This window comes from Deinococcus terrestris (assembly GCF_009377345.1).
GTDB lineage: Bacteria > Deinococcota > Deinococci > Deinococcales > Deinococcaceae > Deinococcus > Deinococcus terrestris.
On sequence record NZ_WBSL01000005.1, the window covers coordinates 53,603 to 109,299 of the forward strand.

Sequence of the window (55,697 nt, forward strand, 5' to 3'; positions counted from 1 at the left end):
TCGCGGCGGGGCAGGGCACCCGCATGAGGTCGGCGCTGCCCAAAGTGCTGCACCCGGTCGCCGGACGCCCGATGGTCGCGTGGGCGGTGCGGGCGGCGCAATCGCTGGGGGCGCGGCGCACCGTCGTGGTGACCGGGCACGGGGCCGAGCAGGTGGAGGCGGCGCTGGAGCAGCCTGGTGTGGCCTTCGCGCGGCAGCATGGACAACTCGGGACCGGGCACGCCTTTCTGGCGGGGGCCGACGCGCTTTCCGGCGGGAGTGATGCCGACATCCTGGTGCTGTACGGGGACACGCCGCTGCTGCGCCCCGAAACGCTGCGGGCACTGCTGGCCGACCACCGCGCCCACGCCTCGGCCTTCACGATCCTGACGGGTGAACTCCCCGACGCGACGGGCTACGGCCGGATCATTCGCGACGCGGCGGGAAACGTCGAGCGCATCGTGGAGCAAAAGGGGGCCACGCCGGAGGAACAGGCGGTCCGCGAGTTCAACTCCGGCGTGTACGTGATGGACAGCCGCGCCCCTTCGCTCGCCCGGCGCATCACGAATGACAACGCGGCGGGCGAGTATTACCTCACCGACCTGCTCGCGCTGTACCGGGACGAGGGGGCCACGGTGCGGGCCTTCAAGCTGGACGACCCCGACGAGGTGATGGGCGCCAACGACCGCGCCGGGCTGGCCGAGGCCGAGGCGATCCTGCGGCGGCGCATCAACGCCGGGCACATGCGGGCTGGGGTGACGATGCACGACCCCGACTCGGTGCGGATTGAGGACACAGTGCAACTCGGCCGCGACGTGACCCTGGAACCCGGCGTGATCCTGCGTGGCGACACCCGGATCGCGGATGGCGTGACGGTGGGTGCCTACAGCGTCCTGACCGACTCGGTGCTGGAGGAAGGCGTGACCGTCAAGGCCCATTCGGTGCTGGAGGGCGCCCACGTCGGCCCCGGCAGCGACGTGGGGCCGTTCGCCCGCCTGCGCCCCGGCACCGTCCTGGAGGGCGGCGTCCATATCGGCAACTTCGTGGAGACGAAGGCCGCGCGGCTGGGGCCGGGGGTCAAGGCCGGACACCTCGCCTACCTCGGAGACGTGGAGATCGGCGCCGAGACGAATGTGGGCGCCGGGACCATCGTCGCCAACTTCGACGGGGTGAACAAGCACCGCACGACCGTCGGCGCCGGGGTCTTTATCGGCTCCAACTCCACCCTGATCGCCCCGCGCGTGGTCGGGGACGCGGCCTTTATTGCGGCGGGCAGCGCCGTCCACGAGGACGTGCCGGAGGGCGCGATGGCGGTCGCCCGTGGGAAGCAGCGCAACGTGGAAGGCTGGAGCCGCCGCTACTGGGGCGCCATGCGCGAGAAGGTCGGGCAGAAGCTGCCGTGGCTGGCCGGGTGGCTGGAGCGGCAGGGGTAGGAAGTGGAACGAGGAATGCGGGGCGCTGGGAGAGGATTCCAGCGTCCCGTATTCCCTCACCAACCCATAAAAAAATCGCCCCGTTTGGGCGAGGTAGGTCTCCACGTTAAGGGTGCCACCGGGGGAGAGAGGCTTATTTCAGGGCATTGAGGAGCGCCGCGAGGCCGGTGAGCAGGGTTCCGACCGCCGCCACGAGGGCAGCGACTTCACCCGGCTTCCATTGCCTGCGCGAACGCCTGGGTGTATCCTTACGGCGGTTACTCATAAGGACCCACCTCCTTTCTGCACCCGAGCGGCAACTCGGGTGCTTTGCATTCCCGTGTTGCGCCTCTTCCCTCCCGGTTGTCATGCACCCCGTCCCACGAGGGGACCCGCCGAGTTTACCCCAACGAAAGAGGCCCGGACGTTTCATCGCGTCCGGGCCTCCGTCCTGTAGGGCTACCCTCCCCGCGCCGCCGCCAGCCCCTCCACGTACTCGCGGTCTTCCACCCGCTGCACGGTGGGGTTGAGGAGTTGCACCGCGCAGATCAGCACGACGAGCAGTCCCATGCCCGCGATCACCGGGCCGGGGGGCAGGCTGGTGGAGAGGGCGCTGACGAAGGCCATGCCCAGCGGCACGGTCACGCGGCCCACCACGCGCTGCACGGCAAACACGCGGCCCTGCAACTCGCGCGGCACCTGCGACTGCCAGATACCTGCGCTGTGCGAGCGAGTGATCGGCATGACGAACACCGTCAGGGCGAAGGCCACCGCCGTCAGGTACAGGTTGCCCGACAGCCCCATCAGCACGAGTCCGGCGCCCGACACCAGCGCGGGCAGCAGGATGCCCAGGATGCGCCGCTGCTTCAGCCCGCCCCAGGTGCTGATCGCCAGCCCGCCCAGGAACATGCCTGCGCTCGTCACGGTCTGGATGATCGCCAGGGTCGCCGGAAAGCTCAGGCCCCGCGCTACGCGGTCGGCCTCCAGGGTAAAGGTGGTCAGCAGGGTCTGGTACACCGGAATCGCGGCGGTGGCGAAGTTCAGGGCCGCCGCCACGATCAGCAGTTGCAGCAGCGGTGGGCGGCGCAGCAGGTAGGTCCAGCCCAGGCGGGTATCGGCCTTGAGGTTGGCCGCCGCACTGCCGTGGTTCTCGGCGGGGGGCGGGCTGGGAATCGCCAGCCGCGCCAGGATCAGGGCCGCCACCAGGAAACTCACCCCATCCACCAGCAGCGCGAAGGGCACCCCCTGTGCCAGGGGCGCGAGGCCCCCGCCCCAGCCCAGCAGCGCGGGCACGCCGACGAGCAGGGTCGCCAGCGTGGGCGCGAGCAGGCTGGAAAACTGCCGGGTGGTCTGCATCATGCCGTTGGCGCGGGTCAGCTGACCCTCCGGCACGATCATCACGTAGCTGCTTTCCAGCGCGGCCTCGTGGAAGTGGCTCAGCGACTGCGTGACGATCACGAAGGCGAGCAACACCCAGAAGGGCACCGTCATCCCGAACATCAGCGCGGCCATGCCCAGCGTGAGCAGGCCCGACACCACCCCCGCGAGCAACATCACCCGCTTGCGGTCGGTGCGGTCGGCCACCGACCCCGCGACCGGCGCGAGCAGCACCGCGCTGAGCGTGGACGCGATGGCGAGGGCGCCGAGTGCCAGGGCCAGCGGCGCCTTCTGGTCCTCGCCGGGGTAAAGCACCTGCGCGACATACACGTTCAGGGCGAACCACGCGACGTAGGACCCGACCAGGCTCACCGACTGCGAGCCCCACAGCAGCAAAAAAGTCCGCCAGCTCGCCGGGGCGTGTTGGGAGGGGGGTGTCATGATGCCGCGCAGTGTAGAGGCTCACCTGTGATGACGTGAGGAGATTCTGGGAGGTGGGATGGGTTAATGAAGGCGCCCCAGGCCCGCCCGCAGGGAGACTTACCCTGCCCCCATGCTGACCGAACTGCCGACCCTCACTCCAGAGGCCGGGAGCCTGCTGGCCCGCGCGATGTTTCCCGACCCCGAGCGCATCGCCCTCACGCTGGAGACTTACCGAACCGACCCCCAGCGCCGAGTGTTCGTCTGGGCGGAGGGAGGCCAGGTCCTCAGCGCGGCGGGCGTGCACAACCGGGACACCGAGACGGAAGTGCTCCACCTCGCCACCCGGCCCGGCGAGGAGAAACGCGGGTACGCGCGGGCGCTGCTGCACGCGCTGGCTGACCACCTGAACGCCGCGCGGCTGGTCGCGGAGACGGACGACGGGGCGGTCGGCTTCTACCGCCGGACTGGATTTGAGGTCACGCCCGCCCCGCCGAGGGGAGGCCGCGCCCGGTACCGGGTCACGCTTCGCCGGGGGTAGAGGTGGGCGACTGAATGTCAAACGCCGCCCACGCGGCCCGCAGGTCGGGGTGGGGAATCAGCAGCCGGGCTCCCGGCGAGGCCATCCACGCCAGCATCCACCGCGCTCCCGCCCGCAGCCCGCCGCCGTCCAACGCCCGCCGCAGTTCCGCGCCGTAGGGAGGCACCCCGCCCTGATCCCATTCCAGCTTGTCAGCCAGAAAGACTGTGAGGTCCAGCGGCGTGGGCTGCGCGTGCAGGGTGGTGTGGACGCGAATGGCCTGAAGCACCGCCGGGTCGTGGACCCCGTAGCGCCGCCGAGCGATCACCACGCTCAGGCCCGCGTGCAGCAGCAGGGGCACCCGCCGCTCCTCGGGGCACACGGGTAGGCCCAGCCGCTCGGACAGGGGCACCATCGCCTCGCGGGGCACGATCCCGCCGAGGTTGTGCAGCAGGGCCGCCGTCTGCGCCGCACCGGGATCAACACCGAACCGCCGGGCCAGCGCTGCTGCTTCCCCAGCCACGCGCGGGACGTGCTCGCGGATGACTGTCCTTCCGCAGGCCGCGAGCAGGGCGTCCACGTCGGCGGCGAGGTCGGTCAGGGTTCGGCCCCGGTACGGCGCGGCCTCCCGCAGCGGCTCCGGCCAGGGGTCCTCCCAGGACACGCTCACCCGGCCCGCAGCTTCTTGCGCTCCTGCACGGCGAGTTTGTCCACCCGCTCGTTCTCGTCGTGGCCCTCGTGGCCCTTGACCCACACGAAGGTCAGCGCGTGCGTCTGCGCCTGCGCGATCAGCTCCTCCCAGAGGTCCTTGTTCTTCACCGGGTCGCCGCCCGCCGTCTTCCAGCCGTTGCGCTGCCACTTCAGAATCCAGCCGTCGGTAAAGGCCTTGCGCAGATACTGGCTGTCGGTGACCACCCGCACCTGACAGGGCCGTTTGAGGGTCTTCAATCCCTCCAGCAGCCCGCGCAGCTCCATGCGGTTGTTGGTGGTGTCGCGCTCGTTGCCGCTCAGGACGAGTTCCTGCCCCTTGTAGCGCAGGATGGTCGCCCAGCCGCCGTGCCCGGCCCCGGTATCGCAGGCCCCGTCGCTGTAGAGGTCCACCTGCTCGCCCGCCACCGGGACCGCAGGCTGAATACCCGCCTTGATGGGGAGGAGGTCGCGGGCCGCATCCTGCGCCTTCTGGGCGGCGGACTTCTTGAAGTGCGGCTTCCCGCCGGGGCGCGTCATAACCCTGGAACTGTAGGTACCCCTGAGCCGTACTGTCAACATGACCCTGCCCGACCCGCGCCTCTCCCCTTCCGCGCCCGCGCCGCGTGGCGACCCCACGGTCATTCCCGAGCCCGAGCGTACGCCCGCGCTGCTGCTGCACCTCTCGCCGCTGCTGGGGCTGGTGCTACCGGGCGTAGGCAACGTGCTGGGGCCGCTCGCCGCCTGGCTGGGGTACCGCGACCGCTCAGCGGTGCTGGACGCGCAGGGCAAGGAGGTCGTCAACTTCCAGATCAGCGTGTGGCTGTACTCGCTGCTCGCGGGCCTGCTGTTTTTCGGCCTATTCAGCCTGGGACTGATCGGCGGCGCGGCGGGGGCAGCGGCGGGAAGCCCGGACGTGGGGGCCTTCGCACTGTTTGGCAGCCTCGCGGCGTTTTTCGCCTTTTTCATCCCCGCCAGCCTCGTGCTGTGGGCCTTTCCGCTGGTGGTGATGCTGCTCGCGGTAATCCGGGTGAACCAGGGCCGCACCTACCGCTACCCGCTGACCCTGCGGCTGATTCGCTGACGCCCCCGACTCTGAATCAGAACAGTCCCACGACCTCGCCGTTCTCGTCGAGGTCCACCCGCTCGGCGGCGGGGTGGGCGGGCAGGCCGGGCATGGTCCGCATCTCGCCGGAGATCGCGTACACGTAACCGGCGCCCGCCGCCAGCCGCACCTCGCGCACGGGGAGACGCCAGCCGTGCGGCACCCCGCGCTGCCGGGGGTCGGCGGAGAGGCTGAGGTGCGTCTTGGCGATCACGACCGGCAACTGGCCGTACCCCAGCGCCTCAAAGCGCCGCAGGTCGCGCAGGGCCGGGGCACTCACGTCCAGGCCGTCCGCCCCGTACACGCGGGTGGCGACCGCCCCCAGCTTGGCGAGCAGCGGGTCGGAGAGGTCGTAGGTGAAGTGGAAGTCGCCCCCCTCGTGGGCGGCTTCCTCCACCGCCTGCGCCAGGTCCAGCGCCCCCTCGCCCCCCCGCGCGACCCCGTGGGACACGGCCACCCGCGCTCCCGCCTCCCGCGCCGCCCGCACGATGGCCTCGTGTTCGCTGGGATGGTCGCCGGGAAAGGCGTTGACCGCCACCACCACCGGCACCCCGAAGCCGCGCACGATGCCGATGTGACGGCGCAGGTTGCCCAGCCCGGCCTCCACGTCGGCCGGGTTCTCCTCCAGCAGCGCGGGGGGCAGCGGGCGGCCCGGCGTGATGCGGTAGTGCCCGGAATGGACCTTGAGCGCCCGCACGGTCGCCACGACCACCGCCGCGTCGGGCGTCAGGCCCGAGACGCGGCACTTCACGTTGAAGAACCGCTCGGCCCCCAGGTCGGCCCCGAAGCCCGCCTCGGTGACGAGGTAATCGGCCCCGTGCAGCCCGAGCTGGCAGGCGAGCACGCTGGAACTCCCGGTGGCGATGTTGCCGAAGGGGCCGGTATGCACCAGCGCGGGCGTGCCCTCCGAGGTCTGGAGGAGGTTGGGCGCGAGCGCGTCGCGCAGCAGGGCGGCCATCGCGCCCGCCGCGCCGAGCTGCTCGGCGGTCACCGGCTGGTCGTCCCGCGTGTAGCCCACCACCAGCCGCCCCAGCCGCGCCCGCAGGTCCCGCAGCGAGGTGGAAAGCGAGAGCAGCACCATCACCTCGCTCGCCGCCGTGATGTCGAAGCCGCCCTGCCGGGGCACCCCGTCCTGCGCGTCGCCCAGGCCCAGCACCACGTTCCTGAGCGCCCGGTCGTTCACGTCCAGCACCCGCCGCCACGCCACCCGCGCGGGGTCCAGGCCCAGCGGGTTGCCCTGGTGCAGGTGGTTGTCCACCATCGCCGCGAGCAGGTTGTGCGCCGCCGTCACCGCGTGGAAGTCCCCGGTGAGGTGCAGGTTGAGCCGTTCCATCGGCAGCACCTGGCTGTGCCCGGCCCCCGCCGCGCCCCCCTTGATCCCGAAGGTCGGCCCCAGGCTGGGTTGCCGCAGCGCCACGACCGCCCGGCGGCCCCTGCGGGCCAGCCCCTGCACCAGCCCCACCGCCGTGGCCGTCTTGCCCTCCCCCAGCGGAGTGGGCGTGACCGCCGTGACGACCACGTACTTGCCGGGAGGCCGCTCGCGCAGCCGCTCCAGGGCCGGGAGGCGCACCTTCGCCACGTCCCGCCCGTAGGGGTCGAGGTCGTCTGGGACGAGGCCCATCTCCGCCGCCACGTCCGCGAGGGGCCGCAGGGCCACCCGCCGGGCCAGCTCCAGATCGCTGGGAGTCATGCCGCAGCCTAGGACCGCGCTCCGGGCGGGGGCCAGAGCCGGATGCCCTCCCCCGCCGGGGGCACCGGGGCCGCGCCCTGCCCTATCCTGACCCGCATGCGACTCATGGCCGTCTTTGCCCACCCCGACGACGAGATCGGCTGCATCGGCACCCTCGCCAGGCACGCGGCGCGGGGCGACGAGGTGCTGCTGGTGTGGACCACCCTGGGCGAACTCGCCTCCCAGTTCGGGGACGCCCCGCACGAGGAGGTCACCCGCATCCGCCAGGAGCACGGGGCCTGGGTCGCGCAGAGGATCGGGGCGCGGCACCATTTTTTTGACATGGGCGACAGCCGCATGACGGGCGGGCGTTCCGAGGCCCTGCAACTCGCCCGCCTGTATGCCCGCTTCCGGCCCAACGCGGTCATCACCTGGAGCGACGACCACCCCCACCCGGACCACCGCATGACCGCCAAGATCGCCTTTGACGCCGTGACGCTGGCCCGCATTCCCAAGATCATTAACGAGGAAGGCGGCGGCGCGGCCATGCCCCCGGCCCCCGACCTCAGCGGCGACGAGGCCGTCGAGAGCGGCGAGGACGTGGCCCGGCTCGAAGCGTGGCGCGAACCCGTCCGGCTCTACCAGTACTACGCGCCCGCCTCGCCCTACCCCGAGGTCTTCGTGGACACCTCCGAGACTTTCGAGGTCGCGGCGGACGTGGCGGGGTACTACCGCGACTTCTACAAGTGGGCGTGGTCCGCCGAGCAGTTCCGCGAGGGCCGCGCCCAGGCCGGGCGGCTGGCGGGCGTGAAATACGCAGAACGCTTCAATTTGCGGGCGAGCCACTTGCGGGCGCGGGAGTACCTGGACTGAACCTGAACTGGGGGCGCGGGACGTGCGGCGCGGCGGCCCGCGCTACAGTGACCCCCGATTATGGCCGAGGACATCCACATCAGGCAGAGCATCGTGGTCAGGGCGCGTCCGGACGTGCTGTACCGCCTCGCGCTGGAGCCCCGGCGCCGCGTCCGGTGGGACCCCAACCTCGCGCGGGCCGAGTACGAGGGCGGCGAGAGCACCCGGCTCGGCAACAACGTCCGGGTGCGCTTCAAGTTCTCGCGGCGGCTGTTCGGCCTGAGCTTCACGGCCAAGTACGGCCAGCTTCAGGCTCCGCTGCGCGGCGGCTGGGAGAGCGTGCGGCACGTCGGCCCCTTCGAGCGGCTGACGCAGAGCTGGACCTTCAAGGCGATGCCCGGCGGCACCGAAGTCACCCTGGGCATGAACGGCAAGATTCGCTACCGCTGGGTCCAGAAACCCGTCGAGCGGCTGATGCACAACCTCGTCATCAGCACCCTGACGGCGCTCCAGCGGCAGGTGGACGCCCCCGGCGCCCAACTCATGGAGGATATGGGCCGCGAGATGCAGCGCAAGCAAAAAGAGGAGCAGAAGGCCGCGAAGGAGGCCGCCAAAGCCGCGCGGCGGCGCAAGTAGGAGGCGGCGGGGGTGGGCATGGACCTCTGGGACCTGCGGGACAGGACCGTCTTCCGGGACCCGGAGTTGCGGCTCACGCTGGGGCGGCACCCGGAAACGGGCCAGCCTTACGTGCTGTTCATGGTGCAAAACGGGTTCATGGAATACCCGGCCCGGCTGCCCCTCAGCGAGGAGGACTTCCGGCGGTTTCTGGCCGACCCCTTCCTGACCCTGCCCCTCACCGACCGCTATCAGGGGCTGGACTGCGGGGAGGTCCGGGCGGCGGGAGCGGAGTGCTGAGGCTGCCCGTGCCGCCTCACTTCCCCGGCACCGCCACCACCCGCGACCCCTCCTCCTGGCCCAGCAGCAAGCGGTCCGGGCCGAGCCACTGCACGGTGTCGGGCACGTCGTAGCGCTGCCACCAGACCACCCGGCTCTGCGGGCCGTCCGGGGCCGCGCGGGTCACCACCACACATTCGCTGCGCCAGCCGCCGCACCCGTGAAAAGCGGCGGAGGCCAGCGCCGTCCCCGCCGGGTTCCAGGCGAGCGCCCGCACCAGTCCCCGGTGGGGCCGGGTTCGCCAGACTTGCCGCCCGGTCGCCACGTCCCAGACGGTCAGGGTTCCCTCCCTCCATCCGGCAGCCAACCGCGTCCCGTCTGGCGTGAGGCCGAGGCTGTAGGGGCCTTCCTCGCCGCCGAAGCGGAAGCGTTCGGGGCGGGGCTGGCGCGTCCGCAGGTCGTAGAGGGCGACCTCGCCGCGCCGGGGGCTGTAGGCGAGCGTCCTTCCAGCGGCGTCCACGCTGCCCCCCGCCTCCCACCAGCATTCGAAGGGCACCCGCCACACCACCGCCCCGTCCGACCAGCGCCGCAGGGTGAGGCGGACCGGCAGGTCGCGCCCCGGTCCTGCCGCATCGGTCAGGAGCAGGCCCTGCGGCAGGGCGGCGAACACGCACGGCTGGTATTCAAAGGAGCGCCACTCGCCCTGCACCTGTCCCCCGGCCGCGTCCAGCGCAGTGACCCGGCCCTCGGTGTCGTGAATCCAGACCGTGCGGCTGTCGGGGGACCAGACCAAGGCGTTCACGCTGCGGAAGTCCTCGGTGGGCAGGTCGGTGGTCCAGCGCCGCTCCATCGTGGCGGCCTCCCACAGGGCCACCCGCGCGGTGAAGCTCTCGCCGTCCTCGCGGGTGCCGCCAATCGCCACCCAGCGGCCGTCGGGGGACTGCGCGGCGTGGTCCAGGCCCTCGTAGAGGCCGCCGCCCCGCAGATAGACGGGCAGCCCGGTTTCCTGCGCCCGCCACGTCTGCACGGGCCGGGACTCCCACACGGCGCGGGCGATCCCGAACAGGTTGAAGATCAGCAGAGGAGTCAGCAACACCATCAGCACGCGCTGAAGCCGGGTAGGGCGGGGGCGGCCGGGCGCGGGGGTCATGCTCCGACTGTAGCCCTCCGGCTGGGGAAGTCGGGGCGCACTTACGCCCGCCCTTGAGCCAGCCCTGAGACAACGCCCCCGGCGCCGCCGCCCCGCGAGGCCCGCGCGTATGATGCCCCCTAGATGAGCCGGGGGGGCAGGAGGCCGCTTCCGCACCTCCTCCCCCGCGCCGGGAGGCTGCTATGAAACTCGGAATGATTGGGTTGGGCAAGATGGGCGGGAACATGGTGCTGCGCCTCGTGCAGGGCGGCTGCGAGGTCGTGGGCTACGACCGCAGCGAGGAAAGCGTCGCCCTGATCGAGCAGGGCGGGGCACAGGGAGCCCGCACGATGGACGAGCTGATCGCCGCGCTGGGCGACTCCGGCCAGCGGGCCGTGTGGGTGATGGTGCCCGCCGGGGAGATCACCCAGGCGGTCATTGACGACCTCGCGGGGAGGCTCGCGCCCGGTGACATCGTGATCGACGGGGGCAACTCCAACTTCAAGGACACCATGCGGCGGGCGGGGTCGCTCGCGGAAAAGGGCATTTACATGGTGGATGTGGGCACCTCGGGCGGCATCTGGGGCCTGAAGGAAGGCTACGCGATGATGGTGGGCGGCCCCGAGGAAGCGGTGGAGCGGCTGCGCCCCTTCCTGGAAGTGCTGGCGCCCGCGCCCGACAAGGGCTGGGGCCGCATGGGGCCGTCTGGATCGGGGCACTACGTCAAGATGGTCCACAACGGCATCGAGTACGGGATGATGCAGGCCTACGCCGAGGGCTTCGAGCTGCTGCACGCCCGCGAGGACTACGGGCTGGACATGGCGCAGATCGCCGAACTGTGGCGGCACGGCTCGGTCATCCGCTCGTGGCTGCTCGACCTGACCGCCGAGGCGCTCGCCAACGAAGCCGACTTCTCGCAACTCTCCGACTACGTGGCCGACTCGGGCGAGGGGCGCTGGACGGTGATCGACTCCATCGAACTCGGGATTCCCACCCCGGTCATCACGCTGGCGACCCAGATGCGCTTCCGCTCGCAGCAGGAGGTCAGCTACGCCGGGCAGATGCTCTCGGCGATGCGGCGGGCCTTTGGCGGGCACGCGGTCAAGATTCTGGAGTCCACCCGGCAGGAGGCCGTGGTGCCCGAGGTGCAGCCCGGCGAGCATCCGGCGGCGGCGGCTCCGCAGAACATTCCAGTGGAGGCCGCGCAGCCCGTCTCGGGCGGGGAGGAAGCGCAGCAGCTCGGCGAAACGGGTCAGACCCGCGTGACGGGGGACGGCGCGTGAGCGCAGCCCCGAACCCGCAGGCCCCCGGCACAGACGGCCCCGGGGCAGATGGGCAGAACCCCTTCCGGGCCGCCATGCGCCGCAACCGCGCCCCCGAACCCGCCACGCTGGTGATCTTCGGCGCGACCGGCGACCTTGCCCGGCGCAAGCTGCTGCCCGCCGTGTTCGGGCTGTGGCAAGACGGGCTGCTGGGGAGTGCCTTCAACATCGTCGGGGTGGGCCGTCAGGAAATGACGGACGATCAGTTCAAGGACTACGCGCTCGAGGCCCTCCAGAGCAGCAAGGAAACGGATGCCCCGCAGCCCGGCGCCCTGGAGAAGTTCCGCGAGCTGCTGTACTACGAGTACGGCGACTTCGGCGGCGATGAGGTGTATGACCTCGTGCGGCAGGAACTCGACCGGGCGCAGGACGCCCACGGCGGGCGCAAGAATGCCCTCTTCTACCTCTCCACGCCGCCGAGCCTCTTCGAACCGATCTCGAATGGCCTGGGGCGGCTGGGCCTCGCGGACGAGTCGGAGGGCTGGCGACGGCTGGTGATCGAGAAGCCCTTCGGACGCGACCTCGATTCGGCCCGCGAGCTGAACGGGACGATTCACCGCGTCTGGGACGAGTCGCAGGTCTACCGCATCGACCACTATCTGGGCAAGGAGACGGTGCAGAACCTGATGGCGATCCGCTTCGGCAACGCGATTTTCGAGCCGCTGTGGAACCGTGCCATGATCGACCACGTGCAGATCACCGCCGCCGAGGACCTGGGGCTGGAGGGCCGCGCCGGGTACTACGAGGAAGCCGGGGTGATCCGCGACATGCTGCAAAACCACCTCCTGCAACTGTTCGCGCTCACCGCGATGGAGCCGCCCGTCGCCTTTGATGCGGGCGCCATCCGCGACGAGAAGGTCAAGGTGCTGCGGGCGGTGCGGCCCATCCCGGCCGAGCGCGTGCCGGAGGTCGCCGTGCGCGGCCAGTACGGCCCCGGCACCCTCTACGGCGAGGCCGTGCCCGGCTACCGCGAGGAACCCGGCGTGAAGGAAGGCAGCCCCACGCCGACCTACGTGGCGGTCAAGCTGGAGGTCGACAACTGGCGCTGGCAGGGGGTGCCCTTCTTCCTGCGGACGGGCAAACGGCTGCCAAAAAAGGTCACCGAGATCGCCGTGGTCTTCAAGCGCCCGCCGCTGGGCATGTTCCCCGGCGGGCTGGAGCGCAACGTGCTGGCCTTCCGCATCCAGCCCGACGAGGGGGTCAGCCTCAAGTTCTCCTCCAAGTCGCCGGGGCAGGAGATGGTGCTGCGCGAGGTGGTCATGGACTTCCGCTACGACGCCTTTGGGGCACAACTCGAAAGCCCCTACTCCCGCTTGCTGCTCGACGCGATGCTGGGCGACGCCACCCTCTTTCCCCGCGAGGACGAGGTGGACTGCGCGTGGCAGATCGTCTCGGGCCTGCTGGAGACTGCCGAGGGCACGCCCCCGCAGGACTTCCCCAACTACCCCGCCGGAACCTGGGGGCCGGAGGCCGCCGACGAGCTGATCGGCCCGGACCGGCGCTGGAGGCGGCTGTGAGGGGGCACCGCTCACCCGCAATGTTCTGTGATCGGCGCAAGGGAGCCAGCGCATGACCTCTCCCGACCTTCCTACCCTCGGGCCGGTCGAGACCTCAGTGCGGGGGGCGCAGGCAGCGCTGGACGAGCTCTGGGCGCAGACGCAGGTGGAGACGCGGGCTTACACCGGAAACATCGTGGCGCTGACGGTGGGACGGCACCTCGCGCGGGTCGAGGAGGCGCTCGCCGGGCTGGAGGGGCGGTACGCGGGGCGGCAGATTATCGGGGTGATGGACGGGGGCGGCGAGGTGCGGGTGCAGGTCAGCCTCGTGCCGCAGCCGGGCGGGCTGTATATCGAGCGCATCCGGCTCTCTGCCGACCCAGAGAGCCTTCAGGGGGCCATCCTCCCGCTGCTGCGCCCCGCCACCGTCAACCACGTGTGGTGGGGGGCCGACACCCGCCCGGAAGGGGTGCTGCTCTCCGAACTCACTGAGATCGCCGATCAGGTCATCGCGGACAGCCTCACCCTCGACATTCCCCCGGCGCGGCACTACGCGCTGGCCGACCTGGGCTGGAGCCGCTCAGCGGGCTGGCGCGAGGCGGTGGCGCAACTGTTCGACAGCCCCGACGCGGCGCGGCAACTCGCCGGGGTGCGCGGGCTGGAGGTGACCTACGCGGGGAAAACGACCTCCCCGCCCGCCTCTTTGCCGGGTGGGTGGCGAGCATACTGGGCTGGCCGGACCTCGGCGGCGTGACTTACCGCCCCGGCGACTGCGGACGCGAGAACGGTGACCTGTGCGGGGTGACCCTGCTGGGCGAGGGGGTGCGCTTCACGCTCACGGCGGCCGGGGGCGACCTCGTGCGGACCGGGTGCGAGTGGCCGGGCATGACCCGCCAGACCGAACTGAACGTGCCGCGCATGACCCTGGCGGAGGGCCTGGCCCGCGTGATGGCCCGCCCGGAGCGCCGGGAGGTCTTCGAGCGGGCGTGGGCGCTGGCGAAGGCGAGCCTGGGGGGGTACTCGGGGGGAGTGGGGGTCGCGGAAGGTGACGCCCACTTCTGACCCACAAAGGCAGCTTGGCAGGGTGACGGGTCGGCTTTCGCCCCCTCGTCAGCCTGCTTCCCTGCTGGGGAACCGGCAGGCGCAGAGGCCGGTCGCGCCGTCCGGGGACGCGGGTCGTCAGCTCCTGATCCTGGGCGAGTCGGGCCAGGACAGACGCGAACGGGGGTAGCCTGCACCCAGGAACCCGCTGCTGGCCCGGCCCGTATGGGCTGCTGGCACGTCCGCCACCATCCGCGTTCTCGCTCCTCTCCCTGGAGGTTCCATGACTGCCCACTCCCCCCGCAAGGCCCTGATCCTCACCCTCGCCCTCCTGACCGGAGGCGTGGCTGCCGCGCAGACCGCCCCCGCCGCGCCCGTCCCTGCTGCGGCCCGGACCGCCCTGCCCGCCGGGGTGACCCTCGTGACCGAGGTGGAGGGCATCCGCGAGTACCGCCTGCGCAACGGGCTGCGCGTGCTGCTGTTTCCCGACACGTCGCGGACCACCTTCACCCTGAACGTGACCTACCTCGTCGGCAGCCGCCACGAGGGCTACGGCGAGACGGGCATGGCGCACCTCTTGGAGCACATGGTCTTCAAGGGCACGCCGACCAGCGGCAACATCCTGGAGAGCCTGGGCAAGCGCGGTGCGGACTTCAACGGCACCACCAGCCAGGACCGCACCAACTACTTCGAGACGATGACCAACAGCGGGGACAACCTCGCCTGGGCGATCCGCATGGAAGCCGACCGTATGGTGAACTCGAAGATCAGCGCGGAGGACCTCAAGACCGAGATGACGGTCGTGCGGAACGAGTTCGAGGCCGGGGAGAACAACCCCTTCGGGCTGCTGTACAAGCAGGTCCAGTCGGTGGCCTTCGACTGGCACAACTACGGCAACACGGCCATCGGCAACCGCTCGGACGTGGAGAACGTGCCGGTTTCGCGCCTCAAGGCCTTCTACCAGCGCTACTACCAGCCTGACAACGCGGTGGTGACCCTGGCGGGGAACTTCGATGCCGCGCAGGCGCTGGGCATGATCGCCGACGCCTTCGGCCCTATCCGCAGGCCCTGGCGGACGCTGCCGCCGCTGTACACCGTGGAGCCCGCGCAGGACGGCGAGCGCAGCGTGACCGTGCGGCGGGTGGGCGACCAGCAGTTTCTGCTGGCGGCGTACCACATGCCCAGCGTGCGGCACCCCGACATGCCCGCGTTGATGGTGCTCGACCAGATTCTGGCCGACGAACCCGCCGGGCGGCTGTACAAGGCGCTCGTGCCGACCGGGCAGGCCACCGCCATCGCCAGCCTGACGAACAGCGCCAGCGACCCCGGCCTGATGATGTACGCGGCCGTGCTGGGCAAGGACGATAACGCCGCGCCTGCCCAGGCGACCCTGCTCGCCACGCTGGAAAATGCGAGCAAGACGGCCTTTACCGAAGAGGACGTGGCCCGCGTCCGCACCCGCGTGGTGAGCAGCTACGAGCAACTGCTCGCCAAGCCGGAGACGGTGGGCGTGACCCTCTCCGAGTACATCGCGGCGGGCGACTGGCGGCTGCTGTTCAAGCTGCGCGACGAGCTGGCGAAAGTGACCCCCGCCGACGTGCAGCGGGTGGCGGCCACCTACCTCAAACCCAGCAACCGTACCCTGGGCGTGTTCGTGCCCACCGCCCAGCCCGACCGGGTGGCGATCACCCCGGCTCCCAGCGCGGCCGAACTGCTCAGGGGCTACCAGGGCCGCGCGGCCATCGCCTCGGGCGAGACCATCGACCCCAGCCCCACTGCCCTTGAGGCCCGCATCCTGCGCGAGAAGGTCGCGGGCGCGGACGTGGCCCTGCTGCCTAAAAAGACGCGCGGCGAGCGGGTCGAGTTCGTCCTGAGCCTCGACTTCGGCAACCCCGACACGGCCCGCACCGGCAGGGACGCCGCCGACTTTATCGCGCCGCTGCTCACGCGCGGCAGCCAGGGCCTGACGCGTCAGCAGCTCAGCGACCGGCTGGAGGCGATCAAGACGCAACTGAGCGTGTCGGGGGGCGCGACCGGGGCCACCGTGCGCGTCAGCACCGACCGCCAGAACCTCCCCGAGGCCCTGGCCCTGGTCCGCAAGGTGCTGCGCGAGCCCACCTTCCCCGAGGCCGAGTTCGCGGAGATCAAGAAGTCGGCCCTCGACAGCCTCGAAGGGGGCCGCAACGAGCCGGAGGCGGTCGCCGGGCAGGCCCTCTCGCGGGTCTTCATGCCCGAGGGGGCCAAGCGGGGTGACCTCGCCTACGTCCCCACCCTCGACGAGAGCATCGCGGATACCCGCGCGGTCACGCTGGCGCAGGTGCGCGACTACTACGCGAAGGTGTGGGGCGCGGGCCGGGCCCAGGTCGCGGTGGTCGGGGACTTCGACCCGCAGACGATCCGGGCGGCGCTGCCGGAGCTGCTCGGCGGGTTTGCCAGCGGCGTGCCCTACCAGCGCGTCATCCTGCCACTGACCACCCCGAAGGCGCAGGACCTCGTGCTGAACGTGCCCGACAAGGCGAACGCCGTGTACCTCGCCAGCCTGAACTTCCCGCTGCGGGACGACCACCCCGACTACCCGGCGCTGGCCGTCGCCATGCGGGTCTTTGGCTCGGGCACCGACTCGCGCCTTTTCAACCGCCTGCGCCAGCAAGACGGCCTGAGCTACGGCGCGGGCGGCGGCGTGAACGTCTCCAGCCAGGACGAGAAGGGCAGCTTCAGCACCTACGCGATCTTCAATCCCGGCGTGACCGACCGGGTGGCGACCGCCATGCGCGAGGAACTCGTCCGCGCCCGCGACCGGGGCTTTACCGCCCAGGAGATTGAGGCCGCCAAGTCCGCTCTCCTTCAGGAAGCCCGCGTGGCCCGCAGCGACGACGCCAACCTCGCCTCCGGCCTGGCGAGCCAGCTTTACCTGGGCCGCACCTACGCCTTCCGCGCCGGGTTCGAGGAGCGGCTGAAGACCGTCACTCCCGAGATGGCGCAAGCGGCTTTCCGCAAGTACGTGGATCCGGCGAATCTGGTGGTGGTGCGGGCGGGAACGTTCGGGAAGTGAGCCGGGGCTTGTAGCTGGTGGAGGGGAAGAGCGTGAGGGACGGCGTTTTTCTCCTTCCCTTCTTGTGGGGCAGGGGTAGCAAGCGCCAGCTTGGCCTCACGGCGTCACCGGGAAAGAGAGGCCTGAACCTCCCCACTGGCCTCGGACGCCCGCCTCGTTCACCCCCTCTGCAAGCAGCTCTACGAGTCCCAATCTCCCCCCTCTCCTTCAGAGCTTTGCAAGCCAAGGGGAGGGGCTTTTTTGCCCCGCAGCACCCACCTCCCCTGCCGAACCGGAGTTCTACCTTTTGTTCTCTACAAGCCACAGCCCACGCGCCGCAAGCCCCATACTCTCCCCCGTGAACGCCGCCGAAGTCCTCTCCGACCTCGCCGTCTCCCTCGGCGCGGACGCGGTGGGCTGGGCGCCCGCGCAGGTTCCGGCCCCGGCGGTGGCTGAGTACGCGAGCTGGCTGGGGGCGGGGCGGCACGCGGGAATGGAATACCTGGAACGGCAGCTTCCGGCCCGCTCGGACCCGGCCTCGCGGTTGGAGGGGGCGGGGAGCGTGCTGGTGCTGGGCGTGTCGCACGCCTTCGCAGACCCCGGCATCCCTCCGGGCGGCGTGCGGGTGGGGCGGGTGGCCCGCTACGCCTGGACGCCCGACTACCACGACCAGCTTCAGCCCGTGCTGACCCGGCTGGAGGAGGAAGCCGCTCGGCTGGGCGTCCGGGCACGCGGTTACGTGGACCACGGCCCGGTGATGGAGCGCCTCTTCGCGGCCGGGGCCTTTCTGGGGTGGCGGGGCAAGTCGGGCATGACCGTAAGCACGCGGCTGGGGGCGTTCGTGACGCTGGCGGTGCTGCTCACCGACCTGCCGTTCGAGGGCACGGCCGAGGCCCATCCCGACCGCTGTGGCCGCTGCTTCCGCTGCGTGGCCGCCTGCCCGACCGGGGCCATCGGGGACGACCGTAAGATTGACGCCCGGCGCTGCATCTCGTACCTCACCATCGAGCACCGGGGGCCACTGCCGCACGACCTGCGCCCCGGCGTGGGCGACTGGCTCTTTGGCTGCGACGTGTGCTCGGAGGTCTGCCCGTGGAGCCAGAAGGCGGGGCCGCTCGCCCGGCTGTTCCAACCCCACCCGGAGCTGGCGCACCCGGACCTCTCGGCCTTTTTCGGCGTCAGCGAGCGGCAGTTCGAGCGCCGCTTCGCGGGCACCGCCTTCCTGCGTCCCCGCCGCAAGGGCATGGCCCGCAACGCACTGACCGTGCTGGGCAACACCCATGCGCCCCAGGGCTGGTCCCTCCTGCTCGCCGGGGCGGAGGACCCTGCCTGGGAGGTCCGGGAGGCGGCGGCGTGGGCGCTAGGGCAGTGGAATGAAACGGGCCGGATGCGCCTGCTGCTGGACGACCCCCACGAGGCGGTGCGGGAGACGGCGGCGCGGGCCTTGACCCCGGCTTCATGAGGACAACTCTGAGTCTTTTCCCACTCGTCAGCCTCCGGCGGACGTGATGAGGTGGGGGGCATGGCGACCCTGACCGAACAGTTCATGCAGGCCCTGCGGACCACCGAGGACAGCCGCGATCCGACCCCCCTCGTGGAACTCTTTGCGGAAGATTCGACCCTCCGCAACCTGACCACCCAGGAGTGGAGCGGCAAGGACGGGGCGCGGGACTTCTGGACCCGCTACCTGGAAAACTTCGACACCATCCACAGCGAGTTTTTCCACCACTCTGACGACGGCAGCACGGGGCTGATGGAGTGGGAAGCGACCGGGCAGCTCGCGGGCGGGCATGACATCGCTTACCGGGGTAGTAGCGTGATCGAGCACGACGGCCAGAAGGTGCAGGCCTTCCGCACCTACTACGACTCGGCCGCCTTCGTGAAGCCCGCCGTGGAGGGCAGCGAGCAGAGCTGAGCCCCGCCCTTCCCCGCCGCCCCGGTTCTCCCCTGCGAGACCGGGGCACTGCTATGCCTGAGCGCTAAAGACGAACTCAAGGCGCGTCCCTCACCCGGCGCCGCTAGCATGGGGCCATGCGCCCCCGCTCTCCCCTGCTGCCCCTCCTCGCGGCGCTCCTCTCCCTCTCTATTCCGGCTGAGGCCGCGCAGACCGCCGCCGCGCCCGTCCTCAAGCCCACGGTCACCGCCCGCTACCCGCACGACCGGGGGGCCTTTACCCAGGGCCTCCAGTACCTCGGCGGGGGCACCCTGCTGGAAAGCACCGGGCAGGTGGGCGAGTCGGGGGTGCGGCGGGTCAATCTGCGGACCGGGCAGGTGCTGAGGCAGGTGCCCACGCCGATCGCCAGCGCCTTCGGGGAGGGTGTGACGTTGCTGGGCGACGTGGCCTACCACATCACCTGGCAAACGGGCGTGGCCTTCGCCCTCGACGGCGAGACGCTGCGCGAGCAGGGGCGCTACCGCTATACGGGCGAGGGCTGGGGCATCACCCACGACGGCAAGAGCCTGATCATGAGCGACGGTTCCTCCAGCCTGTTCTGGCGCGACCCGCGCACCTTCGCGGTCACGCGGACCCTGCGGGTCACTGACCGGGGCCAGCCCGTGAAGAACCTCAACGAGCTGGAATACGTGCAGGGCCAGATTTACGCCAACGTGTGGCTCACCGACCGCATCGCCCGCATCGACCCGCGCACGGGGCGGGTGACTGCGTGGCTGGACGTGGGCGAGCTTCTGGAGGAGGCCAGCGACCGCGCCGACCGTTCCGGGCGCCCGCTCACCTTCGATGACGTGCCCAACGGTATTGCCTACGTGCCCGAACGCGGCACCTTGCTGCTGACCGGCAAGCGCTGGCCGGTGCTGTTCGAGGTCAAGGTGCCGGGCGTGACGGCGGTGACGACCAAGCGGTGACGGTCCCGCCCCAGCTCATCGTGCTGCGCGGCAACTCGGGCAGCGGCAAGAGTTCGGTCGCCCGTGCCCTGCGCGAGCGTTCCGGGTATGGAATGGCCTGGGTGGAACAGGACTACCTGCGGCGCGTGCTGCTGCGAGAGCATGACGTGCCGGATGGCAAGAACATCGAGCTGATCGCCCTGAATGTCAGCTATGCCCTGGAACACGGCTATCACGTCGTTCTGGAAGGCATCCTGACGGCCCGGAATTACGGCCCGATGCTGGAGCGTCTGCACCACGAGCACGGGGGATCGAGCCACTTCTATCTCTTCGACCTCCCCTTCGAGGAGACGGTGCGGCGCCACGCCACCCGGCCCCAGGCGCGGGAGTTCGGGCCGGAGATGATGCGCGGCTGGTATCAGGAACGCGACCGGCTGCCGTTCGTGGAGGAGCGGATCATTCCCGCTGACAGCACGCTGGAAGCGACCGTCGAACGGCTCTGGCACGAGACGGGATTACAGCACGCTCAGGACGCCGTCGGCTGACGTCCCTGCGCCAGCCTCTCCCCCACCGCCTGCCAGATCGCCTCTGACAACTCGGCCTCGCCTCGCGCAGCGTCGAGAACCAGAAAGCGCTCCGGCTCATGACGGGCGAGGTCGAGGAAGCCCCGGCGCACCCGCTCGTGAAAGGCGAGGTCGGCCTGTTCTAAACGGTCGGGCTGGCCTCGCTGCGCGGCCCGGTGGAGTCCCAGCGCCGGGTCGAGGTCCAGCAGCACCGTCAGGTCGGGCGTGAGGCCGCCCGTCACCTCCGCCGTGACGGCCCGCAGCAGCCCCGACTCCAGCCCCCGCCCTGCCCCCTGATAGGCGAGGCTGGAGTCGGCGTAGCGGTCGCACAGCACGACCTCGCCCCGCGACAGCGCCGGGCGCAGCACCTCGCGCACGAGCTGGGCGCGGCTGGCCGAGTACAGCAGGAACTCGGGGAGAGGGTCCATGTCGAGCGCGGGGTCGAGCAGCACCTCACGCACCCGCGTGCCCAGCCCGGTGCCTCCCGGCTCGCGGGTGACCGTGTGGGCGACTCCCGCCGCCTCCAGCCGCACCGCGAGCCGCCGGAGCTGCGTGCTTTTGCCCGCGCCCTCGGGACCCTCGAAGGTGAGGAAGAGGGGGGTCATGGGGCACCTATCCGGGAGGTGACCGCGAGGACCGGGGGGCGGGCCGCTGGTCGCTGGCGGCTGGAAGCCTTCTTCACAGCCCCGTCGGATGGTGCAGGAACTGCCAGGCCAGCCCGAACTCGTCCTCCAGCTTGGCGGCGAGTGCCCGCACGCCGAACACCTCAGTCTCGTAGTGCCCGGCGTAGACCACGTTCACGCCGTACTCGAAGGCGTCGTGGAAGTGCTTGTGCTCGGGTTCGCCGGTCAGCAGGGTGTCGAGGCCCGCGGCGGCAGCCTCCGCGACCGCGCCCGCCCCGCTGCCGCTGAGGATGCCCAGGCGGTGGACCTCGGGGTTCCCGCCGCCGTGGACGAGGCAGATTTCCCCGGTCAGTTTCTGCACCCGGTCGGCGAAGTCCTGCAACGACTGGGCGAAGGGCAGCTCGCCCGAGAGTCCGATCTTGTGCCCCTGCCAGTCCCCGAAGGGCCGCGCGTTCTGAAGGCTCAGGGCGCGGGCCATCATCGCGTTGTTGCCGACCTCGGGATGGGCGTCTAGGGGAATATGCGCCGCGTAAAGGTTCAGGTCGGCCATCAGCGCCGTGCGGACGCGCTCGCGGTGCGGCCCGGTCAGGGGCAGCGGGCGGCCCCAGAACAGGCCGTGGTGGACGAGCAGCAGGTCGGCCCCGCTGTCGGCGGCGGCCTGAAGCGTCTTGACGCTGGTGTCCACGCTGGCGGCCACCCGGCGGATGGTCGGCGTGCCCTCGATCTGGAGACCGTTGAGGCTGGGGTCGGGGTAGGCGCCGATCTGGAGGTAGTCATTGAGCCAGCGCACCAGCGTGTCGCGCTCGATCTCGCCGCGCTGGGTCTGGAGGGTCGCTTCGGTCATGGGGGGCATTCTAGGCGCGGGGGCTCAGAGCGGAACGTCCCGGACCACGCTTTCGTGCCTCCCCTCGACCACCTCCAGCCGGTTGCCGAAGGGGTCGCGTAGAAAGACGCGCGGCACCCCAGCCTCGGCGTCGGCCCGGTAGACCACCCCGTGCGCGTCGCAGTGTGCCTGAAACGCGGCGAGGTCGGGGCAGCGCAGCGCCGGGTGCCCCTTCTCGCGCGGCACGAAGTCCGGCGTCACGCCGACATGCACCTGCCGCCCGTCGGGGAGGGCGAACCACGCGCCGCCCCGCGCCCGCAGCGCCTCCGGCTTGAGCAGCTCGGGCAGTCCCAGAAAGACGCCGAAAAAGGCCCGCGCCGCTTCCTCGCACCCGGCGGGGGCTTCGATCTGGAGGTGGTCGAGGCCGGAAATCAGGGAGGGCATGACGGCAGTATGAAACCGCACGGCGCAGGCCGACTGTCCTTGCAGCGGGAACAACACCGGCGACTCAGAACCCGAAGAAGTCCACGATCAACGCGGTCGCGTCGGGACCGCAGGGATCGCTGTAGGACCCCGCCGTGCTGCCACCGGGCCAGGCGTGCCCCAGCCCCTGAACAACGTACCGGCGCAGCAGGACGCTGCCGTTCGTGCTGTCTCTGTAGTCGGAGCGGGTGTAGGACCGGCAGGCCGTCGCAGTCGCCGTGGCGTCGGCCACGCTGTCCACGTTGCCGTTGTCCACCCCGTCCGTGGCGAGGTCGTTGGTCTGGGCGAACTGGGCGAGGGTCTGGGTGCCGTTGAGGGGATTGACCGTGCTGTCGGCCGTGCCGTGAAAGACCAGGGTCGGCATGGGGCGGCGCAGGCTGCCCATGTCGGCGGCGCAGGCAGAGCCGCGGGCATTCGGGTCGTACAGGCTGCCGTTTCGCATCGCGTCCACCGAACCGGTCGCGGTCGTCGCGGCCCTGTATTGCAGCCCCGCCACCACCGCGACCCGGCGGACGTGGTCGGGGTAGGTGCAGGCCAGAAGGCTCGACATCGCTCCCCCCGCCGAAATCCCGGCGACGCCGACGCGGGCGGCGTCCACCCGGTAGCTGGCCTTGACCCGGGCGATCATCCCCGCGATCAGGGACGGCTCACCGCTGCCCCGGCGCTGGTTCACGTCGTAAAACCAGTTCCAGCAGTCGGCCCCGTTGTAGGCGCTGCCCTGCTCGGGGTACAGCACCAGGAAGTTCCGGGCGTCGGCCTGCACGTTCATGCGGGTGCCTGCGGCAAAGTCGTAGCCGTCCTGGGTACACCCGTGCAGCATGACCATCAGCGGGCGCGCCGCGCTGCCGTTGTACCCGGCGGGCACCCACAGGCGGTAGAAACGCGACCCGTAGGCATTGGTGTAGGTGCCCGACACCCAGGCTCCCGTCGCCTGAGCGCTCAGCCCCGACCCACCGGCAGCCGGGGCAGGGCTGGAGACAGCGGGGGGACGGGACAGCTCCGGACCGCAGGCGGTGAGCAGCAGGGCAGTCAGCAGGGCAGCGGGACGGTTCATGGCAGACCTCGCAGGGGGAGAGAGAAAGCCCCGCCCCCCAGGGACGCGGGCTGTCAGCAGCAGTGTGGACGCCCCGACCCTAACGGCCCGCCGTCACGCCGCCGTTACAGGGCGGCCCTCTGGATTCCGTGCTTTCTCGCCGTCCGCCCGCGCCCGTCTGGGGTAGCCTGCGCCCCAAGCATGCCGGTCTCCCCTCCCAGAACCGTCGTCGCCGTGCCTGCCCGCAACGAGGCCGGGCGGATCGGCCGGGCCGTTCGCGCCCTGGCCGCGCAGGTGGGCGCGGGCGGCAGGCCGCTGACGGGGTACGAGGTCTGGATTCTGGTGAACAACTCTGCCGACGACACGGCGGGGCGGGCGATGCAGGCCTCTCCCGTGGGCGGCCCGGTGCGGGTGCTGAGCTGCACCCTGCCCCCCGGCCAGGCCAACGTGGTGGGCGCCCGCCGCGCCGCGCTGGAGCTGGCCGCCGCCCGGCTGGGGGAGGACCCGGACGGGTTGATCGTGACCACCGACGCCGACAGTGTGCCCGCCCCGGACTGGCTGTGGCAGTTGCAGCGGGCCGTCTGCTCCGGGGCCGACGCCGCCTGCGGGCGCATCCTGCTGCGGCCCGAGGAACGGGCGCGGCTGCCCGGCCTGGTGCGGCGGGTGTACCTGCAAGACGCGGCCTACCGGCTGGCCGCCGAGCGCCTCACCGCGCGGCTCAACCCCGACCCCTTCGACCCCTGGCCCCGGCACCACCAGCATTTCGGGGCGAACTTGGCCCTGACCCTGCGGGCCTACCGCGAGGTGGGCGGCGTGCCCGACGTGCCGCACCTGGAGGACGTGGCGCTGGTTCAGAGCCTGCGCCGCCACGACCTGCGAGTCCGCCGCACGCCGCACGCCCGCGTGCACACCAGCGCCCGCCTGAGTGGCCGCGTGTCCCTGGGCCTGAGCACCCAGCTCGCCGAGTGGCATGCGGACCCCGCCGCGTGGCGGGTGCCCGGCGCCGCCGAGGTCGCGGCCCTCGCCCGGGCGGAGGCCGCGCTGAAGGAGGCCCGGAAACAGGGCTGGCACCCCGGACTGCCGGGGCGCTGGCTGGCCCCCGCCGCCGTCCTGCGCCGGGCGCTGCGTGCCCCCACCCTGGGGCTGGGGCTGGAACTCGCCCACGCCGCCCGGCTGGGGGCGGGGCTGTGGGCAGGGCACTACGCCCCGGTGCCCGTCGCGCGGGCGCTCGCCGAGGTGCGCGGGCAACTTCAGGGCGCGGCGCCGGAGGGGGAGGCCGCTCAGGACTCCGGCTTGCCGAGCACGTCCAGCCGGTAGCGCTCGTGGCGCTCGCCGTGGCGGTGCGTCAGGGGCGCGGGCGTGCGGCGCAGGGCAGCCTCGTGCACCGCGTCGCCCGTCTGCGGGTAGTCGGGGACGAAGGGCGTCCAGTGCACCAGCACCAGGTCGCCGCCGGGGGCCAGGCGCCCCGTCAGCGCGTCCAGCACGGCTTCCAGGTCGGCAGTGCTGAAGTAGTAGCCCACCTCGGAAAGGACGATCAGGTCGAAGGGGCCGTCTGGGGCCTCTTCCGGCAGGCGGCGGCGCTCGAAGGTCACGCCCTGGCGGCCTCGGTTGCGCTCGCGGGCGCGGGCCAGGGCCTGCTCGCTCACGTCCACACTCAGCAGGGCGTCCGCCCGCCCCGCCAGCAGGCCGGTCAGCACCCCGATGGAGCAGCCGACCTCCAGAGCGCGGGCGTAGCGCTCACGCGGCAGGGCGGTGAGGGTGCGGGCGTACTTGGCGTGCTCGTACTCGCTCGTCTCGAAGTTCCAGGGGTCGGCGTTGGCGCGGTACACGTCCTCGAAATAGCCGTCGTCCAGGGTCTTGTCGGGGGGGGTCATGCGGGCACCTCCTGGGTCAGGACCTCATGGTACGTCTCGGTGCCGCTCAGCGCCCTCTCCACCAGGGTCGCGGGCAGGGTGAAGCCGTGCGGATCGTCCGCGATCAGGCCGAGCTGGGTGCGGTGGGCCAGGATCGCCCGCCGCTTGGGGGCCAGCCAGGGCCGCACGTCCAGCGTGAGGGGCCGGGTCTCGCCGGGGCGGGGGTGGTCGGCACTCTCGCCGCGCTCCTCCAGCCAGACCGTATAGGCCAGCCGCCGGACGGCGGGAAAGGCGCGGGCCGCCGAGAGCAGCGGTGCCCACGCCGCGCGGTGGTCGGGGTGGGGATCGCGTGCCCAGGGCAGCAGCAGCGTGCCGGGCGGGGCCTCCCGGAAGGCGGCGAGGGCACCCCCGGCGATGGCCCCGGCGCAGGCGTGCAGTTCGCCGTCGGGCAATCCCAGCGCCCGGGTTCGCGCCCCGGGGACGCCCAGCTCGGCCAGCCCCGCCCGCCACTCCGCGAGCCTTGCCCCGGCCAGCCGCTCACGCGGGTACGTCTGCGAGTTGGGATGAGACAGCCCCCCGTCGCTGAGCAGGAGCACCCACACCTCCTGCCCGGCTCCGGAAAGTGCGGCGATCAGGCCGCCGCACCCCAGCGCCTCGTCGTCGGGGTGGGGAGAGACGACCCAGACCGGGCCGGGGAGGGAGGATGGGGTCAGCGGCTCGCGGTGGCTCACCCCTCCTCCCAGGGGCTATTGCGGTCCTCGGGGGCGTCCAGCAGCCACGCGCCCACCGCCAGCCGCGCCGCGTCGGGGGCAGGCTGCCGGAGGTACATCCGCAGGTCGCGCAGCAGCCGCTCGGTGGGCCAGGGCGCCAGCAGGCCACGGGCACCCACCGCCCGCTCGGCGGCCTCGGCGGCGAGCAGGCAGGCGTCCTCGGTGGCGGTGCGGGCCAGGGCCACGTACGCGAGCAGGGGGGCAGGGTCAGCCCCGTCCGGCAGGGCGTCCATTCGTCTCTGGGCCTCGCGGGTGAGCTGCCAGGCTGCCTCCAGCCGCACCGCCACCTCCGCGAAGCGCAGGCGCTGCACGTCGTCCCCCGCACGGCCCAGGCCCCGCAGGACCGCCCGCGCCGAGGCGACCACGGCGTCCGCCCCGCCGAGTTGCACGGCCAGAAAACGCAGCGCCCCGCCGCCGAACTCGGGCTGGCGGTAGTAGTCGCCGGGCTGCCCGATCAGGTCCTCCTCCCTCACCTGCGCCCCGGTGTAGTCCACCCGGCCCGAGACGGTCGCCCGCATCCCCAGCGGCTGCCAGAAGGCGTGGTCGGGAGTGCCCGGCTCGCGCCCGGTGGGGAGCAGGACCATCACTCGGCCTCCCTCGGCCTCGGCGGGCAGCAAGGGGCGGGTCACGTGCCCCAGCCCGGAGGCGAAGGTCTTGCCGCCCGTGAGGGTCAGGCCCTCCGCCGCCCGCACCAGCCGCAGCCCCGGCCCGTCCTCGGTGTTCCACACGCCGAACAGCTCCCCGGCGTGGGCGTCCCGGGCGGCGCGGGCGAGCTGAGCGGGCGTGCCGTAGCGCTGGATCAGCCCCAGCGCGTTGACGTGGCCCTCGTAGACCCGGCCCACGGCCAGGCTGGCGCGGCCAATCTGCCGCAGCAGCCGCAGCAGCGCCTCGCCGCCCACGTCCCGGCCGCCCAGCGACGCGGGCAGGGGGGCGGTCAGCAGCCCCGCCCCCTGCAGGGCCTGGAAGGAGGCGGCGGGAAAGGCCCCGTCGGCGTCCCGCGCGGCGGCCTCGCCCTCCAACGCGGCGGCCACGGCGGCAGGCAGTCCGGCAAACGCAGCGTCCGGACGCTGCGGCGCCCCTGAAGTCCTGTCGGTCACCCCCGCACGATACGGCGTGGGGGACGCGGCGGGCGGTGGGGAATGACCCAGCGGGAGGGCAGGCCTGGAGAGGGGAAGCGACGGTCGGACTTCAGAGTGCCGCCGTCAGAAACGCGAGGAGGCCCGTGCTGCACGCGCACGGGCCTCCTGCAGATGCTTCTTGGTGGCGATGCCCGGACTTGAACCGGGGACCTAACGATTATGAGTCGTTCGCTCTAACCAGCTGAGCTACATCGCCTTGAAAAGTGCCCCGCGCAGTGGCGGGGCCTTGTGGTGGAGCTGAGGGGATTCGAACCCCTGACCTTCTGAATGCCATTCAGACGCGCTCCCAACTGCGCCACAGCCCCGAAGGCCCGGTTAGATTACAGCGGAGCTTCCACCTTGTCAACGCCCGGCCCGGCGCTGCGGGCCGCCAGCCGCACGTACCCCTCGATCAGGTGGACGACCACCGGGTTGTGCGTGTGCACGCCGTGGGCCTCGCCGGGGCCGCCCTCGTCGATAAAGTGTGCGATCACGGCAGCCTCGCCGTCGCGGGCGAGCAAAAAGGGACGCTGGCCCTCGGCGGCGATAGGGGGCAGGCCCGCGAGCGCGGCGCGGCGCAGCTCCACCCCGCGCGGGGTCAGGCGCTCCAGCCGCTCGGCCAGGGGCGTCTCGCCCGCCATGTAGACCCGCTGCCGGGCATTCAGCGTGAGGTCCTCGCACAGGCTGCGGATGGCCGCCTCCCCGTAAAGGTGGTACACCGCCTCGGGGGCGGGGTCGGGAGCGAGGCGCGAGAGGTCGCGGTCGAGCGCCCCGAGGCGGTCATCAAAGGAACGCCGCGCCCGCGCGAGGTACTCACGGGCACTCAGGGGGGCATATTCCAGCGGGTTCTGGCCGACCCGCGCGGCCAGGCCCCGGCCCTCAAGGCGTTCCAGGGTCTCGTAGATCTTGGGCCGGGGAATGCCTGCCTGCCGCGCCACGCGGGCGGGCACGGCGCGGCCGAGGGCAAGCAGAGCAGTGTAGGCCCGCGCCTCGTACTCGGTCAGGCCCAACGCTTGCAGGTGAATCACGGCGCTCATCTGCGCCCAGCATACGGGAAGCCCGGTGCGGGGTCCGGCCTTGGCGGGGTCCCCGCGCTCAGGCCGCCGTGTCCGGCGTGGCCTCCTCATCCGGCCGGGGGGCGAGTTGCCCGATGCCCAGCAGCAGCAACCCGATGACAGCGGTCGCCGCCCCCCGCAGCAGCCCGCCAAGGTCACCAAAGTCCAGGAACACCAGCTTCAACGCCCCCACCCCGAAGGCGGCCAGCCCCACCCACCAGCGCAGCGGGCGCCGCGACCGCCGGGCCTCTGCCAGCAGCGCCACCGCCGACGCCAGCAGCACGGCGGTCGAGGTCAGCGTGAACGGTCCACCGCCGCCCAGGAGAAACTCGGTGGTCCGGCCCGCCAGCGCGAGCAGCGCCAGGGTCAGGGCAGGCAGGGCCACGTCCTGCACCGGCAGGAGGCCGAGCCACCACTCGGCCTGATCGCGGTCGCCGCGAGGGTCCGGGCCACGTCTGAGCCGCCTCCATCCGGCAGGGGTGCCCAGCAGGGCCAGGGCGGCCCCCGTCGCCGCCGCACCCAGCAGGCGCCAGAGGCCCACGCCGGAACCCGCAGGCCCCTCCAGCATCGTCCCCACGCTGGCCAGCACTGCCACCCCCAGCACCGGCCAGGCCCGCCAGGGGGGCCGAGTCTCGCCGGGCAGGGCCGCGAGGACCACCGCGAGAAGCGCGAGGAAGGGCGCGGCCCGTTCCTCCACCCCGTCCACCTCCGGCCCAGTCAGGAGGCCCAGGGCAGCGGTCCCCACGGCGAGCCCCTCCAGGCCCCGGCGCAGCCCGGCAGGCAGCAGCGGGCGGTGCACCCCGGCGAGGGCATACAGCAGCCCGCCCGCAAGCAGACCGTGCACCGCGAAGGCCCCGCCAGTGGGCGCGGAGACCACCCCCAGCGGGATCAGAAAGAGCCCGCCCGCCACCGCGCCCCACACCAGTGTGCCCGCGAGCCGCCCGCGCCCGGCGCGGTGCAGGGCCAGGGTCGCCGCCGAGAGCAGGACGACCACTCCGGCCGACGCGAGAAAGCGCGTTCCCGAGCCGAGGCTTCCCAGCCAGCCCCCCGACAGGGAGAACCCGTGCACCAGCGTCACCGAGGCCAGGCCCGCGACGGCGGCCCCCGCCCGCCCCGCCAGCACGAGGCCCCCGCCCAGCGCCAGGGCCGCCACGACGGGCGACGACGGCCAGGGGCCTAGCAGGTGATCGGCCAGGATCAGGCCCAACCCGGCAGCCCCCACCCCGCGCCACACCGGGGAGTGCAGGCCCGCCCCCAGCAGCGCCACCCCCGACGCCAGCCCCAGCAGCCGGGTGGAGGTCCGCCAGCCGTCCAGCCCCAGGGCCAGCGCCCCGCCCAGCGTGCCCACGCCGACGCCCAGCACCGCGTCCCGCAGCGCGGCGGCGCCCGGTCCCCGGCGGTGCAGCCCCAGCGCCAGCCCCCCGCAGATGGCCCCGACCCCCAGCAGCGTGGCAACCACGAGCGGCCGCGCCGCCCCCGGACCGTCGTCCAGAGCCCGCAGCAGCGGCGCCGCACCTGCCAGCCCCGCGAGCAGGACCCCGGCCGCTCCCAGGAGGACTCGCCCCGGCAGCCACGCGGGGACGGCAGCGGCCACGTCTTCCCGCTCGCCGCGCAGGGCGACCGCCAGCGCCGCGCACACCGCGCCCAGCAGCAGCCCGCCCCACAGCAGCGGGTGCCCGGCTTGCCCGTGAAGCTGCGTGGTGACGACCAGCCCCAGCAGTCCCACCGCCGGGAGGAGGGCCAGCAGGCCGCTGCCCGCAGGCCGCAGGCGCCGCTCCGCGAGGACGGTCGCCCCGGCCACCCCCAGCAACGCCAGCCCCGGAAAGGTCGGCTCCCCGAGGTTGTCGGCCAGCAGCCACGTCGCCAAGCTCGCGCCGCTGAGCGCCGTGGCGGTGCCCAGCAGTCGGCCCCGCGCGGCCCCGTGCAGACCGACCCCCAGGCTGAGCGCCAGAATCGCGGCCAGGACCGTGCCCGCCGAGGCCACCTCCGCCCCCACCAGTGCCCCCAGGCACAGGGCGAGGAGGCCGTACCCCAGCCCCCGCATCGCCTCCCCGATGACCGGCGCGGCCCGGCCCGCCGCCGCGTACAGGACCACGGCCAGGGCGGCGGCCACCCCCAGCAGCACCTCGCGGGTCAGGACGCCACTGCGGGCCAGCGCCGCGAGAAACCACGCCGCCCCCACCAGCGTGACCCCAGCCCCCAGGACTGCGAACACCGTGCGGGACGGGATGGGGGTGCGGGCAGGGCGCGGCACTTTTTCGGCAGGCTCATCTTCCGGCCAGACGGGGGCTGGCGGGGCGGCGCCCGGAGGGGCAGCCGGAGGAACATAGGGCTCCGGGTCCGCAGCAGCTTCCGGAGACGGCGGAGCGACGCGGACCCGCGCCCGCGTCTGGGCTTCCAGCGCCTCCAGGCGGTCACGCAACCCCCGCACCTCCCGGCCCAGAGCCGACAGGCGGACCAGCGCGGCGAGGCCCAGCACCAGCAGCGCGAGCAGCAGCAGGGACATGGGCGCAGCGTACCCGACAGCGGGTTGCGACGACCGGCCCCATCCTTGAGCGGGGCCTTCAACGCGAAGGGAGGAACGCGCCCCGCACTGGCGTGCACCGTTCACGCAAGCCCGGTCTGAAATGTGCCTCCGCTTGGACGCCGCCTGCCCGAGCGGCGAGGGTCAGACCGACACCGACACCCCACACGCCTGGAAAACCGCGGCGGCGGCGAGCACGTCCTCGCGTGAGGCGGCGGGGGTGTCGGCCAGGGGATAGTTCAGCCCACGGGCCTCCCACTTGCCGCGTCCGAGCTGGTGGAAGGGCAGGATCTCCACCCGTTCCACACCCTGCAACCCCGCCACGAACCGGGCCAGCCCCGACATGTTCGCGGGGTCGTCGGTCAGCCCCGGCACCAGCACGAAGCGCACCCACATCGGGCGGCCCAACCGCGCCAGCCGCTCGGCGAAGCGCCGCACCGGGTCGACCTCCGCGCCGGTCACCCGGCGGTGGGTGGCCCCGTCCCAGGACTTGATGTCCAGCAGCACGAGGTCGATCTCCTGCAAGTCCTCGTCGCTGAGGCGGTCGCCCAGCGCCCCGTTGGTGTCCAGTGCCGTATGCAGGCCCCGCGCCCGGCACCCGCGCAGCACCTCCATCACGAAGGGCGCCTGCACCAGCGGCTCTCCCCCACTCACCGTGACGCCGCCTCGCCCCGCCCGCATGAAGGGCGCGTAGCGCATCACCTCATTCACCAGTTCGCTTGCCTGAACTGGCTGCCCGTCCTTCAGGTGCCAGGTGTCGGGGTTGTGGCAGTACTGGCAGCGAAACTGGCAGCCGGTCGTCCACACGACCGTTCGCAGGCCGGGGCCGTCGTAGGCCGAGCCGGTGGTGTAGCTGTGGATGTAGCCGGTGAGGTCCTGCATGGCTGGGTGCCTTTCTGGAGGGAGGACGGGGAGATGACGTTTCCCCGCCCCCGGAGGGTCACATCGCCCCGTGGAAGGTGCGGTTCACCACGTCGAGCTGCTGCTCGCGGGTCAGCTTGATGAAGTTCACGGCGTAGCCCGACACGCGGATGGTGAGCTGCGGGTAGTTCTCGGGGTGCTCCATCGCGTCGAGCAGCGTCTCGCGGCCCAGTACGTTGACATTCATGTGAAAGCCGCCCGAGCCGAAGTAGGCGTCCAGCAGCCCGCTGAGGTTGGCCGCCCGTTCCTCCTCACGCCCCAGCGCCGAGGGCACCACCGAGGTCGTCCACGAGATGCCGTCCTGGGCACTCTCGTAGGGCAGCTTGGCGAGCGAGAGGGCCGCCGCGACTATGCCGTGCCGGTCCCGGCCATGCATGGGGTTGGCGCCGGGCGCGAAGGGTTCCCCGTGGCGGCGGCCGTCGGGGGTGTTGCCGGTATTTTTGCCGTACACCACGTTGGACGTGATCGTCAGGACCGACTGGGTGTGGGCAGCATTCCGGTAGGTGGGGTGTCCGCGCAGCTTGTGCATGAAACGCTTGACGAGGTCCACTGCGATCGCGTCCACCCGGTCGTCGTTGTTGCCATACTTGGGGAAGTCGCCCTCCACCACGTAGTCCACGATCAGTCCGCGCTCGTCTCGCACCGGGCGCACCCGCGCGTAGCGAATCGCCGCGAGGCTGTCGGCCACCACCGAGAGGCCCGCGATGCCGAAGGCCATCGTGCGCCGGGGATTGTGGTCGTGCAGCGCCATCTCGATTCGCTCGTAGGCGTACTTGTCGTGCATGTAGTGGATGCAGTTAAGGGCGTTCACGTACACCCCGGCCAGCCAGTCCATCATGCCGTCGAAGCGGGCCATGACCTCGTCGTACTCCAGCACGTCCCCGGCATAGACCTCACCCGCCGGGCCGATCTGCTCGCCGCTGATCTCGTCGCGGCCACCGTTGATCGCATACAGCAGCGTCTTGGCGAGGTTGACGCGGGCGCCGAAGAGCTGCATCTGCTCGCCCACCGTCATCGCCGATACGCAGCAGGCGATCGCGGTGTCGTCGCCGGTCAGCGGGCGCATCAGGTCGTCACTCTCGTACTGAATGGAACTCGTGTCGATGCTGACCTGGGCGCAGAACTCCTTGAAGCCTTCCGGCAGCGCGGGCGACCACAGCACCGTCAGGTTGGGTTCGGGCGACGGCCCCAGCGTGTACAGGGTGTTGAGGTACCGGAAACTGGTTTTCGTGACGAGCGGGCGGCCGTCCTGCCCGATGCCGCCTAGGCTCTCGGTCACCCAGGTGGGGTCGCCGGAGAAGAGGGCGTCGTACTCCTTTGTCCGCAGGAAACGCACGATCCGCAGCTTCATCACGAAGTCGTCCACGAGTTCCTGCGCCTCTTCCTCGGTCAGCCGCCCCCCGCGCAGGTCGCGCTCGAAATAGATGTCGAGGAAGGTAGAAGTGCGGCCCAGGCTCATTGCGGCGCCGTTCTGCTCCTTGACCGCCGCGAGGTACGCGAAGTACAGCCACTGCACGGCTTCCTGCGCGGTCGTGGCAGGCCCGGAGAGGTCGAAGCCGTAGCTCGCCGCCATCTCGCGCAGTTCGTGCAGGGCGCGGATCTGCTCGGAGAGTTCCTCGCGGTCGCGGATCACGTCCTCGGAGGAGGGAAGGTCGTCCAGGCTGGCCTTTTCCGCGAGCTTGGCCGAGACCAGGCGGTCCACCCCGTACAGCGCCACCCGGCGGTAGTCCCCGATGATGCGGCCCCGGCCGTAGGCGTCGGGCAGGCCGGTCACGATATGCGATTTGCGGGCGCGGCGAATCTCAGGCGTATAAGCGTCGAACACGCCCTCGTTGTGGGTCTTGCGGTACCGCGTGAAGATCTCGCGCACCCCGGGGTCCGGTGTGAAGCCGTAGTTTTCCAGGCTGCTTTCAACCATGCGCCAGCCGCCGTTGGGGAAGATCGCCCGCTTGAGCGGCGCGTCGGTTTGCAGGCCCACGATCAATTCGCGCTCCCGGTCGATGTAGCCCGGCGCGTGCGCGGTGATGGAACTCGGAATCTGCGACACGTCCAGCACGCCCCGCTCACGCTCCTGCCGGAACAGCTCCCCGAGCTGCGCCCACAGCGCCTGCGTGCGCGGGGTGGCCCCGGCCAGAAAGCTGCTGCCGCCGGTGTAGGGCGTGAAGTTGCGAACGATGAAGTCGCGCACGTTGATGGTGGTCTGCCAGGGGCCGGGGGTGAACTGGTGCCAGGCGTCAGGGGTCGCGGTGGGTTGCGGAATCCGGGGGGTCATGGCTCGCTCCTCCAAACAGAGGGTCACTACCTCGTGATGCCTTTCACGACCCTCTTTGACCCTATGCTACGGCGCCCCCTCCGGCAGGAGAAACAGTTCCGGACGGGGGGACTGACCATCCGGGGTGGTCAATGCCGGTGGGAGGGACGAGGCTGACCGGGGCGCAGCCAGCCCCAGAACGCCGCCAACGGAAAAACCCCGGCTGAGCCGAGGTTTCTGTGTGGTGGGCGGTATAGGATTTGAACCTACGACCCCTCGCGTGTGAAGCGAGTGCTCTACCGCTGAGCTAACCGCCCGAGACGTTCTGGTGGGCCCTGCCGGATTTGAACCGGCAACCAATCGGTTATGAGCCGACTGCTCTAACCGTTGAGCTAAGAGCCCTTGGGCCAGCGAGCGAGAGGAAGTGTACCGGGGGGGGCCGCCCCTTGTCAAACCTGGGGGCAGGCCGGGGTGGTAGCGTGCAGGTCATGCATGTCCTGCACGTGGCGTCCGAGGTCTACCCCTATTCCCGGTCGGGCGGACTGGGCGACGTGCTGGGGGCACTTCCGGCCGAGCAGGCCAGGCTGGGGGCCGAGGTGACGGTTCTCTCGCCGTGGTACGCGGCCCTGGCGGGAACGCCGCAGGAGGTCTGGCGCGGCGACATGCCCGGCGTCGGCCCCGCGCGGGTGGGCGAGCTGCGGGCGGGCGGCGTGCGCTTCGTGTTTCTGGGCCTGCCTGCTTTCGACCGCCCCGGCCTCTACCACCCAGACGACGTGGAGCGCTTCTGCACCTTCGGGCGGGCCGCGCGGCCGGTGCTGGAGGCGCTGGACCTGCGCCCAGATGTGCTGCACGGCCACGACTGGCAGGCGGGGCTGGTCGTCGCGCATGCCCACCTCGCGGGCTGGCGCACCGCCTTTACCATCCACAACCTCCAGTACCAGGGCCGCTGGAATCTGCCCGAGGCCCGCGCGTGGACCGGGCTGCCGGAGTGGGCCTTTTCCTCCGAGGGGATCGAGTTTCACGGCGACCTCAACCTGATGAAGGCGGGGCTGACCTTCGCGGACGCGGTCACGACCGTCAGCCCGACCTATGCCCAGGAGATCACCACGCCGGAGTACGGGGAGGGGCTGGACGGCCTGCTCGTACGGCTGACGCTGGAAGGGCGGCTGAGCGGGATTCTGAACGGGCTGGATCAGGACCGCTGGAACCCGGCGACCGACCCCGACATCGTGCCCTTTCGCGATCCGGCGGGAAAGGCGCCCAACGGCGAGCGCCTCCGCGCCGAGTTTGGGCTGGACGCGGCCCCGATTCTGGGCGTGGTGAGTCGCCTCGCGGACCAGAAGGGGATGGACCTGCTGCTGATGGCCCTGCCGGAGCTGGTGCGCGAGTGGAACGTGGTCCTGCTGGGGGGCGGGGATCCCCTCCTGACCGCTGCGCTGACGGGGTGGGACCACCACCCGCGCGTGGCCTTCGTGTCGGGGATGAACGAGCCCCTCGCGCACCGCATCTATGCAGGGGCGGACGCCTTTGCGATGCCCAGCCGCTTTGAGCCGTGCGGCCTGTCGCAGATGATCGCCCTGCGCTACGGCACCCTGCCGATCGTGCGGGCGACCGGGGGGCTGGTGGACACCGTGCCGGGCGATGTGGGTTTCCTGTTCGGGGACGCCACCCCGCAGGCGCTGACCGCCGCGTGCGCCGAGGCCTGCCGCGTGCTGGAGGACCGCGCCGACTGGGAGGCCCGCATGACCCGTGGGATGGAGCTGGATTTCGGCTGGGAGAGCCCTGCCCGGCACTACCTGGAGCTGTACGGGGGGCTCAGCGCAGGAAGGCCAGCAGCGCCGCGTTAAAGGCTTCGGGGTGGTCGAGGTTGGAGAGGTGCGCGGCCTCCGGGATGACCCGCAGCTCACCGCGCCCCGCGTCCGCGATCTCCTGGCCCAGTTCCACGGGCGTGATCTCGTCCTGCTCGCCCACGAGCACGAGGAGGGGCACCTCCAGCCCGCGCAGGGTGTCCCGGTGCTCGCCGCGCACGGCCATCGCCCGCAGCGCCCCGGCGATCCCCTCACGGGAGGCGGCCTCGATCATCGGGCGCACCCGGCGGAAGGTCGCGGGCGAGTGCTCCTTCTCGGCGGCCTCCACGATGAAGTCGCGGCCTTCTTCCTCCACCCGGTCGGCCTGCTCGCGGCGGTCCTCGGTCTTTTCGGGGGTGTCGGCCCGCAGCGACGTGTCGGCCAGCACCACGCGGGCGAAACGCTCCGGCGCCTGCCGCAGCAGTTCCATCGCCAGGTAACCGCCCATGCTCAGGCCCACCACGGCGAGGGGGTCACCCTCCGGCAGCGTTCCGAGCAGGTCGCGGGCGGCGTCCTCCAGGGTGGTCATCGCCCCCTCCTCTCCCCCGAAGCCGGGGAGGTTGGGAGCGATGACGCGGAAGCCTTCGGCCTCCAGCACGGCCCGCTGGTCGTCCCACATGGCAGCGGAAAGGGGGTAGGCGTGGAGGAGCAGCACGGTTCGGGGCGCGGGGGCGGTCATGGGGTCAGGCTAGGCCGCTGAGAGCGGAAGGGCCATTGAGCGGGCCTTGAGCCGAGCGGGCCGCGCTAGCATCCCACTCGTGAACCTCGCCGTCGTCCTCGTGTCCCCCAAAACGCCCGGCAATATCGGCTCGGCGGCCCGCGCGATGCTGAACATGGGCGCCCGCGACCTGCGGCTGGTCGCCCCGCGCTGCGATCATCTGGACTCCCAGGCCGTGGCGATGGCGGTCCACGCGGCGGACCTGCTGCGGGAGGCCCGCGTCTACCCCACCCTGCGCGAGGCGCTGGCCGACCGCGACCTCAGCGTGGGGACCTCGGCGCGGATTCGCGCGGACCTGCCCGCCCCCCGCCACCCCGCGCAGGTGCGGCCCCTGGTACGGGCGGCCTCGGCCCCGGCGCTGGTCTTCGGGCCGGAGGAGACGGGGCTGGTCAACTCGGACCTGGAGCAGTGTCAGGTGACCGTGCGGGTGCCCACCGGGGACTACGCCAGCCTGAACCTCGCCCAGGCCGTGCTGCTGGTGTGCTACGAGTTCCTGCAAGCGCAGGACGAGGTGCCTGCCAGCGAGCGCAAGACGGCGACGCGCGAGGAGATGGAGGCGATGTACGGCCACCTGCACCAGACCATGCACCTGATCGGCTACACCGACGCGGTGCGGGCGCGGCATACGCTGCGGCTGTGGCGGGCGATGCTGGACCGGGCGCTGATGAGCAGCGCGGAAAGCCGCCTCTTCCGGGGCCTACTGCGGCAGGTGGAGTGGAAGGTGCGGGACGCGGCGCGGTGCGGCACGGTGGAGGGAAAAGCGGCTCCGGCAGACGAGACGGCTCTGGACTGAGGCTCACGGCGCCGGGCATTACGGAGCGCGGTGCTGACCCTCCCTAGACTGTCCCCCATGACCGAGTTGCCCGCTGTCCTGCCCCCGGCTTCGCCGCCGCCCGCGCCGCGCGAGTGGCCGCTGTCGCGGCGGGTGCAGCTGCTGCGCAACGTGCTGCCGCCCCTGATCGTGCTGGTGGTGGCGGTGGTGGAACTGCTGATCGCGGGCCTCCAGAATCCGCGGGCCGAGGTCTGGGCGCACCTGCTGTTCTACGGACTGGTCGGGCCGGCGGCGACCTTTTTCAGCGTGGAGTGGATCGCGCAGGGCACCCGCGCCCGCGAGCGGGCCGAGCGCGAGCTGCGGGCCACCTACGCGCAGCTCAGCGCCTCGCACGGGCAGCTTCAGGCCGTGCAGGAGCTGATGCGCGACCTTAGCGGGGCGCCGGACCTGGGCGCGGTGGTGGAGGTCGCCGCGCGGGGCGCGATGCGGGCGACCGGGGCCGCGCACGCCACCCTGACGGTGCCGGGGGGCCTCAGCGCAGCGGCGGCGGGCGAGGGAGACACCAGGGAGGCCCGCTTCCCGCTGCGGGTGCCCATTCCCGGCGGGGGAGCCCTCGCGCTGCACTTCACCGAACCCCCGACCCCCGAGACCGAGGCCCTCGCGCAGGCCATCGCCGCCGAGGTCGCCACCGGGGTGGAGGCCGCCCGGCAGCGCACCCTGGACCTGATGACGCTCTACAGCGTGGACCAGTCCATCCGCGCCGAGCGCAACATGCGCCGCCTGCTCGCCCGCGTGACCCGCAACATGGCCGAGCGGGTGCAGGCGGGGGCGCGGGCGGCCTACCTGCGCGATCAGGACGGCCTCCTGCGGTTGGAATACGCCGAGGACTGGACCGGTGAGCAGGGCGGGCGCGGCTCCCTGGCCCCGGCCTTCGTGGAGCGGGTGGCCGAGGCAGGCACGCCCCTGGTCGCGGCCGAGGACGAGGCCGCCGAGGTGTTTCCCGGCGCGACCTCCGCCCTGGGCTTTCCCATGCGCGACGAGCAGGGGCTGGTCGGCGTGCTGGTGCTGGGCGACGAGCGGCCTGCCGCGTTCGGGGACGTGCGCCTGCCCCTCCTCGCGCTACTGGCGGCGCAGGCCGCGCTGGGGGTCCGCAATGCCCGCGCCTACCTGTACTCGGAGGAACTCGCCATCAGCGACGAACGCGCCCGCATCGCCCGCGAGATTCACGACGGAGTGGCGCAGTCGCTCGCCTTTGCGGCGCTCAAACTCGACGTGGTGGCCCGGCAACTGCGGGCCGAGCCGGACCGGGCCGAGGAGGAGGTCCGCGCCGCCAGTGTGCTGCTGCGCGAGCAGATCAAGGAAGTGCGGCGCTCAATCTTCGCGCTGCGGCCCATCGACCTGGAGCGCTACGGCCTGCTGGAGACGGTGCGGCGCTACGTGGAAGATTTCGGGCAGCAAAATGGGGTCCGCACCACGCTGAACGTCACCGGGGACATCCACCTCGCGCCGGGGGACGAGGCGGTGGTCTTCCGCATTCTGCAAGAGAGCCTCAATAACGTCGCCAAGCACGCCCGCGCCCGCGAGGTCACCGTCAGTCTGCACGGCGGCCACCGCGTCACCCTGCGCGTGCAGGACGACGGCGCGGGCTTTGACCCGGAGCAGGTATCGGGCCGCGTGAGCAGCGCCGGGGGCCTGGGCCTGATGCAGATGCGCGAGCGGGTGGAGAGCCGGGGTGGGAAGTACCGGGTGCTCAGCGAGCCGGGGCACGGGACGCTGGTGGAGGCGGAGGTGCCGCAGGCGTGAGTATGGGCTCACCCCCAGTCGCCCCCAAGTCAAGGAAAGGGAAATCTCTCCGGTGAAACCTCGTCGCCAAACGCCTCCTCGCTGGCAAGACGAATCCCCTTTGCGGTCAGGTCTGCGCCAATCGTCCAACCTGCCCTCATGACCTCGTCCACGTGAAGCTCGACGTACCCGAGATACGCCAACTCCTTCAGGGCCACCACATCAGGATGTGAGTCGAAGTCCGGTGACTCACTTGCCTCCAGGTCGAAGGCTGCTCCATTCCTGTACCCCTTTCGCCAGAGCTTCACCATCCACCTGAGATTCTCCAGCGCCCGACCAGAGACTGGGTCTTGCATCGTCGTCTCCTTCAATTGGAACTTCTGTCTGGCCGTTCGCGCTTCCCACGGCGGAACGACTGCCTGATCCTCCCTAATTCAGCGTCCGCCCCCCCGCCGCCCCCACCAGCCCGAACGCCGGAACCGGCACCCGCGCCCGCACCCCCCAGGCGTCCTGCATGACGTAGTGGCCGCTCATCTGGCCGGGCGGGTCTTCCAGGGTGACAAAGGAGTCGTAGACGAACACGCCGCCGGGCGCCAGCACGGGCTGCTCGCCCACGACGCCCTCGCCGTCCACGACCGTGTGGCGGCCCGAGCCGTCCACGATGTCCCAGTGCCGGGTGAGCAGTTGCCAGGTGTCGTCGCTGTGGTTCTCGATGCGGATGACGTAGGCGAAGAGGTGTCGCCCCGCCGCCGAGTGTGCGGCGAGGTAGCTCACCTCCACGCGCACCCGCACGTCGGGGGCCGGAGCGTAGGCAGGATGGCTCATGGGGCGAGGATAGCCGGGGAGCCTAGACTGGGCCGCGTGACCCAGGACAACCCAACCAGCAGCGCCGCCCCCGCCATCAACGAAGACTTCCTCTTCGCCCTGCTGCGCGAGGCGGCCCCCAGCGGCTGTGAGCGCCGCGCCGCCGACGTGTGGAAGGCAGAAGCGGCGACCTTTGCCCGCGTCTCGGAGGACCACTACGGCAACGTGTACGCCGAACTCGGTCCGGAAGACGGCCCGACCATTGCGCTGATGGGCCACCTCGACGAGATCGGCCTGATCGTGTCGCACGTCGGGGACGGCGGACTCATCAGCGTGCTGGGCGTCGGCGGCTGGGACCCGCAGGTGCTCGTCGGCCAGCGCATCCGGCTGCTCGCGCCGGGCGGGGATATTCTGGGCGTGATCGGCAAGAAGGCCATCCACGTGATGGAACCCGAGGACCGGAAGAATGCCTCCAAGCTGGAAGACCTCTGGATTGATGTCGGCCTGAGCAAGGAGGAGGTCCAGCAGCGCGTTCCGGTGGGCACCTACGGCGTCATAGAGCAGGGGCCGGTCCGGGTGGGCGACAAGATCGTCAGCCGGGCGCTGGACAACCGGGTGGGCGGATTTATCGTGCTGGAGGCGCTGCGGGCGCTGAAGGACGCGGAGCTGAGGCACCGGGTGGTCGCCGTGGGCACCAGCCAGGAGGAGATCGGCGTGTTCGGGGCACAGGTCAGCGGGCACCGCCTGAACCCGGTCGCGGGCGTGGCGGTGGACGTGACCCACGAGACGGGGCAGCCGGGCGTCTCCGAGAAGAAATACGGCACTGTGCCCTTCGGCTCGGGGGCCAACCTCAGCGTGGGGCCGATGACCAGCCCGGCCATCCTGCGCCAGATGCAGGACGCCGCTCGCGAGGAGGGCATTCCCTACACCCTCAGCGCGAGCGGGCGCTACACGGGCACCGACGCCGACGCGCTGACGCTGGTGCGCTCGGGCGTGCCCACGGCGGTCGTGAGCATTCCCAACCGCTACATGCACTCGCCCTCCGAGATGGTGGACGCCCGCGACGTGAAGGCCTGCACCGACATCCTCGCGGCGTGGATTCGGCGGCTGAAGGGCGGGGAGGAGTTCCTGCGCTGACGCCGCCAGGGTGGGCTGACGCGTGGCCCACGACCACCCCCACGTCTACAATCTGCCGGTGACTTCTCCTCCCCTCCCCTCCCCGGCTCCGGCCCGGCGTGCCGCCCTGCCCTTCATCCTCCTGACCGTCCTGCTGGACGTGATGGGGGTGGGGCTGATCATCCCGGTCTTTCCGGGGCTGGTGAGCGACCTCGCGGGCGATCCCACGCTGGGGGCACGGCTGCTGGGCGTGTTCACCGCCGTCTACGCGCTGATGCAGTTCATCTTCGCGCCCATCCTGGGGGCGCTGTCCGACCGCTACGGGCGGCGGCCGGTGCTGCTGCTGAGCCTGCTGGGGCTGGGGCTGGACTACCTGCTGCTGTACTTCGCGCCGAATCTGTGGTGGCTCTTTGTGGGCCGGATCATCGCGGGCATCACCGGGGCGAGCATCACGGTGGCGAACGCGTACCTGGCGGACGTGACGGCGCCCGAAAACCGTGCCCGGTCGTTCGGATTGCTGGGGGCCACCTTCGGGGTAGGCTTCATCCTGGGTCCGGCGCTGGGCGGGGTGCTGGGCGACGTGGACGTGCGGCTGCCCTTCCTGGTCGCGGCGGTGCTCGCGCTGCTGAACGCCGCCTACGGCTACTTCATCCTGCCCGAGTCGCTGCCGCCCGAGCGCCGGGGCACGCCCGAGCCCATCCGCTTCAACCCGCTCGCGCCGCTGAAGGTGCTGGGCCGCTATCCCCTCGTGCGGAACCTCGCCGCCGCCTTCATCCTGATCGGGATGGCGCAGCAGGTGATTTTCAGCACCTGGGTCCTGTTCACCGAGCGGGTGCTGGGCTGGAGTTCCACCCAGAACGGGCTGGCGCTCGCCCTGATCGGGTTGCTGTCGGCCATCGTGCAGGCGGGGGTAGTAGGCACGGCGGTGCGGGTGCTGGGCGAGCGCGGGGCCATCCTCACCGGGCTGCTGCTGGGCGTCGTGCAGTACCTGCTGCTGGGCGCGGCCCGCACCGACGGCATGCTGTACGCCTCCATCGTGCTGGGGTCGCTGGCGGGCATCGCGGGTCCGGCCATCCAGGGCCTGATCAGCCGCCGGGTCGAGGCCACCGAGCAGGGGCGGGTGCAGGGCGCCCTGACCAGTGTGCAAAGCCTCGTCGGGGTGGTCGGGCCGCTGGTCGCCACCAGCGTCTTCGCGGCGTTTACCCGGCCCGGCAACCCGTACCACGAACCCGGCGCGGCCTTTTACATGGCAGCGCTGTTCAGCCTCGCGGGGACGGTGGTCGCGGGCGTGGTGCTGCGGCGGGCGGGGAAGCAGAGCTAGGGCAGGAGATGAACGAAGACCCCTCACCGGGCGACTGGTGAGGGGTTCTTTGCTCCTGTCCGTCTGTTAAAGGCTTGAAGCGGTCACACCGCCTGCCGCCTGCTCCTCGCCTACTCCAGGCCGAGCGTCCAGCACACTGTCCGGCACTCCCGCCAGCGCCCGGCGCACCACGTCCAGCCCCGCAGCAGGGCGGTGGCCTTCCTCGCTGAGCGTGCGCTTCCAGTGCCGTGCTCCTGGCTGGCCCGCGAACAGGCCCAGGGTGTGCTTCATCATGCGGTTCAGGGGCTGGCCTTGCTCCAGTTGCGCGGCGACGTAGGGCAGAAAGGCTTCAATTGCCTCGCGGCGGGTGGGTGGGGCCACGTCCTCCCCGAACACGTCGCGGTCGGCGGTCGCCAGGAGGTACGGGTCGCTATACGCCGCCCGCCCGATCATCACGCCGTCGGCCCATTTGAGATGCTCGCGGGCGGCCTCCAGGGTCAGCACGCCGCCGTTCAGCACGACCGTCAGCCCCGGAAAGTCGGCCCTGAGCTGCTGCACGACCTCATAGCGTAGGGGGGGAATCTCGCGGTTTTCCTTCGGGGAGAGGCCGGAGAGCCACGCCTTGCGGGCATGGACGATGAAGGTCTCGCAGCCCGCCGCCGCGACGGTGGACACGAAGCGGGTGAGGTGCGCGTAGCTGTCCAGATCGTCAATCCCGATGCGGTGCTTGACGGTCACGGGAAGGCGGGTCGCGCCCCGCATCGCCTCCACCGCGCGGGCCACCACGTCGGGGGTCGCCATCAGGCACGCGCCGAACGCGCCGCTCTGCACCCGGTCCGAGGGGCAGCCGCAGTTGAGGTTAACCTCGTCATAGCCCCAGTCTTCGGCAATACGGGCGCACTCGGCCAGCGCCGCCGGGTCCGAGCCGCCGAGTTGCAGGGCGAGCGGGTGCTCGACGCCCGAGAATCCCAGGTGCCGCTCGCGGTCGCCGTGCAGGATCGCCCCGGTCGTGACCATCTCGGTATACAGCAGGGTGCGGCGGGTCAGCGTGCGGTGAAAGACCCGGCAGTGCCGGTCGGTCCAGTCCATCATCGGGGCGACCGAGAGCGTGTGGGGCGGGCGGGAGGCGGCGCTCATCGCCCGGCAGTGTACGGGGTGGGCACGGATGGAAATGGGAAGGGAACCGCAGGCCCTAGCCCACGGCTCCCCGGCTCCTCTGCCCTTACTTTCCGGCCTTGTCGTCCCGCTCTGCGGGTTGCGTGGTCTTTTCCTCCTGCCCGGCGCGGACAGTCTGGCGCGGCTCCACGATGAGGCCAGGGCCGACCTTCGCGCCCGATTCCACGACGCTGTGCGCCCCGATCACGCTCAGGCGGCTGTTGGCGCTCTGGCCGCCGACCACCGCGTCCGCCTCCACGACTGCCCCCTGGTCCACGATGGCGCGGCTGACCCGCGCTCCGGCCTTCACCACCGCCCCCGGCTGCACGATGCTGTTCCGCACACTGGCCCCCTCCTCCACGACCGCGTTGGGGCCGACCACGCTGCCGATGACCTCGCCTGCGATCACGGCCCCGCCGCAGACGTAGCTGTGGTCCAGCCGCGCCGAGCCATGAATTCGCGTCGGCGGCCGGGCGATGGAGCTGGTGATGAAGGGCCAGTCCGGGGTGTCCAGCTCAAAGCCGTGGCCGTTCAGAAAGTCCTGGTGGGTTTGCATGTAGGCGTCCAGCGTGCCCACATCCATCCAGTAGCCCTCCAGCGGGTAGGCGTGGGCGTCCCCCCGCGCGACGAGGGCGGGCAGCAGTTCCTCGCCGTAATCGCCCAGTTCGCCCTGCTTTTCCAGCTCTTCCAGGGTGTCCATCAAAATGGCCGCGTCGTACACGAAGACCTCGGCGGTCACGGTCCTCCCCAGCGGCTCGTCGGGCTTGTAGGCAAACTCGGTGACCTTGCCCTCGCCGTTGGCCCGCACGTTGCCGAAGCGGGTGGCCTGCGCCTCGTCGGGCAGGTCGGTGGTGACCATCGTGACGCTGGCCTCCCGGCGGACGTGCTCGCGGATGACCTCGGAGTAGTCCAGCTTGTAGATGTGGTCGGCGCTCATGACCAGCACCACGTCGGGGGCGAACTCGCGCATCAGCCGGACATGCTGGGCGAGGGCGTGGGCGTTGCCCTGAGCGAACTCGCCGTCCTCGTTCTCGGGGCTGGAAAAGGGCGGCATGACCACCAGCCCGCCCCGCGTGCGGTCGAGGTCCCAGGGCCGCCCGCCCGAGAGGTGGTCGTTGAGGCCGTGCGGGAGGTACTGCTCGATCACCCACACGTCCTGCACGCCGCTGTGCACAAGGTTGGACAGCGAGAAGTCGATCAGGCGGTAGGTGCCCAGAAAGGGCACTGCGGGCTTGGCCCGTTCGGTCGTCAGCGGGGCGAGGCGACTGCCTTTGCCTCCCGCGAGGACGATGGCGAGCACTGTCTTTCCCGCGATGCGCCTATTCACAGGGTTAGTCTGCGGGGCGACTTCCCACCGCCGCATGAGGGGGCATTCGGGGGGGGTTCACCCTGACCCCCGTGTCCTTCAGGCCACGGCAAGGCACATGAGAAGCCCGCCCCCTACGCTGGTCCCATGTTCGCCCTTCTCGTCCTGATGGTCCTGCTCGCGCTGGTGGCCTACGCCGCTGCCCGGCAAGCCCGGCTGAATCTCGGTCCCGACAGTGGTGCGGCAGACTCTCGCCGTGACCGTACCCGGCAGCGGGACGGCCACCCGGCCTGAGCGCGGGGGGCGTGGCTGGGGTCTACCCGCTACGCCCCGACCGCCCGCTCGGCCTCGGGGTTGTTCTCTGCCCGGCCCAGCACCGCGTCCACGTCGGGCCACTCGATGATCTGGAAACGGCTGTTGCGAATGGCGGGAGTGAAACCCGCGTCCACGGCGATCCGCACGAGTTCGCGCACCGTGGCTTTATGCCGCCCGTGCCCACCCGCCGCCGAGACGACGTTTTCCTCCAGCATGGTGGAGCCGAGGTCGTTCGCCCCGTAGTACAGCGCGGCCTGCGCCACCTTGAACCCCTGCCCCGGCCACGAGGCTTGCAGGTTGGGGAAGTTATCCAGCGCGATTCGCGCGACCGCGAGTTGCTGGAGGTACTCGTGCGCGGAGGCGCCGGGCGCCTTGCCGTGCAGGCGGGTGTGCTCGGTCTGGAGGGTCCACAGCGCGAAGCCGGAAAAGCCGTTGCCGCCGTACTCGCGCAGCGCCCGGTCCTGCTGCTCGCGCAGGCGGGTGAGGTGGCGCACCCGCTGCGCGACCGTCTCCCCGAAGCCGATGACCATCGTGGCGATGGTGTACAGCCCCTTGCGCTGCGCCGCGTCGATGATGCGGAACCAGTCGGCGCTGCGGATGCGGGCGGGGGCGGCCTTCGCCCGCACCTCGTCCTCCAGAATCTCGCCGCCCGCGCCGGGCAGCCCGTGCAGCCCTGCGTCAATCAGGGTGTCGAGCAGCCCGTCCAGGCTCAGACCGAAGCTCTTTTCCATGAAGAGGACTTCTTCGGGCGAGAAGGCGTCGATGCGGATGGTGGGGTGATGTTCGCGCACGTGCCGCAGCAGCCCGGTGTAATAGTCCAGCCCCAGCGCCGGGTTGACCCCGCCCTGAAGCAGGATGCGGGTGCCGCCCACCGCCTCCAGGTCACGGATCTTGGCGCTGATCTGCTCGTAGTCCAGCACGTAGCTGTCGTTCTGGCGCCGGGTGCGGTAAAAGGCGCAGAAGTTGCAGCCCACGTTGCAGATGTTGGTGTAGTTGATGTTGCGGTCGATCAGAAAAGTGACGACCTCGGCGGGCGTGCGCTCCAGCCGCAGCCCGTGTGCCACCGCTGCCACGTCGGGCAGGGGCAGGGTATAGAGCGCCTCCAGCTCCTGCGCCTCCAGCCGCACCCCGGAGGCAGCTTTCTCCAGCACCCCGGCCCTCACTTGCACGTCCGCCGTCATAGCCGCACGCTAGCACCGCAGGGGGGCGTCAAGCGTCCCGGCCCTCACCCTCGGGAACGAGCAACAGCACCGTTCCCGCCTTGACGGGAAGCGCGGTCCAGGGTTCGGCGGGCGTGACCCGGTAGCCCTCGGCGGCCCGTAGGCGCACGAACTCGCCGTGCGGCAGATCGAGGACCGCCTCCCCCGCAAGGCAGGTCAGCCAGCCCGTCACGGGGGGGCCGCCCACCTTGCCGGGCAGCGCGAGCACCCGCAACCCGCCGCCGGGGAGGGTCACCCACTCGCCCGGCGTGCCGCCCGCGAGCCGCGCGAGGTGCAGGGCCTGGGGCGGCTCGGGGCGGGTCCTAGAATTTCTTGCCGACATCACTCAGCCTTTGAGACACAGCTCAAGATAGGTCTTGCCTTCCGAAGGCTGCGACTTGAGCGCTGCAACAGTACCGGGTCTGGCGGGTCGGAATCCCCAGCTCTGGTAGGCACGCCGCCCCCTTGCATTCGCGTCCGCAATCTCCGCCAGCAGGCAGGAAACCTGGCGGTTCCGCATGGTCTCGGCCGTCCGCTCGGTGAGCTGACGGCCAATACCTTGACCGCGACTCTGCGCGGCCATGTACGTTCCCACTTCCCCCAACATTCCTGAGAAGAGTTGGACGGACTGAAATCCCAAGAGGTCCGTGCCACGCAGGGCTAGGAGAACCCAGCCCCTCGGAAGAGTGGCGTCCAGGTAACGGCGCTCCTCCTCCACGGAAACGGGCATCGTCAACGCTGTTCCATCCCTCGCCAGGATCACGGCATTGAGAAGCTCGGCAATCTGCGGGGCGTCCTCCACCGTAGCTTCAAGAAACGCGAGAGCAGAACCTCCCATTGACTGCTCAGCCTTCCCGCGCCGCCTGGTTGAGCTTCTTGCTGGCTTGCAAGGCCATGCCCTTGGCCTTTTTCACGTCCAGGCCGAGTTCCGGGGCCACGTCCTCCACCTTGCGCCCCTGGTCGCGGGTGGCGGTCACGAGCGCCCGCTCGGTGTCACCCAAGACGCCGAGGTGAGGCTTGAGATCGGCCCAGGTGAGGGCGGGGGCCTTGGGGGTAGCCGCTTTGGCGGGCGCCTTCCTCGCGGCGGTCTTGCTGGCCGTCTTGCTTGCTGAGGTCTTCCCCGTCGCCTTGCGGGTCGCCGTGCCCGAAGCTGCCTTGCGGGGAGCGGCCTTCTTCGCCGTGCCCGTCCTGGCCCCGGACTTCGCGCCCGTCTTCGCCGCCCGCGTCCCCGGCTTTTTCTTGGGCTCCTTGCCGCGCTCCTCCAGAATCTCCAGGGCACGTTCGGCGGTCAGGCTGGCCTCGTCCTCGCCTTTGCGGAGGGTGGCGTTGCGCTCCCCGTCGGTGAGGTAAGGCCCGAACCGGCCCGACTTCAGCAGGATGGGGGCGCGGCCCTCGTACTCAAAGGTTCGCAGTGGCGCGGCAGCAGCCCCCCGTGCCCGGAAGCGCGGCTGCATGAACAGGGCCTCCGCTTCCGGCAGCGTCACGGTAAAAAGTTGCTCGTGGGTGGCGAGGCTGCGCGAGTCGTTGCCGCGCTTGAGGTACGGGCCAAACTTGCCGTTCTGCGCCCAGATTTCCTCGCCTTCCGCCACACCCACCAGCCGGGGAAGGCTCAGCAGCCGCAGCGCCCGCTCCAGCGTGACCGTGGCGGGATCGTCGCCGGGAAAGAGGCTGGCCGAGCGGATGGGCGGGGTCTCGTCGCCCAGCGTCACGTAGGGGCCGTAGCGCCCCGCCCGCGCCACCACCGGATGCCCGGTCGCGGGGTCCTCGCCCAGCACGCGGTCCCCGGTGGGACGGCTGAACAGGTCTTCCGCCTTTTCCAGCGTCAGGTCGTCGGGCAGGAGGTCGTCGGGAAGGTTGACCTTCTCCTCGCCGCGCTGCATGTATGCCCCGTAGCGGCCCACCCGGACCTCGATGCCGCTGCCCGCCAGTCGGGGCACGTGGATGGTGGCGATGCCACGCGCGTCGATCTCGCCCATCTTGGAGTCGATGAGGGGCCGCAGGGCCATCCCTTCCCCGCCTTCCCCGAGGTAGAAGCGGCGCAGGTAGGGCACCCGCTGCGCTCGCCCGCCCGCGATGTCGTCGAGCGCCTCCTCCATCCGGGCGGTGAAGTCGTAGTCCACCAGGTTGCCGAAGTGCCCCTCCAGCAGCGCGGAGGTGGCAAAGGCCGTCCAGGTGGGCACCAGCGCCTGCCCCTTCTTGACCGCATAGCCACGGTCCTGAATGGTGCCCAGGATGCTCGCGTAGGTGGAGGGCCGCCCGATACCCGCGCCTTCCAGCGCCTGCACCAGCGAGGCTTCGGTGTAGCGGGCGGGGGGCTGCGTCTCGTGGTCCTCGGCCTTGACCGATTCGGCAGTCACGCGCTCGCTTTCCTTGAGAGGGGGCAGGGGCGTCTCGCGGTCCTCCAGGGCGGCGGCGGGGTCGTCGCTGCCCTCCACGTAGGCCCGCAGGAAGCCGGGAAAGTCGATGGTGCGGCCCGAGGCGCTCAGGCCCGCCGCCTCCCCGGTCGTGGCCGTCCCCGCCAGGCGCACCCGCAGGCTGCGGCCCCGCGCGTCGGCCATCTGGCAGGCCACTGTGCGCTTCCAGATCAGGTCGTAGAGGCGCCACTCGTCGCCCGAGAGTTCCCCGCGCAGCGAGTCGGGCGTGCGGAAGCTGGACCCGGCGGGACGGATCGCCTCGTGCGCCTCCTGCGCGTTTTTGGCCTTTTTCGCGTACACGCGCGGCTGGGGCGAGAGGTAGTCCTGCCCGTACATGGACTTGACCTGGCTGCGGGCCGCGTTCACGGCTTCACCGGAGAGGTTGGTGGAGTCGGTCCGCATGTAGGTGATGTACCCGCCCTCGTACAGCCGCTGCGCCGCCCGCATCGTCCGCGTGGCCGCGAAACCCAGCTTGCGGCTTCCCTCCTGCTGCAACGTAGACGTGATGAAGGGCGCGTAGGGCCGCTGGGTGAAGGGCTTTTCCTCAGCAGAGGTGACGGTGAGCGTCTGCCCGGTCAGGCCGTCCGCGAGGGCACGCGCCGCCGCCTCGTCCAGCGGGCGCACCCCCGCGCTGTCCTTCAGCCGCCCGGTGAGGGGGTCAAAGTCCTTGCCCGTCGCCAGCCGCACCCCATCCACGTCAGTGAGGCGGGCGGGGAAGGTGGCCCCCGCCGCCGTGCGCCCCGTCACCACGAGGTCCCACCACACCGCCGAGACGAAGCGCATCCGCTCACGCTCGCGCTCGACGAGCATCCGGGTCGCCACCGACTGCACGCGGCCCGCGCTGAGCTTGGGCGCGACCTTCTTCCACAGGACTGGACTGACCTCGTACCCGTACAAGCGGTCCAGCGCCCGGCGGGCCTCCTGCGCCTCCACGAGGTTGGTGTCGATGTCGCGGGGGTTCTGGATGGCCTGCTGAATGGCTTCCTTGGTGATCTCGTGGAAGACCATCCGGCGCACGGGCACCTTGGGCTTGAGTTCCTGATACAGGTGCCAGGCGATGCTCTCGCCCTCGCGGTCGTCGTCGGTCGCCAGAATGATCTCGTCGGCGTCTGCCGCCAGCTTCTTGAGCCGGGCGACGTGCTGGCGCTTTTCCGGGGAGACGACGTACAGGGGTCGGAAATCGTCCTCCACGTCCAGCCCGAGCCGCGCCCAGGCCTTGCCCTTGTACTTCTCGGGAATGTCGGCGGCGCTCTTGGGCAGGTCACGGATATGCCCGATGGAGGACTCCACCGCGTACCCCTTTCCGAGGTACTTCTCGATGGTTCTCGCCTTGGCGGGCGACTCGACGATCACGAGGGTTCTGGGCATAAGAGGAAGGCTCCACCGGGGCGAAGTGCGCCGAGCGTAGCATGGTCCCTCCGACCCATACGGCGGTGCGGGCTGCGATTGAGCCTGGAGCAGTTCTCCACCTGCTTCGGGGGAGACAGGAAGATGCACCATCGGAAACGCGACTTGTGCCTCCGTGTTCAGGGCGGACCGGGGCAGGCGAGGCGGCGTGAATCCTGCGTTTCCAGGGTGGTCCGGCTTACCAGCCTCGCCGTGCAGGACGGCAGGCATGGCCCGTGCTACGCTCGCCTCCCATGCGTGACCGGGGGTCCACCGCTTCGTTGCTGCCGCTGCTGGTGCTGCTCGGCCTGGTTCTCGGATTCCTGCTCTTTCCCCGTATGCCGACTCCGGCGAGTGCGCCCTACCCCACCGTCGTGGTGCTGGGGGCCGCGCAGTACGCGGGCACGCCCAGCCCGGCCTTCGCCCGGCGGCTGGACCACGCCCTCGCGCTCTACCGGGCAGGCGGGGTGCGCCGGGTCGTGGTGACGGGCGGGCGGCGGCCCGGCGACCCCCACTCGGAGGGCGAGGTCGGGGTGCGGTATCTGCGGGCGGCGGGCGTTCCGGCCTCGGCCCTGGTCGCGGAAACAGCCAGCCGCACCACTGTGGAGAACCTGCGCGGCGCCCGTGCCCTGCTGCCCCCCGCCACGCCCCTGACCCTGGTGACGGACCCGGCCCACACGCCCCGCGCCCTGGCACTGGCGCACGCCCTGGACCTGACCGCCAACGCCAGCCCCAGCCCGCTCAGCCAACCTCCCGCCGGACGCTACCTGCTGCGGGAGCGGCTGGCCTTGGTGGGGTATGCGGTGGTGGGGGTGAGCCAGAACTCCAAGTAACTTGGGGCTATGACCCTCCCCCCCACACTCAAGCTCGCAGAGGTTGTCCCAGACCTCAAGTCCTGGAATGAGGGCAAGGGAATAGAGCCTGAAGACTGGCTCGCCATGCTGGGTTCGGTTCCTCAAGCGCTGATGTACAGCGTCCTCTTCTGGCCCACGTTTGTAGAGCACCAGGGCTGCCTGCTGCGGGAAGGGTTCAGCCCGCAGCTCTTTCAGGAATGGCTGACACGGACCAACGGAGATCGGACAGCCGTTGAGCTGGTCATGAATCACCGCCACATCACCGACTTCTTTCCCAACGCTGAAGAGCATCCCAGCCCAGAACAGATCGCCTACTGGGCCATTTGTTGCGAGAGATCTGGACTCTGAAGCTCACCCGCGACTTCCCGAGTCTTAATCCTCAGGTTGTCTTTTCCTGGCAGGATCTTGAAGACGATTTGGATGCCCGGCTTCTGGTCTTCGTCCGGCGGGAGAAAGCGCAGTCTTAACTGCCCCCCTCCTACCGCCCTAGTCGCCGCAGTACTCCCGCCACCTCCGGCAACCGCAGAGCCAGCGCCCCGGCAAGGTACACGGCCAGCCCCACGCCGCCCGCCAGCGCCAGCCCAACCACGCCGGGCACGATGAAACCAGGCTCGGGCATCACGAGCGACACCAGCCACGCGGCCAGCCCAGCGGCGGCGGCGAGCGGCACCACCCGCAGCAGGTGCCCGGCGACCTCCCGCGAGGGGAAGCCCAGGGCGCGGCGGTACATGAGAATCAGCGCCCCCGACATCAGCACGCCACTGATCGCCGTACTGACACCAAAGCCCAGAAAGCCCAGCCGGGGCACCAGCAGGTTGTACAACCCGACCTCCAGCACGAAGCCTGCGGCGCTGACGACCACGGCCTCGCGGGTGCGCTCGCGGGCGTAGAAGGTCCGCAGCAGCACCGTCACGACCGCCCAGGGAATCAACGCCAGCGCCCACCCCGTCAGGATGCCCGACCCCGCCTGGAACTTGGCGACCTCGAAGTCGCGGCCCAGGTTGAACAGGCTCACGGCGTAGGGGGCGAGTGCCAGCAGCAGCGCACTCATGGGCGCGGCGAAGAAGGTGGTGGTCCGCAGGCCCTGCACGGTCAGCGCCCGGAACGCCGCCCAGTCGCGGTCGGCGGCGTGCTGCGAGAAGCGCGGAAAGAGAGCCAGCACGGGCGACACGACAAAGAGGCCGTTCGCCATCGTGAAGAGGGCCTCCGCGTTGGCGTAGCCCGTCTGGGTACCCACCGGAAACTGGCTGCTGTTCGTGAGCAGCCGGGTCACGTACACGTTCAGCACCTGCCGCGCCCCCGCCGTCAGCGTGAAGGGGGCCATCTGCCGCAGCACCCGCCCCAGCGCCGGGTGCCCGCGCAGCGCGGGGGTGGGCAGCACCCCAAACCGGGCCAGCGCCGGAAGCTGCACCACCAGTTGCGCCACCCCACCGATCAGCCACCCGAAGGCCAGCCAAGTCGCCGTGTCGGGCAGCAGCAGCAGCGCCACGATGGACGCGAGGTTAAAGGCCACGGGCGCGAAACTGCTCTCCTTGAAGTGCTCGTCGGCGTTCAGCAGCCCCATCGCCACCGCCGAGAGGCTGATCAGCATCAGGAAGGGCATCACCAGCCGGGTCATGTAGGTCGCCAGCGCCGGGTCCACGTTGGAGTTCGCGGCGGTCAGCAGGTCCACGATCCAGGGGGCCGCGAAGATGCCCAGCGCCATCAGCAGCAGGTTGACGGCAATCAGCACACCGCTGAAGGCCTGTGCCAGCTTCTTCCGGTCAGCGGTGTCCAGCGTCTTGTAAACAGGAATGAAGGAGTTGACGAGCGCCCCCTCCGCCAGCAGCTCGCGCAAGAGGTTGGGCACCCGCACCGCGACCGTGAAGGCGTCGGTGAGGGTCGCGTCGAACAGGTTGATGATCTGCTGGCGCACGATGCCCGAGAGCCGCGACCCCAGCGTCCCCGCCATCACGATCAGGGTGTTCACCCGCAGCGAGCGCCGGGGGGCCGGAGCCGGAGCGGGCGAGGCCGGACCCTGGGGCGGCGGACTGGGGTCGGGGGCGGCGGGCGGAACGGTCACGGGGCCAACTGTAGTGCGGGGAAGCGGCCAGCCGCCAGCTTCCAGCGGCCCGCCCCAGTCAGTTCCCCGGACGCACCGGCAGCGGCTCGTACACGCTCTTCACGCTGCCATTGTCAAAGGTCACCTTGCCCGTCACGTTGATGCTCGTGTACACCCGTTCGGCCCGGACGCGCACGTTCAGCGGCAGGGTGAAAATCAGGCGGCCCCCCTCCTGCCGGAAGCGGGTCACGGTGCCCCCGGCCGAGGGCCAGCGGTCCACGCCGGGCAGGGTCAGCTTGCCGGTGCGCCCGCCCTCGCGGTACTCCAGCTCGTAGCGGAACTCGGCGGCGACCGGCCGCGCCCCGTTGGGAACCGTCTCGATCACGAGGTCGCACAGGTGCGCTCGCCCGGCCATCAGCCCGGCGCGGGAGGCCCCGCTCACCGTGTCGCGGCAGGTCGTGAAGTACCACTCGGTGAACTTGGGAGCACCGACTGCCGGGGTGGCGGGCGTCGGCGTGGTCGCACGCGGCGCCGCCGTCGCCGTCCGGCCGTAAGGCTGGCAGCCGTTCACGCCCGCCCACGCCACGTCGAAGCCCCGCGCCGGGAAGGTGTACGTCAGCGCCTGTCCCCCGGTTCGGCGGTTGACCCGCACCACCAGCCGCTTGCCCGCGTTCAGCCCGGCGGCGATCTGCCGCACGACCGCTCCCTGAAGGCCGATGTTGCGCGTCAGCACGTTCTCGCGGGTGTCCACCACGCTCACGAGGTCCGAGTCGCGCAGCACGACAGCCGGGTCGTCTCCCAGCCGGATGGTCACGGCGGGTTTGAGGCCCGCGTAGGCCTCGTCCTCGCTGATCAGGGCGTTCTTGGTGGTCAGGGTGGCCCACAGCGCGGGGCGGTCACGGTCGGCGCAGCGCAGGGCCAAGCGCGTCTGGCCGGAAGTGTCGTTCACCTCGTCGATCACCACACTGCCCGTGTTCGCGTCGGTGATGGGGTCGCGGGCCGCCGAGTAGTAGGTGAAGGTGCCGGGCACCCGGGTCGCGGCCAGCGCTGCGCCAGACAGGGCCACGCTGGCAAGAAGAAGGAGAGGTCGCCGCATGCCCCCACTGTGCCGCAGCCGGAGCCGGGCCGGGGCCGCAAACCTGCTTGCCCCCCTCCACAACCCCCCAGCGCCGTGCTATGCTCCCGGTCGCCCACCGGCCCCGGCCGGAAAGCCACACGCGGAGAGGTGCCAGAGTGGTTGAATGGGTCGGTCTCGAAAACCGAAGTAGTCGCAAGGCTACCGTGGGTTCGAATCCCACCCTCTTCGCCAAAAGGACGCCAGCCCTGTTCGGGGGTTGGCGTTTTTTATGCTGGAGGATAGGCCCTTTGGCGGTCGCGGTCCAGTTGGACGCCCCCTTACCCTGAGTGACGATGACAGACGCTCCGGTCCGCCTCCACGCCGACGAGATTGAGACGAGCGCGGGGCTGGTGCGGCGCCTGCTCGCGGCCCAGTTCCCGGAGTGGGCCGACCTGCCCGTGCGCGTGTTCGCCTCGGCGGGCAGCGACCACGCGATCTACCGATTGGGCGACGACCTCGCCGTGCGGCTGCCCCGCCGTCCCAGCGCCGCCGGGCAGGTGGAGCAGGAACGGGCGTGGCTGCCCCGGCTCGCGCCGCACCTCCCGCTGGCGGTCCCCGTGCCGCTGGCCCTAGGGCAGCCGGGCGAGGGCTATCCCCTGACCTGGGGCGTGTACCGCTGGCTGCCGGGCGAACCGGCCCTGCGCGAGACTCTGGCCGACCCCGCGCAGGCGGCACGGGACCTGGCGGGCTTCATCCGGGCGCTGCAAGGGCTGGACACCGCAGGTGCACCCGTGGCGGACCCGGAGAGCGGAGAACGCGGCGCTCCCTTGCTGGGCCGCGATTCCTCCACCCGCGAGAACATCGCTCGCCTGCCCGACGACCTGGACCGGGCCGCCCTCACCGCCGCGTGGGAGGCGGCGTTGCGGGCACCCGTGTGGGAGGCCGCGCCCGTCTGGATTCACACTGACCTGAAGGACGACAACCTGCTGGCCGAGGGCGGGAGACTCAGCGCCGTGATCGACTTCGGGGGGCTGCGGGCAGGCGACCCCGCGTGCGAGCTGGCCGTGGCCTGGAACGGGATGGACGCCGGGACGCGGCGGGTCTTCCGCGAGGCCGTGGCCTGCGACGGGGCGACCTGGGACCGGGGGCGCGGCTGGGCGCTGTCCATCGCCGCTGCCGAGATTCCCTACTACCTGCACACCAATCCGGCGATGGTGGCGCGGTCGCGCTTTGCCCTGTCGCAGGTGCTCCTCGACTCCCTCACCCGGTAGGCCACCCGGCCGATGCCCGCGCCCCCGCCCGCATGGCATCCTGGCCCCACGATGATCAACCTCCTGAAGTAAAGGCACACGTTCTCCGAAGCTCCCCCGCCGTACCCTGGGGTGATGCCGGAACGTGCCTCCCTCCCGCCGCCCGGTGCCTGCCGCGCGGCCCGGAGTGCGTGTTTTCCACCCCTCTCACCCCCAAGAAGGATGTGACCTCACATAGATAAAGTGCTTGGCAACACCTCGGGCCTGCGCCCGGCCCAACTGAAGTCTCTTGGCAACCTCTACCGCCGCCGCATCGAGCCGGGGCGGGTCGGCTCCCCCGAACTCGCCCGCAACCTCGCGGAACTCTCGCACGACATCCGCCGTGAGATCAGCGTGCTGATCGACCGTCGGGGCCGGGTGCTCTCCGTCAGCGTGGCCGACGCGAAGGGCGCTGAACTGCCCGACCTGCGCCTGGGCGAGAACCGACTGGCGGGCTTCCACCTGCTGCACACCCACCCGCGCGGCGGAGCGCTGAGCAAGGGTGACCTCTCCACGCTGTTCCTCAAGCGGCTGGACGCCGTGAGCGCTA

Annotated in this window: 52 protein-coding genes, 5 tRNA genes and 1 pseudogene (2 of these 58 running past the window's edge); 26 read left to right on the top strand and 32 right to left on the bottom strand. The window is 71.1% G+C overall.

Annotated features, from left to right (window positions below; all coding sequences use genetic code 11):
• Positions 1-1,412: the 3' portion of a bifunctional UDP-N-acetylglucosamine diphosphorylase/glucosamine-1-phosphate N-acetyltransferase GlmU gene (gene glmU, locus F8S09_RS11565; protein WP_152871656.1), read on the top strand. It extends 37 nt beyond the left edge of the window; 1,412 of the gene's 1,449 nt are visible here — the last part of the coding sequence; the start codon falls outside the window, past its left edge; its stop codon occupies positions 1,410-1,412.
• A 133-nt stretch (positions 1,413-1,545) separates the two neighbouring features.
• On the opposite strand, the gene F8S09_RS18170 is transcribed toward glmU, so the two are convergent.
• Both F8S09_RS18170 and F8S09_RS11570 read right to left on the bottom strand, forming a co-directional pair.
• Complete coding sequence (locus F8S09_RS18170) at positions 1,546-1,677, bottom strand: hypothetical protein (protein ID WP_265469046.1); 132 nt, start codon at positions 1,675-1,677, stop codon at positions 1,546-1,548.
• A 173-nt stretch (positions 1,678-1,850) separates the two neighbouring features.
• Positions 1,851-3,209, bottom strand: coding sequence for an MFS transporter (locus F8S09_RS11570; RefSeq protein ID WP_152871657.1), 1,359 nt, complete (start codon positions 3,207-3,209; stop codon positions 1,851-1,853).
• Between the two features lie 112 nt (positions 3,210-3,321).
• On the opposite strand from F8S09_RS11570, the gene F8S09_RS11575 reads away from it, so the two are divergent.
• Positions 3,322-3,729, top strand: a complete 408-nt coding sequence (locus F8S09_RS11575) for a GNAT family N-acetyltransferase (protein WP_152871658.1) — start codon at positions 3,322-3,324, stop codon at positions 3,727-3,729.
• Here the strand turns inward: F8S09_RS11575 and yqeK are convergent.
• Both yqeK and rnhA read right to left on the bottom strand, forming a co-directional pair.
• On the bottom strand, positions 3,710-4,378 hold the full coding sequence (gene yqeK / locus F8S09_RS11580; RefSeq protein WP_152871659.1) for a bis(5'-nucleosyl)-tetraphosphatase (symmetrical) YqeK: 669 nt from the start codon (positions 4,376-4,378) through the stop codon (positions 3,710-3,712). The two genes, F8S09_RS11575 and yqeK, sit on opposite strands and share 20 nt — an antisense overlap.
• Positions 4,375-4,935 (bottom strand): ribonuclease HI, encoded by a 561-nt coding sequence (gene rnhA, locus F8S09_RS11585; protein ID WP_152871660.1) that lies wholly within the window; start codon positions 4,933-4,935, stop codon positions 4,375-4,377. Before rnhA ends, yqeK begins: the two co-directional genes overlap by 4 nt.
• 40 nt (positions 4,936-4,975) lie before the next feature.
• Here rnhA and F8S09_RS11590 point away from each other — a divergent pair, with 40 nt between their 5' ends.
• Positions 4,976-5,479 carry a DUF4870 domain-containing protein gene (locus F8S09_RS11590; protein ID WP_152871661.1) on the top strand — a complete coding sequence of 168 codons (504 nt, stop codon included), beginning with the start codon at positions 4,976-4,978 and terminating at the stop codon, positions 5,477-5,479.
• A 16-nt stretch (positions 5,480-5,495) separates the two neighbouring features.
• Here the strand turns inward: F8S09_RS11590 and F8S09_RS11595 are convergent, their stop codons facing one another.
• Complete coding sequence (locus F8S09_RS11595; RefSeq protein WP_152871662.1) at positions 5,496-7,190, bottom strand: formate--tetrahydrofolate ligase; 1,695 nt, start codon at positions 7,188-7,190, stop codon at positions 5,496-5,498.
• A gap of 96 nt (positions 7,191-7,286) precedes the next feature.
• Between F8S09_RS11595 and F8S09_RS11600 the strand changes: the two genes are divergently transcribed.
• The 3 genes from F8S09_RS11600 to F8S09_RS11610 are packed head-to-tail and all read left to right on the top strand — an operon-like array spanning position 7,287 to position 8,936.
• The gene (locus tag F8S09_RS11600) at positions 7,287-8,042 is read left to right on the top strand and encodes a PIG-L deacetylase family protein (protein ID WP_152871663.1); all 756 of its coding nucleotides are present in this window, start codon (positions 7,287-7,289) and stop codon (positions 8,040-8,042) included.
• Between the two features lie 60 nt (positions 8,043-8,102).
• Positions 8,103-8,657, top strand: coding sequence for an SRPBCC family protein (locus F8S09_RS11605; RefSeq protein WP_152871664.1), 555 nt, complete (start codon positions 8,103-8,105; stop codon positions 8,655-8,657).
• Positions 8,658-8,675: 18 nt separating this feature from the next.
• Positions 8,676-8,936, top strand: coding sequence for a hypothetical protein (locus F8S09_RS11610; RefSeq protein WP_152871665.1), 261 nt, complete (start codon positions 8,676-8,678; stop codon positions 8,934-8,936).
• Between the two features lie 16 nt (positions 8,937-8,952).
• Here F8S09_RS11610 and F8S09_RS11615 read toward each other — a convergent pair whose 3' ends face one another.
• Positions 8,953-10,065, bottom strand: coding sequence for a WD40 repeat domain-containing protein (locus F8S09_RS11615; protein WP_152871666.1), 1,113 nt, complete (start codon positions 10,063-10,065; stop codon positions 8,953-8,955).
• A gap of 182 nt (positions 10,066-10,247) precedes the next feature.
• On the opposite strand from F8S09_RS11615, the gene gnd reads away from it, so the two are divergent.
• From gnd to F8S09_RS11655, 8 genes and pseudogenes are all read left to right on the top strand, one after another.
• Positions 10,248-11,327: a phosphogluconate dehydrogenase (NAD(+)-dependent, decarboxylating) gene (gnd, locus tag F8S09_RS11620; RefSeq protein WP_152871667.1), complete on the top strand. Its 1,080-nt coding sequence runs from the start codon at positions 10,248-10,250 to the stop codon at positions 11,325-11,327.
• Positions 11,324-12,883: a glucose-6-phosphate dehydrogenase gene (zwf, locus tag F8S09_RS11625; protein WP_322618766.1), complete on the top strand. Its 1,560-nt coding sequence runs from the start codon at positions 11,324-11,326 to the stop codon at positions 12,881-12,883. Before gnd ends, zwf begins: the two co-directional genes overlap by 4 nt.
• Before the next feature lie 52 nt (positions 12,884-12,935).
• A pseudogene (locus F8S09_RS11630) lies at positions 12,936-13,924 on the top strand (glucose-6-phosphate dehydrogenase assembly protein OpcA).
• Positions 13,925-14,186: 262 nt separating this feature from the next.
• Positions 14,187-16,955 carry a M16 family metallopeptidase gene (locus F8S09_RS11635; protein ID WP_152871668.1) on the top strand — a complete coding sequence of 923 codons (2,769 nt, stop codon included), beginning with the start codon at positions 14,187-14,189 and terminating at the stop codon, positions 16,953-16,955.
• A 337-nt stretch (positions 16,956-17,292) separates the two neighbouring features.
• A complete protein-coding gene (gene queG / locus F8S09_RS11640; protein ID WP_322618767.1) occupies positions 17,293-18,396 on the top strand; it encodes a tRNA epoxyqueuosine(34) reductase QueG in 1,104 nt (367 codons plus the stop codon).
• Between the two features lie 60 nt (positions 18,397-18,456).
• Positions 18,457-18,849, top strand: a complete 393-nt coding sequence (locus F8S09_RS11645) for a nuclear transport factor 2 family protein (protein ID WP_152871670.1) — start codon at positions 18,457-18,459, stop codon at positions 18,847-18,849.
• A gap of 116 nt (positions 18,850-18,965) precedes the next feature.
• A complete protein-coding gene (locus F8S09_RS11650) occupies positions 18,966-19,796 on the top strand; it encodes a glutaminyl-peptide cyclotransferase (RefSeq protein ID WP_152871671.1) in 831 nt (276 codons plus the stop codon).
• Positions 19,793-20,320, top strand: a complete 528-nt coding sequence (locus F8S09_RS11655; protein ID WP_322618768.1) for a kinase — start codon at positions 19,793-19,795, stop codon at positions 20,318-20,320. The genes F8S09_RS11650 and F8S09_RS11655 overlap by 4 nt, the downstream gene beginning before the upstream one ends.
• Here the strand turns inward: F8S09_RS11655 and tmk are convergent.
• The 4 genes from tmk to F8S09_RS11675 form a co-directional block, all read right to left on the bottom strand.
• Entirely contained in the window at positions 20,302-20,943 is a 642-nt protein-coding gene (tmk, locus tag F8S09_RS11660) for a dTMP kinase (protein ID WP_152871673.1), read from the bottom strand. The genes F8S09_RS11655 and tmk overlap by 19 nt on opposite strands.
• Before the next feature lie 73 nt (positions 20,944-21,016).
• Positions 21,017-21,805, bottom strand: coding sequence for a Nif3-like dinuclear metal center hexameric protein (locus tag F8S09_RS11665; RefSeq protein WP_194165321.1), 789 nt, complete (start codon positions 21,803-21,805; stop codon positions 21,017-21,019).
• 24 nt (positions 21,806-21,829) lie between these two features.
• Entirely contained in the window at positions 21,830-22,228 is a 399-nt protein-coding gene (locus F8S09_RS11670; protein WP_152871675.1) for a VOC family protein, read from the bottom strand.
• A 64-nt stretch (positions 22,229-22,292) separates the two neighbouring features.
• Entirely contained in the window at positions 22,293-23,321 is a 1,029-nt protein-coding gene (locus tag F8S09_RS11675; protein ID WP_152871676.1) for an extracellular catalytic domain type 1 short-chain-length polyhydroxyalkanoate depolymerase, read from the bottom strand.
• Between the two features lie 180 nt (positions 23,322-23,501).
• On the opposite strand from F8S09_RS11675, the gene F8S09_RS11680 reads away from it, so the two are divergent.
• Positions 23,502-24,617: a glycosyltransferase gene (locus F8S09_RS11680; protein WP_152871677.1), complete on the top strand. Its 1,116-nt coding sequence runs from the start codon at positions 23,502-23,504 to the stop codon at positions 24,615-24,617.
• On the opposite strand, the gene F8S09_RS11685 is transcribed toward F8S09_RS11680, so the two are convergent.
• From F8S09_RS11685 to F8S09_RS11735, 11 genes are all read right to left on the bottom strand, one after another.
• A complete protein-coding gene (locus tag F8S09_RS11685) occupies positions 24,581-25,174 on the bottom strand; it encodes a class I SAM-dependent DNA methyltransferase (protein ID WP_152871678.1) in 594 nt (197 codons plus the stop codon). The two genes, F8S09_RS11680 and F8S09_RS11685, sit on opposite strands and share 37 nt — an antisense overlap.
• Complete coding sequence (locus F8S09_RS11690) at positions 25,171-25,884, bottom strand: PIG-L deacetylase family protein (protein WP_322618769.1); 714 nt, start codon at positions 25,882-25,884, stop codon at positions 25,171-25,173. Before F8S09_RS11690 ends, F8S09_RS11685 begins: the two co-directional genes overlap by 4 nt.
• Positions 25,881-27,020 carry an acyl-CoA dehydrogenase family protein gene (locus F8S09_RS11695; protein WP_322618770.1) on the bottom strand — a complete coding sequence of 380 codons (1,140 nt, stop codon included), beginning with the start codon at positions 27,018-27,020 and terminating at the stop codon, positions 25,881-25,883. Before F8S09_RS11695 ends, F8S09_RS11690 begins: the two co-directional genes overlap by 4 nt.
• A 161-nt stretch (positions 27,021-27,181) precedes the next feature.
• A tRNA-Met gene (locus F8S09_RS11700) sits at positions 27,182-27,258 on the bottom strand.
• Between the two features lie 33 nt (positions 27,259-27,291).
• A tRNA-Ala gene (locus F8S09_RS11705) sits at positions 27,292-27,367 on the bottom strand.
• A 15-nt stretch (positions 27,368-27,382) separates the two neighbouring features.
• Positions 27,383-28,078 (bottom strand): TrmB family transcriptional regulator, encoded by a 696-nt coding sequence (locus F8S09_RS11710; RefSeq protein WP_152871681.1) that lies wholly within the window; start codon positions 28,076-28,078, stop codon positions 27,383-27,385.
• A gap of 58 nt (positions 28,079-28,136) precedes the next feature.
• Complete coding sequence (locus F8S09_RS11715; RefSeq protein ID WP_152871682.1) at positions 28,137-30,602, bottom strand: hypothetical protein; 2,466 nt, start codon at positions 30,600-30,602, stop codon at positions 28,137-28,139.
• 162 nt (positions 30,603-30,764) lie between these two features.
• Complete coding sequence (gene pflA, locus F8S09_RS11720; RefSeq protein ID WP_152871683.1) at positions 30,765-31,502, bottom strand: pyruvate formate-lyase-activating protein; 738 nt, start codon at positions 31,500-31,502, stop codon at positions 30,765-30,767.
• Between the two features lie 58 nt (positions 31,503-31,560).
• A complete protein-coding gene (pflB, locus tag F8S09_RS11725) occupies positions 31,561-33,813 on the bottom strand; it encodes a formate C-acetyltransferase (protein ID WP_152871684.1) in 2,253 nt (750 codons plus the stop codon).
• Positions 33,814-34,034: 221 nt separating this feature from the next.
• A tRNA-Val gene (locus tag F8S09_RS11730) sits at positions 34,035-34,109 on the bottom strand.
• 9 nt (positions 34,110-34,118) lie between these two features.
• Positions 34,119-34,194: transfer RNA gene (locus F8S09_RS11735), tRNA-Ile, on the bottom strand.
• A gap of 86 nt (positions 34,195-34,280) precedes the next feature.
• Between F8S09_RS11735 and F8S09_RS11740 the strand changes: the two genes are divergently transcribed.
• A complete protein-coding gene (locus F8S09_RS11740; protein WP_152871685.1) occupies positions 34,281-35,639 on the top strand; it encodes a glycogen synthase in 1,359 nt (452 codons plus the stop codon).
• Here the strand turns inward: F8S09_RS11740 and F8S09_RS11745 are convergent.
• A complete protein-coding gene (locus tag F8S09_RS11745) occupies positions 35,608-36,318 on the bottom strand; it encodes an alpha/beta fold hydrolase (RefSeq protein ID WP_152871686.1) in 711 nt (236 codons plus the stop codon). The genes F8S09_RS11740 and F8S09_RS11745 overlap by 32 nt on opposite strands.
• Before the next feature lie 79 nt (positions 36,319-36,397).
• On the opposite strand from F8S09_RS11745, the gene F8S09_RS11750 reads away from it, so the two are divergent.
• Positions 36,398-37,150, top strand: a complete 753-nt coding sequence (locus tag F8S09_RS11750; protein ID WP_322618771.1) for an RNA methyltransferase — start codon at positions 36,398-36,400, stop codon at positions 37,148-37,150.
• Positions 37,151-37,207: 57 nt separating this feature from the next.
• Positions 37,208-38,932: a sensor histidine kinase gene (locus tag F8S09_RS11755; RefSeq protein WP_152871688.1), complete on the top strand. Its 1,725-nt coding sequence runs from the start codon at positions 37,208-37,210 to the stop codon at positions 38,930-38,932.
• A gap of 29 nt (positions 38,933-38,961) precedes the next feature.
• Here the strand turns inward: F8S09_RS11755 and F8S09_RS11760 are convergent, their stop codons facing one another.
• Both F8S09_RS11760 and apaG read right to left on the bottom strand, forming a co-directional pair.
• Complete coding sequence (locus tag F8S09_RS11760) at positions 38,962-39,267, bottom strand: hypothetical protein (protein ID WP_152871689.1); 306 nt, start codon at positions 39,265-39,267, stop codon at positions 38,962-38,964.
• Between the two features lie 73 nt (positions 39,268-39,340).
• A complete protein-coding gene (gene apaG / locus F8S09_RS11765; protein ID WP_152871690.1) occupies positions 39,341-39,736 on the bottom strand; it encodes a Co2+/Mg2+ efflux protein ApaG in 396 nt (131 codons plus the stop codon).
• Between the two features lie 36 nt (positions 39,737-39,772).
• On the opposite strand from apaG, the gene F8S09_RS11770 reads away from it, so the two are divergent.
• Positions 39,773-40,852 carry a M42 family metallopeptidase gene (locus F8S09_RS11770; RefSeq protein WP_322618772.1) on the top strand — a complete coding sequence of 360 codons (1,080 nt, stop codon included), beginning with the start codon at positions 39,773-39,775 and terminating at the stop codon, positions 40,850-40,852.
• A 58-nt stretch (positions 40,853-40,910) separates the two neighbouring features.
• The gene (locus F8S09_RS11775) at positions 40,911-42,152 is read left to right on the top strand and encodes a TCR/Tet family MFS transporter (protein ID WP_322618773.1); all 1,242 of its coding nucleotides are present in this window, start codon (positions 40,911-40,913) and stop codon (positions 42,150-42,152) included.
• Positions 42,153-42,218: 66 nt separating this feature from the next.
• Here the strand turns inward: F8S09_RS11775 and dusA are convergent, their stop codons facing one another.
• Positions 42,219-43,268: a tRNA dihydrouridine(20/20a) synthase DusA gene (gene dusA / locus F8S09_RS11780; RefSeq protein WP_152871692.1), complete on the bottom strand. Its 1,050-nt coding sequence runs from the start codon at positions 43,266-43,268 to the stop codon at positions 42,219-42,221.
• 85 nt (positions 43,269-43,353) lie between these two features.
• Entirely contained in the window at positions 43,354-44,613 is a 1,260-nt protein-coding gene (locus tag F8S09_RS11785; RefSeq protein WP_322618774.1) for a glucose-1-phosphate adenylyltransferase family protein, read from the bottom strand.
• A 126-nt stretch (positions 44,614-44,739) separates the two neighbouring features.
• On the opposite strand from F8S09_RS11785, the gene F8S09_RS17670 reads away from it, so the two are divergent.
• Entirely contained in the window at positions 44,740-44,886 is a 147-nt protein-coding gene (locus tag F8S09_RS17670; protein ID WP_194165322.1) for a hypothetical protein, read from the top strand.
• A gap of 29 nt (positions 44,887-44,915) precedes the next feature.
• Here the strand turns inward: F8S09_RS17670 and mqnC are convergent, their stop codons facing one another.
• The 4 genes from mqnC to topA are packed head-to-tail and all read right to left on the bottom strand — an operon-like array spanning position 44,916 to position 49,888.
• Positions 44,916-46,088: a cyclic dehypoxanthinyl futalosine synthase gene (mqnC, locus tag F8S09_RS11790; protein WP_152871694.1), complete on the bottom strand. Its 1,173-nt coding sequence runs from the start codon at positions 46,086-46,088 to the stop codon at positions 44,916-44,918.
• Between the two features lie 28 nt (positions 46,089-46,116).
• Positions 46,117-46,449 carry a hypothetical protein gene (locus F8S09_RS11795; RefSeq protein WP_152871695.1) on the bottom strand — a complete coding sequence of 111 codons (333 nt, stop codon included), beginning with the start codon at positions 46,447-46,449 and terminating at the stop codon, positions 46,117-46,119.
• A gap of 3 nt (positions 46,450-46,452) precedes the next feature.
• Positions 46,453-46,944, bottom strand: a complete 492-nt coding sequence (locus tag F8S09_RS18325; RefSeq protein ID WP_152871696.1) for a GNAT family N-acetyltransferase — start codon at positions 46,942-46,944, stop codon at positions 46,453-46,455.
• 7 nt (positions 46,945-46,951) lie between these two features.
• Positions 46,952-49,888, bottom strand: a complete 2,937-nt coding sequence (topA, locus tag F8S09_RS11805; protein WP_152871697.1) for a type I DNA topoisomerase — start codon at positions 49,886-49,888, stop codon at positions 46,952-46,954.
• 272 nt (positions 49,889-50,160) lie between these two features.
• Here topA and F8S09_RS11810 point away from each other — a divergent pair, with 272 nt between their 5' ends.
• On the top strand, positions 50,161-50,739 hold the full coding sequence (locus tag F8S09_RS11810) for a YdcF family protein (RefSeq protein ID WP_152871698.1): 579 nt from the start codon (positions 50,161-50,163) through the stop codon (positions 50,737-50,739).
• 9 nt (positions 50,740-50,748) lie between these two features.
• Positions 50,749-51,108 (top strand): hypothetical protein, encoded by a 360-nt coding sequence (locus F8S09_RS11815; RefSeq protein WP_152871699.1) that lies wholly within the window; start codon positions 50,749-50,751, stop codon positions 51,106-51,108.
• 130 nt (positions 51,109-51,238) lie between these two features.
• On the opposite strand, the gene murJ is transcribed toward F8S09_RS11815, so the two are convergent.
• Together murJ and F8S09_RS11825 are read right to left on the bottom strand one after the other, a co-directional pair.
• The gene (murJ, locus tag F8S09_RS11820) at positions 51,239-52,822 is read right to left on the bottom strand and encodes a murein biosynthesis integral membrane protein MurJ (RefSeq protein ID WP_407643664.1); all 1,584 of its coding nucleotides are present in this window, start codon (positions 52,820-52,822) and stop codon (positions 51,239-51,241) included.
• 58 nt (positions 52,823-52,880) lie between these two features.
• The gene (locus F8S09_RS11825; RefSeq protein ID WP_152871701.1) at positions 52,881-53,897 is read right to left on the bottom strand and encodes a hypothetical protein; all 1,017 of its coding nucleotides are present in this window, start codon (positions 53,895-53,897) and stop codon (positions 52,881-52,883) included.
• A gap of 123 nt (positions 53,898-54,020) precedes the next feature.
• Here F8S09_RS11825 and F8S09_RS11830 point away from each other — a divergent pair.
• The 3 genes from F8S09_RS11830 to hflX form a co-directional block, all read left to right on the top strand.
• A tRNA-Ser gene (locus F8S09_RS11830) sits at positions 54,021-54,110 on the top strand.
• Between the two features lie 101 nt (positions 54,111-54,211).
• Positions 54,212-55,129, top strand: coding sequence for an aminoglycoside phosphotransferase family protein (locus F8S09_RS11835; RefSeq protein WP_152871702.1), 918 nt, complete (start codon positions 54,212-54,214; stop codon positions 55,127-55,129).
• A gap of 222 nt (positions 55,130-55,351) precedes the next feature.
• Positions 55,352-55,697: the beginning of a GTPase HflX gene (hflX, locus tag F8S09_RS11840; RefSeq protein WP_322618775.1), read on the top strand. It continues 1,364 nt past the right edge of the window; the window shows 346 of its 1,710 coding nt (coding positions 1-346); its start codon is at positions 55,352-55,354; its stop codon lies beyond the right edge, outside the window.

Coding starts and splice junctions, on each gene's coding strand:
- F8S09_RS18170 (WP_265469046.1), bottom strand. CDS start 1,677: ATGAGTAACCGCCGTAAGGATACACCCAGGCGTTCGCGCAGGCAATGG.
- F8S09_RS11570 (WP_152871657.1), bottom strand. CDS start 3,209: ATGACACCCCCCTCCCAACACGCCCCGGCGAGCTGGCGGACTTTTTTG.
- F8S09_RS11575 (WP_152871658.1), top strand. CDS start 3,322: ATGCTGACCGAACTGCCGACCCTCACTCCAGAGGCCGGGAGCCTGCTG.
- rnhA (WP_152871660.1), bottom strand. CDS start 4,935: ATGACGCGCCCCGGCGGGAAGCCGCACTTCAAGAAGTCCGCCGCCCAG.
- F8S09_RS11590 (WP_152871661.1), top strand. CDS start 4,976: ATGACCCTGCCCGACCCGCGCCTCTCCCCTTCCGCGCCCGCGCCGCGT.
- F8S09_RS11595 (WP_152871662.1), bottom strand. CDS start 7,190: ATGACTCCCAGCGATCTGGAGCTGGCCCGGCGGGTGGCCCTGCGGCCC.
- F8S09_RS11600 (WP_152871663.1), top strand. CDS start 7,287: ATGCGACTCATGGCCGTCTTTGCCCACCCCGACGACGAGATCGGCTGC.
- F8S09_RS11605 (WP_152871664.1), top strand. CDS start 8,103: ATGGCCGAGGACATCCACATCAGGCAGAGCATCGTGGTCAGGGCGCGT.
- F8S09_RS11610 (WP_152871665.1), top strand. CDS start 8,676: ATGGACCTCTGGGACCTGCGGGACAGGACCGTCTTCCGGGACCCGGAG.
- F8S09_RS11615 (WP_152871666.1), bottom strand. CDS start 10,065: ATGACCCCCGCGCCCGGCCGCCCCCGCCCTACCCGGCTTCAGCGCGTG.
- gnd (WP_152871667.1), top strand. CDS start 10,248: ATGAAACTCGGAATGATTGGGTTGGGCAAGATGGGCGGGAACATGGTG.
- F8S09_RS11635 (WP_152871668.1), top strand. CDS start 14,187: ATGACTGCCCACTCCCCCCGCAAGGCCCTGATCCTCACCCTCGCCCTC.
- F8S09_RS11645 (WP_152871670.1), top strand. CDS start 18,457: ATGGCGACCCTGACCGAACAGTTCATGCAGGCCCTGCGGACCACCGAG.
- F8S09_RS11650 (WP_152871671.1), top strand. CDS start 18,966: ATGCGCCCCCGCTCTCCCCTGCTGCCCCTCCTCGCGGCGCTCCTCTCC.
- tmk (WP_152871673.1), bottom strand. CDS start 20,943: ATGACCCCCCTCTTCCTCACCTTCGAGGGTCCCGAGGGCGCGGGCAAA.
- F8S09_RS11665 (WP_194165321.1), bottom strand. CDS start 21,805: ATGACCGAAGCGACCCTCCAGACCCAGCGCGGCGAGATCGAGCGCGAC.
- F8S09_RS11670 (WP_152871675.1), bottom strand. CDS start 22,228: ATGCCCTCCCTGATTTCCGGCCTCGACCACCTCCAGATCGAAGCCCCC.
- F8S09_RS11675 (WP_152871676.1), bottom strand. CDS start 23,321: ATGAACCGTCCCGCTGCCCTGCTGACTGCCCTGCTGCTCACCGCCTGC.
- F8S09_RS11680 (WP_152871677.1), top strand. CDS start 23,502: ATGCCGGTCTCCCCTCCCAGAACCGTCGTCGCCGTGCCTGCCCGCAAC.
- F8S09_RS11685 (WP_152871678.1), bottom strand. CDS start 25,174: ATGACCCCCCCCGACAAGACCCTGGACGACGGCTATTTCGAGGACGTG.
- F8S09_RS11710 (WP_152871681.1), bottom strand. CDS start 28,078: ATGAGCGCCGTGATTCACCTGCAAGCGTTGGGCCTGACCGAGTACGAG.
- F8S09_RS11715 (WP_152871682.1), bottom strand. CDS start 30,602: ATGTCCCTGCTGCTGCTCGCGCTGCTGGTGCTGGGCCTCGCCGCGCTG.
- pflA (WP_152871683.1), bottom strand. CDS start 31,502: ATGCAGGACCTCACCGGCTACATCCACAGCTACACCACCGGCTCGGCC.
- pflB (WP_152871684.1), bottom strand. CDS start 33,813: ATGACCCCCCGGATTCCGCAACCCACCGCGACCCCTGACGCCTGGCAC.
- F8S09_RS11740 (WP_152871685.1), top strand. CDS start 34,281: ATGCATGTCCTGCACGTGGCGTCCGAGGTCTACCCCTATTCCCGGTCG.
- F8S09_RS11745 (WP_152871686.1), bottom strand. CDS start 36,318: ATGACCGCCCCCGCGCCCCGAACCGTGCTGCTCCTCCACGCCTACCCC.
- F8S09_RS11755 (WP_152871688.1), top strand. CDS start 37,208: ATGACCGAGTTGCCCGCTGTCCTGCCCCCGGCTTCGCCGCCGCCCGCG.
- F8S09_RS11760 (WP_152871689.1), bottom strand. CDS start 39,267: ATGCAAGACCCAGTCTCTGGTCGGGCGCTGGAGAATCTCAGGTGGATG.
- apaG (WP_152871690.1), bottom strand. CDS start 39,736: ATGAGCCATCCTGCCTACGCTCCGGCCCCCGACGTGCGGGTGCGCGTG.
- dusA (WP_152871692.1), bottom strand. CDS start 43,268: ATGAGCGCCGCCTCCCGCCCGCCCCACACGCTCTCGGTCGCCCCGATG.
- F8S09_RS17670 (WP_194165322.1), top strand. CDS start 44,740: ATGTTCGCCCTTCTCGTCCTGATGGTCCTGCTCGCGCTGGTGGCCTAC.
- mqnC (WP_152871694.1), bottom strand. CDS start 46,088: ATGACGGCGGACGTGCAAGTGAGGGCCGGGGTGCTGGAGAAAGCTGCC.
- F8S09_RS11795 (WP_152871695.1), bottom strand. CDS start 46,449: ATGTCGGCAAGAAATTCTAGGACCCGCCCCGAGCCGCCCCAGGCCCTG.
- F8S09_RS18325 (WP_152871696.1), bottom strand. CDS start 46,944: ATGGGAGGTTCTGCTCTCGCGTTTCTTGAAGCTACGGTGGAGGACGCC.
- topA (WP_152871697.1), bottom strand. CDS start 49,888: ATGCCCAGAACCCTCGTGATCGTCGAGTCGCCCGCCAAGGCGAGAACC.
- F8S09_RS11810 (WP_152871698.1), top strand. CDS start 50,161: ATGCGTGACCGGGGGTCCACCGCTTCGTTGCTGCCGCTGCTGGTGCTG.
- F8S09_RS11815 (WP_152871699.1), top strand. CDS start 50,749: ATGACCCTCCCCCCCACACTCAAGCTCGCAGAGGTTGTCCCAGACCTC.
- F8S09_RS11825 (WP_152871701.1), bottom strand. CDS start 53,897: ATGCGGCGACCTCTCCTTCTTCTTGCCAGCGTGGCCCTGTCTGGCGCA.
- F8S09_RS11835 (WP_152871702.1), top strand. CDS start 54,212: ATGACAGACGCTCCGGTCCGCCTCCACGCCGACGAGATTGAGACGAGC.